A 57,671-nucleotide genomic window follows, 5' to 3' on the forward strand; every position below is an offset into this window, starting at 1 on the left:
ATGGCTTGAGCCTGTACCAGACCGCCTGGGTGGTTTCGCTGGCCTATGTGTTCGGCGCGTTGGGCACCATTGTCGCGGGCCGCATCTGCGACCGCCTGGTGAAGCACGGTGCCAGTGTGCTGGGTAGCCGCAAGCGGGTTGTCGTGACTGCGTTGTTCGCGGCGGCCGCATTCACCGTTCCCCTGTCGTTCGGTAGCGGCTTTCTGCTCAGTGTGGCGCTGCTGTGTTGCGCACTGTTCAGCGTGAACATGGCCAGCTCTACCGCATGGATGATCGCCAACACCGTGGTCGATAGCCAGCGCGTGGCCTCGTTTGGCTCGATCCAGAACTTCGGCGGCTACCTGGCAGGCTCTGTGGCGCCCATCGTGACCGGGTTCAGCATTCAGCAGACCGGGTCCTTCGCTTCGGCATTCCTGATCAGTGCTGCCGTGGCCGCGGTTGCTGCGATGGCTTATGTGTTGTTGTTGAAGCAGCCGGTTTCCACTGATTGCTGAGCATGCACCTGCAGGCGGATTTCATCAGGCAGTTAAATAACAATTTGTGATGATGGGCATCATGACAATATATTTATCATTATCAATTTCAGGCCATAGCATCTGTTGCCCGCCATCGCCTATCTCAATGAGGTCTTGATGAACCGTTCGCTCTTCGTACACCAACGCACTGCAGCCTTGCTACTGCAACACTGGCGCAGCGGTGACCTGCTGACGGAACTGCCCGCCAGCCTCAAGCCCGAGACATTGAAACAAGGCTATGACAGCCAGGACCAGTTGTTTGCTGCTGCCGCAGGCCCGCGCGCCGGGTGGAAGCTGGGCGTCGGCAGCCCAGCTGGCATGCGTGCAGGCAAGTTGTCGCGGCCCTTGATTGGCCAGTTGGAAGCGGGGCGTTGCCATGCCGATGGCGCACATATCCAGCTGCCAGCGGTTACGCCGGTGACCATCGAATGCGAAATTGCCTTCGTGCTGGACCGGGATATTCCTCCGCAAGCCGGGCGCGTACCGGTGAGTGAGGATATTCGCGCCACGTGCGTCACCTTTGAAGTAGTGCGTTCGCGCTTTGTCGACCGCAAGGCTGTCGGCTGGCCAAGTTTTGTGGCTGACAACGTGGGGTTTGAAGCATTGGTGGTCGGCAATAGCCTGGGCGCCGGTATCAATGTGGCGTTGCTCGCCGACCTGGCCGAAACCACCGAGGTGCATGTGGATGGCCAACGACGCGCCGGTGGCTTGTCTGGCGATGCGGCCACCGACCCGCTGGTGTCGCTGGCTCACCTGTACGCGCACGCTGCCGAGCGTGGCCAGACCTTGAAGGCCGGGGATGTGGTGACCACCGGGGCCATGTGCCAGCCGTTCGACCTGCATGAAACAGGCCACCAGGTCAGCGCCAGGTTCCTTGGCCAGACCCTGACGTTCACGCTGTAACGGCCGACCATTGCTCGAACGCTGCCAGCATTCTTTGCCGGGTCTGTGGGTCGGCGGGGATCAGGTGTTCGATGCGCAGTGACTGCACGGTGACATCCTGCGGCATGCCAAAGGTGGTGAACGTGGACAGGAACCGCAACTCGCCATACGGGGTGTTCACGCGGGTCAGCAGCAGAGGGGTGGCTGTCGTCATCAGGCACGGGCTCGAGGGGGCCGGCAAGTCGCGCAAGCGCGCTGCCAGTGCCGGATTGCCTGCGGCCTCCCTGGATGCACGTTGCCAGGCTGCAGCGCGGATTTCCGGCGCGTTGGCCAGGTGATCACCCAGGCCACCGGGGCACAGCAGTGTCTGCAGCAGGTTGAGGCCGGTTGCCGGCTGTGCGCTGACACCGGCCATCGCCAGCAGCAGCCCGGTACTGGCGTTGGCGGCGATGACGTCCCAGTGGCTGTCGATGACAATCGCCGGAGCGGGGTTGTTCACCTGCAGAATATGCTCGATGGCAGTATTCACCAAGGCCAGTTCAGGCGCATCGAGTGGCGTGGCGGCGTAGCGGGGCGCGTATCCTGCAGCAACGAACACATCGTTGCACCGCTCCAGCGGCGCATCCAGGGCCGAGAGAAGGGCATGCAACGTGCCTGGGCTGGCCTTGGCGCGTCCTGTTTCCACACAGCTCAGATGACGCTGTGACAGCCCCGTCAGCAGCGCCAGCTCCAGCTGGCTGAGGTTGGCCTGACGGCGCAGTTCGCGAAGATGCTGGCCCGCTGAGATGTGCGGGGCAGGGGTGCTGCGATGGAACAGATGCTGATTCATGCGTTGCCCTGATCGTCCTTGAGTGCAATGTCCATGACCTCACGGGTCATTGAGTGCAAGCAACCCTATCACTACTGTGCCGGCAAACCCTATCAAGGAGAGCTATATGGGCTTGCGTATCTGCGCGCTGGCAATACTGGTGCTGTTTTCGCTGTATACCGGCTGGACCATGCTGATTGCCGAGCAATCGCTGCTGGCATTCGGGCTGGCACTGCTGGCGCAGCCGGACACGGCCCAGGTGGTCACCGACCTGTACCTGATGGCCGGGCTGGCCGGTTGCTGGATGGTGAGAGACAACCGCATGCGCGCCAGCGCCGGGATCGCGGTGCTGCCTTACCTGCTGCTGACCGTCGTGTTCGTTTCGCTGGGGCCGTTGCTGTACCTGGTGATCAGAGGCGTTGCCGAGGGGCGCCAGCCATGAGCAGTGCCTTGCAGGCCTATGCGCTGTGTGTGGTGGTGCTGTTTCTCAAGATGTTCTTGGTTTCCTGCTATCAGGGCTATCACCGCTTGCGCTTCGTCGCGTTCACCAACCCGGAGGACGCTGCCGTGTTCGGGCGCGTCGCCCAGGCCGCAGAACGCCCGCAGGTGATACGGGCTGCCAAGGTATGGGCCAACGACCTGGAGAACATTCCCCTGTTCTTTGCCCTCGGCGGGCTGGCTGTTGCGCTGGAAGCCGCCACGCTACCGGTGTTGTGGCTGAGTGTGGTGTTCACGGTTGCCAGGATCCTGCACACGCTGGCCTACCTGCGCGGTTTGCAGCCTTGGAGAACGTTGTTCTATGGCATCGGGGTCATTTGCCTGCTGGGATTCTGTTTACTCATCACCGCGAGAATAGGCGGCTGAACCAAAATATTGCATGAGTCATCTTGATGCTTTCACATAGCAGTACTAATACTTAAGCACTGCCGAAGGGGATGATCATGCAGACACGCTTCGTTGTGGTTCCCGCAGTGCCACTCAAGAAAGAGGCTTATCCTCGGCGGCTTGGCTTTCCCGCCGCACTGGGGGAGGGTTACGACCTCTACGACACCCAAGACAAGATGCGTCTGAGCCTGAACTTTTCCACCCGTGCCCAAGCCGAGTTCGAATGTGCATGCCGCAACCGCTGTGCGGATGCCGGTGATGCAGGTCTTGCCGGCATCGGTTGATCGCCTGCAGTGGCCAGGTTGTTGTTCCTGGTGCTGCGTTACAGGGTCTTCGCGCTTGCCGGTTTGCCTGAACGGTTGAAACCCTGCGCGTCTAAAAAGTGCCGGCTAATGGGCGAGCGGTGCTTTGGCCTCGTACGGCCGTCATCCAATCGGCAGATTCAAGCGTTAGCGTTGAGGCCGGAGCCGTTTCAGGGTTCCAGCTCGGCGCCTGATGGCACAGTCGATAAGCTCTACCGCGCGGCCTGCCATTCAATAGTCACAAAGTTGTAACACAGCTGATGCAAAGTGTGCCGGCCATCACATGGAGCACATTTTGATGAAACGCCTGATGAAGTCTGCTGCACTCGCCGTTGCCGTTTCCCTTTGCGCCACCTCGGCAGCCTTTGCTGCAGAAAACGTTCGGTTGACCGGTTCGGGCGCCAGCTTCCCTGCACCGATCTACCTGACCTGGTTCAAGGACTTCAGCAAGAACACGGCTGGCGTCACCGTCGATTACCAGTCCAAGGGCAGCGGCGCGGGCGTTCAGGACTTCCTGAACAAGACCGTCGACTTCGCCGCCAGCGACTCGGCCATGAGCGAAGCAGACATTGCCAAGGTTGGCGAAGGCGTGCAGTTGCTGCCAATGACCGCCGGTGAAATCGTCCTGGCTTACAACCTGCCGGGTAACCCTAAAGGGCTGAAGCTGCCGCGCGACGTCTACTCCAATATCTTCCTCGGCAAGATCACCCAGTGGAACGACCCGCAAATCGCGGCGGCCAACCCTGACCTGAAGCTGCCTGCCACCCCGATCACCGTGGTCGTGCGTGCCGACTCCAGCGGCACCACTGCCGTCTTCACCAAGCACCTGTCGGCCATCAACGCTGACTTCAAGCAAGGGCTGGGCGAAGGCAACACCGTCAACTGGCCGGCCACCGACAAGTTCATCAAGTCGCCGAAGAACGACGGCGTAACCGCCACCGTCCGCCAGACCCCGGGCGCCATCGGCTACATCGAGTACGGCTTCGCCAAGCTGGCCAAGGTCGACTTCGCCATGTTGCAGAACAAGGCTGGCCAATACGTCGTGCCGAATGCCGAGAGCGGTGCCGAAGCACTGGCTGCGGTGAACATGCCGGAAAACCTGGTGGCCTGGCTGCCTGACCCGGACGGTGCCAAGTCCTACCCGATCACTTCCTATACCTGGATGATTTTCCGCAAGGACAACGGCAACCCGGAAAAAGCCAAGGCCATGCGTGAAATGGTCGAGTACAGCCTGACCAAAGGCCAGACCATCGCCGACTCGATGGGTTACATCCCGCTGCCGCCGTCGGTAGTCGACCAGGTGCGTAAAGCGTCCGCCAACATCCAGTAATACCCAGGCGCTCCCGGTATCGGCATGAAGCCATGCCGGGGGTGTTTGTCCCTTGTCCCGGAACTCGCCAATGAACACTCCTTTTGCCATACCGGATAACCCCGACTCCGCGTGCCAGCCACCGTCTGCGAAAGACTTTCTGGTCGATCGCACCTTCCGTGCGCTTGCGCGCATTGGCGTGGTGCTGGTACTGGCGCTGGTCTTCGCGCTGGTCTACGAAGTCGGCCGCAAGGCACTGCCCGGCATTGAAAAGCACGGTTTTGACGTGTTGTTCGGCAGCGTCTGGGACGTTAACCAAGGCAAGTACGGTATTCTGCCAGCGATCTGGGGTACGCTGTACAGCGCCTTGATCGCCCTGTTGATCGCCGGTTTCTTCGGCGTCAGCATGGCCATTTTCCTGACCCAGGATTTCCTTCCGGCCAAGCTTGCCGCGGTGTTTCGCACCATCGTCGAGTTGCTCGCCGCCATCCCCAGCGTGGTGTACGGCCTGTGGGGCATCTATGTGGTCATCCCGGCGATTCGCCCGCTGACCGCCTGGCTGAACAGCGAGCTGGGCTGGATCCCGTTTTTCGGCACTTCCCTGAGTGGCCCAGGCCTGCTGCCTGCGGCGTTGGTACTGGCGATCATGATCCTGCCGACCATCGCGGCGGTTTCCCAGGATGCGCTGACCAGCGTACCGATGAAAACCAAGCAGGCTGCCTACGGCATGGGGACCACCCACTGGGAAGCCATCCTCAAGGTGATGGTGCCCTCGGCGGCTACCGGCATCTTCGGCTCGCTGGTGCTCGGCCTGGGCCGTGCACTCGGTGAAACCATGGCGCTGGCCATGCTGGTCGGCAACGCCAACACCATCTCCCTGTCCTTGTTCGCACCGGCCAACACCCTGGCGGCGCTGTTGGCGCTGAACTTCCCGGAAGCCGGCCCGAACGAGGTCGAAGTGCTGATGTACGCGGCACTGGTACTGATGTTCATCACCCTGCTGGTGAACGTCCTCGGCTCGATGATCATGCTCTACGCTCAGCGTGGTAACAAACAATGACTGACCTGACGACCCCTGTAGCCGCGCTGCCCAGCCTGCAGCGCAAGCTGGAAGGCCGCGCCCTGCGCAGCCTGGTATTGACCACCCTGGCATGGTTCGCGGCACTGGTGGCCAGCGTGCCGCTGATTTCCGTGCTGTACATGCTGATCACTCGCGGCGGGGCACGCCTTAACCTGGAAGTGTTCACCGAGCTGCCGCCGACTGGCTTCGAGATGGGCGGTGGTTTCGGTAACGCCATGGCCGGTACCTTCGTCATGGTCGGCATTGCCGCCGCCATCGCTGTGCCGGTCGGTATCCTGGCAGCGGTGTTCCTGGCCGAGCTCGGCCCCGACAGCAAGCTGGCCAACGCTGCGCGCTTTGCCGCCAAGATGCTCACTGGCCTGCCCTCGATCCTGGCCGGGGTGTTTGCCTACGCCCTGGTGGTGATGACCACCGGTACCTACTCGGCACCGGCAGGCGGCGTGGCGCTGGCGGTATTGATGCTGCCGATCGTGGTGCTCACCGCTGAAGAGTCGATGAAGATGGTGCCCAAGATCATGAAGGACGCCGCCTACGGCATGGGCTGCACCCGTGCCCAGGTCATCTGGAAGATCGTTCTGCCCACCGGCCTGCCGGCCATCCTTACCGGGGTGATGCTGGCCGTGGCTCGCGCCGCTGGCGAAACCGCGCCACTGCTGTTCACCGCGTTGTTCAGCAACTACTGGATCTACCACGACGGCGACCTGGCGGTGATGAACCCCACAGCCTCGCTTGCGGTACTGATCTACAACTTCTCCGGCATGCCGTTCGACAACCAGCTGGAGCTCGCCTGGGCGGCCTCGCTGGTGCTGGTAATGATCGTGCTGGTCATCAACATTTTGAGCCGAGTCTTCGGCAAGCCCAAGTATTGAGAAAGGGAGCATCCAACTTGAACGTATCCACTGCGCAAAGAGCCGCTCCCATGGTCAGCGAAGCCCCCATCGTCATGGACTGCAAGCTCGACAAGATTTTCTACGGTAACTTCATGGCCGTGCGTGACAGCCATGTGCCGATCAGGAAAAACGAGATCACCGGTTTCATCGGCCCTTCGGGCTGCGGCAAGAGTACCGTGCTGCGTAGCTTGAACCGTATGAATGATCTGGTGAAGGGTTTCCGTTTCGAAGGCCATGTGCACTTCCTTGGGCAAGATGTCTACGGCAAGGGTGTCGACCCTGTTGTAGTGCGCCGCTATATCGGCATGGTGTTCCAGCAGCCCAACCCGTTCTCGATGAGCATCTTCGACAATGTGGCCTTCGGCCTGCGCCTGAACCGCTACAAAGGCGACTTGGGCGATCGCGTGAAGCACGCCTTGCAAGGCGCCGCGCTGTGGGACGAAGTGAAGGACAAGCTCAAGGTCAGCGGGCTGTCACTGTCCGGTGGCCAGCAGCAGCGCCTGTGCATCGCCCGTGCCATCGCCACCGAGCCGGAAGTGCTGTTGCTGGACGAGCCCTGCTCGGCACTCGACCCGATTGCCACCCGCCGCGTGGAGGAGCTGATGGTCGAGCTGAAAAAGGACTACACCATCGCCCTGGTGACCCATAACATGCAGCAGGCGATTCGTGTGGCCGACACCACCGCGTTCTTCTCGGTGGATATTTCCCAGGGCACCCGCACCGGCTACCTGGTCGAGATGGGCCCGACCGCGCAGATTTTCCAGAACCCGCGCGAGCAGCTGACCAGCGACTACATCAGCGGCAAGTTCAGCTAAGCCATGCAAGCTCAAGGTGGCCGGGTGTTGCAGCCAGGATGGTTGCAACACCCGGCCGCGTTACCTTCCGTTAAAGTGTTACCCGGGATTACCAATGCGAGCGACGCATCGTCTTGATCTGTCAGCGGTAGAGCGCGCACTGCGCGAGGTGCAGGGCCGTTTTGCCGAACTCAGCCAGCATTTCACCGAACCGCGGGACCCGTTTACCGACGAGGTGCTGCTGAATGTGGTTGAAGGCTATGCGCTGATTGACGACTATGTCGCTCGCGGTATCGACCTGTTCGACCTGCAACAGCTGAACCTGATGCTGGAAATCAATGCCACCGTGCTATGCGGCAGCGATCCGGCCCGTCGCCTGGAATTCGCCCCGCACCTTGCGGCAACCGAAGCGCACTTTTTCAACAACGTGGAAGGTGGCATCAAGGATTTGTACAACTGGTACTGCGCGTACCGCAGCGATTCCATCTGGAAGCGGGCAGCGGGTGTGTATGTACGGATCCTCAGCAAGCCGCAGCTGTTCATCGAAGGCAACAACCGCACGGGTTCGCTTATTGTCAGCTATTTGCTGATGCGTGCCGGGCTACCGCCATTCGTGCTGTCGCTGGACAACGCCGAGGGTTACTTCAACCCGTCCTCGGTCATACGCAACTCCGCCAAACACGGTGTCAAGGCTTTGTACGAACTCCCCAAGATCAAGAAAAAGTACGCCGCGTTCCTGGAAGCGAAGGCGCCTGAGCCCGGCAAGTTCTTCCTGAACGGCACGCCCGTGCCTGCCTGTGAGGGGAGCCGCTGATGCAAGGTTCATCCCTGTTCGCACGAGGGCGGCAAGCCATCGAACGCAAGCTCAAGCGTGGCCAGGTACGCATTTCGTTCGATATCGACGACACGCTGGCCTGCCTGCCCGAACACGCTGCCGCCGAGGACAGCAAGCTGCCAGGTTTCGTCCATCGCTGGCTGGGTGAGCCCCTGCGCAGCGGCACCCGCGAACTGATCCGCGACCTGCGCCGCCAGGGCTGCAGCATCTGGATCTACACCTCCTCGGGGCGTACCCCGGCTTACATCCGCCGCTGGCTGATGCTTTACGGCATTCATGTCGATGGCGTGGTCAACAGCGATCGGCACCAGCACATCCTGGCCCAGAACGGGCTGGAAAACTCACCCTCCAAGCTGCCTTCGGCTTTTGATATCGATCTGCACGTAGATGATTCCGAAGGTGTGCGCCTGGAAGGGGTCGACCACGGTTTCCGCGTGGTGGTGGTGTGCCCGAAGGATGAGCACTGGGCGCAGAAGGTGAAGGACGCGGTGGTGGATGTGCAGGCACGGCTGGCCTGGCAGCAACCGCATCGCTATGAGATGCCCGCTTGCCAGCGTTCGCAGGCACTGGCTTCCTGAAGCCAGGAGATTCCGCTCAGACAATGTAATTGGGGCTGCTTTGCAGCCCTTCGCGGGCTCGCCCGCTCCCACAGGGATCTTGGATATCCAAAGATTGTGGGAGCGGGCGAGCCCGCGAAGGGCCGCAAGGCGGCCCCGGTTCATTCAATCGTATGGATGCCCGCTTGCCACTCCTGCCTAAGCCATAAGTCTCGAACCCAGACCCAAGCAGGTACCGGGACCAAATCACCGGGCCACACCCTCCCGCCCCAAAGCACTCGCCACCCCACGCCAAAGCAGCGTTTCTGGCAATTTGCCCACTTCTGATAATCGCCTCCGACATCCCGTCCCCGTTTGGAGCGCGCCATGCACAACAACAATAAGCACCTGCCGCCTCGTTTTCTCGCAGCCGCCATCGCCAGCTTTTCTGCGCTTGGCCTGAGCAGCGTCGCCGAAGCCGAGATCATGCTGTACGACAAGGACCAGACGACGTTTTCCACCGATGGCTATATCAACGCCTTCTACGTCAACAGCGAGGTCGATCGCGAGGGCGAGCAGTTTGACCGCCGCCAGTCGCGGGTGAAGATGGGCTTCTTGCCCAACTACCTCGGCTTCAACATGGGCAAGCAGGTGGATGACCTGAAGCTCGGCGCGCGTGCCTCGTTCTGGGTAACCATCAACGACAGTGAAACCAACGGCACCGACACCGCCATCGACGTGCGCCAGTTTTACGGCACGGTGGCCAACCCCGAGTGGGGCGAGGTGCTGATCGGCAAGGACTTCGGGCTGTTCGCCCGTTCCAACATCCTGCTCGACGAACTGCTGGCCGGTTATGGCCAGGTCAGCGACACCCTGGGGCTGGTGGACGGCGGCGGGGTGTCGTTCGGCAACATTGGCAGCGGCTACCCATACCCGTTCCCTACCTCACAGATCACCTACCGTACGCCCGTGATGGAGGGCCTGCGGGTGGCGGTGGGCATCATGGACCCGGTGGACACCAACGACAGCAGCCCGACCGGAAAGGCCTACCAGGAAAACCCACGCACCGAGAGCGAGATCACCTACCAGTTCGACCTGGGTGGGGCGCAGATCTACAGCTGGGTCAACGGCAGTTACCAGACCTCGGACAATACTGACTCCACGGTAGAAACGATCACTTCCAAGGGGGTGGGTTACGGGGTGCAGGCAAAGATGGGCGGCTGGTCGCTGACCGGCTCGGGGTTCCAGGCCAAAGGCATCAACCCGTTCTTCACCAACAATGCCGGCGAACCGGTTTTGCGCAATGTCGACAGTGATGGCTACCTGCTGCAGGGCTCGTACAAGTTCGGCAAGAACCGCGTGGCGCTGTCCTATGGCAAGACCAAGGACGATGGCAACGGTGCGGTTGGCAGCGGCGCGGACTACGAGACCCGGGGTGTGGCGCTGTTCCATGACATCAACGACAACCTGAAACTGGTGGCCGAGTACAACCAGTTTTCCATCGACGGGCATGACACCAGTGCGCAGAACGAAGACACCGATACCTTTGCGGTGGGCGCGGTGTTGACCTGGTAAGTGGCCGGGGCCGCAAGGCGGCCCCGAATGACACGGTCTTTTACGCCCATGGAACCGCCCACCCGCTACCCAAGTAGCATTCGTCACCCGCCACCCGCTCCTTAAACTGATCACTCAGCCACCCCGTGCCGGAGACCACGATGCAGCAGGCTCATAACGACGGTGTGGTCAGTGCCATGTCGCAGGCTACCGACGCACGGCTGGCCGCTCAGGACCTGGCGCGGCAGTTGCTGCACCCGCACCTGGGGTTCGTGTTGTTCTTCTGCTCCGCCGAATACGACTTGCAGGCTTTAGGCGAAGCATTGGAACAGGACTTTGGTGGCATACGCCTGGTCGGCTGCACCAGCGCCGGTGAAATCACCCCGCTGGGCTACGGCCGCAATTGCGTGACGGCGGTGGGCTTCGATCACCGGCACTTTTCGATCGCCACCGCGTTGATCGATGAGATGGAGCGCTTCAGCCTGATCGACGCGCAGCAGATGGTCGAGCGGCTGGTCGGCACCTGCCGCAGCAATACCCTGGCGCCAATCAAGGGCCACAGCTTTGCACTCACGCTGCTCGATGGCTTGTCCAGCCGCGAGGAGATGGTGCTTGCCGCACTCAGCGCAGCCCTGGGGGATATCCCGCACTTCGGCGGCTCGGCCGGTGACGACAACTACCTGAACCGCACCCATGTGTATTACGGCGGTACATTCCACAACGGCGCAGCCGTGGTGGTGCTGGTCAACACCTGGCTCGACTTCGAAGTGTTCACCACGCATCACATCCTGCCGCGCCAGGAAAAGCTGGTGGTCACCGGTGCCGACAGCGCCCAGCGCCGGGTTTTCGAACTGAATGCCGAGCCGGCGGCCGAGGAATATGCCCGCCACATTGGTGTGCCCGTGGCTGCGCTCGATCACCGGGTGTTCGCCGCCCACCCGCTGGCCGTGCGCATTCATGATCAGTACTACGTGCGGGCGATCCAGCAAATGCATCCTGACCTCAGCTTGAGCTTCTACTGCGCGGTGGAGAACGGCATCGTGCTCACGGCCATGACCCCGGGCCCGCTGTTGCCGAACCTGCACCAGCTGTTCGATGGCCTGCACCAGCGTCTCGGACCGTTGCTGCTGACCATCGGTTGTGATTGTTTCCTGCGGCGGCTGGAACTGGAGGCCCATCACGGCCTGGAGCCGGTCGGCGCGTTCCTGCGCGAGCAACGGGTGATCGGCTTCAACACCTACGGAGAACAGTTCAATGGCATGCACATCAACCAGACCTTCACCGGGGTCGCCATTGCCCGCAACCGGCCTCCTGTCGGTCGCTGAACTGCAGGCCGAGCTGACCCGGCTGCAGCACCAGAACCACAAGCTGCAGCGTATCAATGACGCACTGATCGAGCGCATCGAGTCGGGCGTGACCCGGGGCAACGACCCATACGCCGCGTTCCAGCATTCAGTGGTGCTGGCCGAGCAGGTGCGCGAACGCACCGATGCGTTGAACCAGGCCATGGCCGAGCTCAAGGCCGTCAACCGCCTGCTCAGCGAGGCCCGGCAGCGGGCCGAGACGGCCCATCAGCACCAGATTCGCCTGATTACCGACAACGTCCCGGCGCTGATCGCCTACCTGAACGCCGATCTGGTCTACGAATTCACCAACAAGGTTTACGAAGAATGGTATTGCTGGCCGCATGGCGTGATGCTGGGCCAGAGCCTGCGCGAGGCCCACAGCGAGCAGCATTACCAGCGCCTGGAAGGCTACGTGGCGCGGGCGCTGGCGGGGGAGAGCGTAACGTTCGAGTTTGCCGAGACCAATATCAACGGCCAGGAACGCTACATGCTACGTTCCTACGTACCGAACCGCCTGGCCAGTGGCGAAGTGGTGGGTATCTTCGTGCTGATTCGCGACATCACCGAGCGCCGCAACACCGCACAGGCGTTGCACCAGGCCTATCAGCACCTGGAGCAACGGGTGCGCGAGCGCACTGCCGAACTGACCAGCCTCAACGACCAGTTGCTGCGCGAAATCGAAGAGCGCAGCCAGGCCGAGTCGCGTCTGCGCGAGGCCAAGCGCGAGGCCGAGCAGGCCAACCTGTCGAAAACCAAGTTCCTTGCGGCGGTCAGCCATGACCTGCTGCAACCGCTGAACGCGGCGCGGCTGTTCACCAGTGCGTTGCTCGAGCGCGACGAACCGCAAAACGCTGCCCACCTGGTACGAAATGTCAGCAATTCGCTGGAGGATGTGGAAAACCTGTTGGGTACCCTGGTGGATATTTCCAAGCTCGATGCCGGGGTGATCAAGGCCGATGTCGCCCCGTTTGCCCTCCACGAACTGATGGACAACCTGGCTGCCGAATACGCCCAGGTGGCGCGTAGCGAAGGGTTAGAGCTGCATTTTGTGGGGTGTTCTGCCGTCGTGCGCAGTGACATCCAGCTGCTGGCGCGCATCCTGCGCAACCTGCTCAGCAATGCTATCCGCTACACCCGCAGCGGGCGCGTGGTGCTGGGGTGTCGGCGCCAGCGCGGTGGCGTGCGGATTGAAGTGTGGGACAGCGGCATCGGTATTGCCGAAGAACACCTGGAAGACATGTTCCTGGAGTTCAAGCGGGGTGATGTGCAGCGCCCGGACCAGGACCGTGGGCTGGGCCTGGGCCTGGCAATCGTGGAGAAGATCGCCGGCATCCTCGGCCACCGGATTCGCGTGCGGTCATGGCTGGGCAAAGGCTCGGTGTTCGCTGTCGAGGTGCCGCTGAGCGCCACTGCACCCAAGGCCCAGCCGAGCCAGGCGATTTGCGAGCCGATGCTCGAACGCCTGCGCGGGGCGCGGGTGTGGGTGCTGGATAACGATGCGGCGATTTGTGCGGGCATGCGTACCTTGCTGGAAGGTTGGGGCTGCCGGGTGGTCACCGCGCTGTCGGAGGAAGACCTGGCGCGCCAGGTGGACAACTACCACGCCGAGGCCGACCTGCTGATTGCCGACTACCACCTGGACAATGACTGCAATGGTGTCGACGCCGTAGCGCGGATCAATGCCCGCCGCGCCCAGCCGCTACCGGCGCTGATGATCACGGCCAACTACAGCAACGATCTCAAGCAGCAGATCCGCGAGCTGGGTCACACGCTGATGCACAAGCCCGTAAGGCCGATGAAACTCAAGACGGCGATGAGCCATCTGCTGGCCAGTGGCGTGGCATAGCGGTTGGCCGCTTCGCGGGGTTACCCGCGAAGCCCCCGGAACAGGTCAACGGCGCAGATAATCAGCAAAGTCGATATCGCCGGCACTGAGGATGGCTTGTACCCGGTTGTGCACATTGAGCTTGCGCAAGATCGCCGAAACGTGGGCCTTGACGGTGGTTTCGGCGATGTCCAGCGTGTAGGCGATCTGTTTGTTCGATTCGCCTTTGGTCATGCGCTCGAGCACCAGCAGTTGCTTGCGGGTCAGGGCCTGGAGCATTTCCGGTGGGAAGCTTGGGGCATCGTTATGGCGCCGGCTGGTGCTGCTTTTTTGTGCGCGGATGATGTCTGGCGGCAGGTAGACATTGCCATTGAGGATCTGCTCGATCGCTTCGATCATCTGTGAGCGTGGCGACGACTTGGTGATGAAGCCCACGGCACCGTAGGTAATGGCCTGCAGCACGATCTGCTTTTCCTGCTCGGCCGAAACGATGACCACCGGCGTGGTCGGCGCCTCGTTGCGCAGGGTGATCAGGCCATTGAGGCCGTGCATGCCGGGCATGTTCAGGTCGAGCAGGATCAGGTCGAGGTCGTCATGCGCCTGGGTCAGGGCCAGGGCGCTTTCAAGGTCCGCGGTCTCCATGACCTCGCTGCCCTGGAAGCCATCGCTGATGACATTGTGGATGGCTTCGCGAAACAGGGGGTGATCGTCGGCAATCAGAATTTTGTACATGGCCTTTTCACCTTGTTTTTATTGGATGGAGCGGGGCACGCATACACAGGCATTTCAGGGGAACGGCACCGGTTGTGCCGGCTGCAATGGCAGGTTGGCTTGCTGCCATGCATCCAGGCCGTCGCGGTACCAATACAGGTTGGTATAGCCCAAGGCTTTCGCGCGTTTTACCGCGTTCCAGCTTAACCAGCAATCGGAGCGGCAGTAAAAGACCAGTGGTTGGTCGGGGTGCCCGGCCGTGGCTTTTTGCAGGTTACGCACGAAGTAGTCCTGCCATGCCGGGCTCAGTTCGCCGTCGCCGGCGTTGGCCAGCCACAGGCTGCCGGGGAGGTTGCTGTGAGGTTCGTCTTCGATGAAATGACCTTGCAGCCATTGGCGGCGATAGACGTCGATCAGCACCGGCCTGGGCGTCTGGCCCAGCAGGCTTTGCAAAGTGGCGGTGTCGACGACCTGGCCGCCTTCGACCTGTTGCGGGGTCGGGCTGCGATAGTGCGTGGTGCGATAGCCGTCGGCGGAGAACAGCGGCGCCGTGTCAGCCTGGGCGATGCCTAGCGTCAGGCTCAGCGAAAGTACCGCCAGCAAAGAGCGTGGCAGCCGGGGCAGGGCACGTGGCATGGAGGTTTTCCTTTTTGTTATGGACTCATTACATGCCAGTGGCGGTGCTTTGTGAATGCGACGATAGACAGTAAATGCAGTACTAAAGTAGTAGATGGCCGGGCGCCTGAGGGCAGGGAGACGCCCAAGGTGTGGGAGCGGGCTTGTGTCGCGAAAGGGCCGCAAAGCGGCCCTCGGATTTCAGCACTGTACATAGATTGCCGGGGCTGCTGCGCAGCCCTTTCGCGACACAAGGCCGCTCGCACACGTTCAGTGACAGGTCTTCAATCAGTGCAGTATCTGCGCCAGGAACGCCTTGGCCCGCTCGGTGCGCGGCTGGTTGAAGAACACCTGCGGCGGGCTGTCCTCGATGATCTGCCCACCCTCAAGGAACAGCACCCGCTCGGCGACCTGCCGGGCAAAGCCCATTTCATGGGTGACGCACAGCATGGTCATGCCCGTGCCCGCCAACTGCACCAGCACATCCAGCACCTCGGCGACCATTTCCGGGTCCAGCGCCGAAGTGGGCTCGTCGAACAGCATGATCCGCGGTTTCATGCACAGCGCCCGGGCGATTGCCACGCGCTGCTGCTGGCCGCCGGACAGCTGGCTGGGGTACTTGTGCGCCTGGCTTTCGATGCCGACCTTGCTCAGGTACATGCGTGCCCGCTCCTCGGCGTCCTTGCGTGACAGCCCGCGCACGCTGGTGGGGGCCAGCAGGCAGTTGTCGAGCACGCTCATGTGCGGGAACAGGTTGAAGTGCTGGAACACCATGCCGATGTCGCTGCGTACCTGTGCGGCCTCGCGCGTGGTGGCCGCCAGGTCGATGCCGTCCACCTGGATGCTGCCCTGCTGGGCGACTTCCAGGCGGTTGATGCAACGGATCAGGGTCGACTTGCCCGAGCCGGACGGCCCGCACAGCACGATGCGTTCGCCTTCGCGCACCTGCAGGTCGATGTCACGCAGCACGTGGAACGCGCCATAGTGCTTGTTCAGGCCTTCGATGCGTATCAGCACCGAACGCGGGTCGGGTTCGGGGGCAAGGGTGGCAAGGCTCAGTGGTGCGGTCATCTTGTTGTTCTCCCGCGTGGGTTCAGTCGAAACGGGTCGCGCTGTAAGGCGCGGGGTCGGTGAAGGGGGGCTCGCCAGTGAGCAGCTCGGCCAGCAGCCGGCCGCAGACCGGGCCCAGCGTGAGGCCGTGATGGGCATGGCCGAAGTTGAACCACAGCCCTGGGTGGCGCGGCGCCGGCCCGATCACCGGGCGCATGTCGGGCAGGCAGGGGCGGCGGCCCAGCCATGGCGTGTCGTCCAGACGATCGCCGAGGGCCGGGAACAGCTTGCGCGCCAAGGCCTCGCAGCGGCCCAGCTGAATCTGATTGCCAGGCGCGCTGGCTGCGTCGAACTCGATGCCGGTGGTCAGGCGCACGCCGCGCGCCATCGGCGCCAGTACATAGCCGCCTTGGGTGTCGCAGATCGAGTGCTCCAGCTGAGCGCCGTCACGGGTGCTGTAGTGCATGTGGTAGCCCCGCTTGATGGCCAGCGGGATCTGGTAGCCCAGGCCGCTGAACAGGTCGGCTGACTGAGGCCCAAGGCAGGCCACCACCTCGTCGGCAGTGATCGGGCCACGCTGGCTCTCTACCCGCCATTGGCCATTGGCCTGGCGCAGGCTGCGCGCATCGCCATGCACGAACTGCCCGCCGCGCTGCAGGAACAGCGCCGCATAGCCACGGGTGAGCGCGCCGGGGTTGTTCACGGTTTTCGGGTCGAGCCAGTGGATGCCACCGACCACGGTGGCGTCCAGCTGATGTTCACGTGCCTGCAGCTGCCCGCATTCAAGGATTTCGAACCGCAAGCCGTAGCGGCTCAGGCCCTTGGCATCGGTTTTTGCCTGCTCGAACAGCGCGGGGTCGCGGAACACTTCGATCCAGCCTTTGGCTTGCACCAGGCCCTCCAGGCCGGCGGCAGCGATCAGCGCGTCATGCTCGTCGACACAGCGCTGCACCAGCGGCAACATATCGGCGGCGGCGCCGGCCAGGCGCCCGGGTGCCGACTGGCGCCAGTAACGCCACAGCCACGGTGCGGCCTTGGGCAGGTGCGCCAGGCTGTAGCGCACATCGGGCTGGCGGTTCAGGCCGTAGCGCAGCAGTGCGCCGAGTTGCCGCGGGAAGGCATAGGGGATGACACTGGAGCGCTCGATCAGCCCGGCGTTACCGTGGCTGGTGCCGCTGCCCGGTTCGTCGCGGTCGATCAGAATTACCTGGCGCCCGCGTGCCTGTAGGTGCAGCGCGGTGCTGACGCCGACGATGCCGGCGCCGAGGACAAGGGTCTGGCAATGCATGAAACGTATCCTTCGGTCAGTTCAGGTGGCGGCCCAGGCGGGCTTCCAGGTGTTTCAGCAGGCGCCGCACCAGTTCGACGATCACTAGGTAGAGCACGGCGGCCCACAGGTAGATCTGGAAGTCGAAACTGCGCGAGAAGGCCAGTTTGGTCACGCCCATCAGGTCGTAGATCGTCACCAGCGAGGCGATCGCGCTGGCCTTGATCATCAGGATCAGTTCGTTGCCCAACGGGCCAATGGCTACCAGCAGCGACTGCGGCAATATCACCTTGAAGAACGTGGTCGAGCGCTTCAGGTTCAGCGCCCGCGCCGCTTCATGCTGGCCAGGCGCAACCGCCATCAGGCTGCCGCGGAAGATCTCGGCCTGGTAGGCGGCAGTGTTCAGGGTGAACGCCAGCAAGGTGCAAAACCACGCATCCCGGAAGAACCACCACAGGCCGACGTCCTGCCAGAAGCCCTTGAGCGAGCCCAGGCCGTAGTACAGCAGGAACAATTGCGCCAGCAGCGGCGAGCCGCGGAAGAAGTACACGTAGCCAGCTGCCATGCGCTGCAGTACCAGGCTGCGAGACAGGCGGGCAAGGGCCAGCAGAAGGCCGAGCACAGCACCCAGGCTGAAGGAAATCGCCACCAGCTTGGCGGTTACCAGCAGGCCGTCGATGAAGCGCGGGCCGTAGCGTTCCAGCAGGTCGGGGTCAAGCACCATTGCCAGCAGTTGATCGAAGCTCATGCGCGTGCTCCTTGCAGGTGGCGGTTGCTGCGCCGTTCGATGTAGGCGAACACGCGCCCGGACAGTGCCGCGAACAGCAGGTAGCCCAGGCAGGCGACGCCGTAGAAGAACATCGGCTCCTTGGTTACGCTGACCGCCAGGTTGGTCTGGCGCATCAGGTCGACCAGCGAGATGGTCGACACCAGCGAGGTGTCCTTGAGCAGCGACAGCCAGTTGTTGGACAAGCCGGGCAGGGCGATGCGGGTCAGTTGTGGCAGCAGCACCTTGAAGAAGCCGGTGCGCTTGCTAAGCCCAAGCGCCGAGCAGGCTTCCAACTGGCCTTTGGGCAGGGTCTTGAAGGCAGCCAGCCAGATCTCGCTGGAAAACGCGGCGAACACCAGGCTGAAGGCGATCATCGCGGCGAGGAAGGTGTTGATGAGGAACTCACCTTGGTAGCCCATGGCGGCGAGGATCTTCTGCGCGGCGATCTGGCAGCCGTAATAGATGATCAGCAAGGTCAGCAGCTCGGGCAGGCCGCGGAAGACGGTGGAAAAAGTGGTGGCCCAGGCCCGTGGCAGGCGTTTGCGTGAGCGCGCCGCCAGCGCGACCACCAGGCCCAGTGGCAGGCCGATGGGCAGGCAGGCCAAGGCCAGGGAAACGGTAACCAGCGCGCCGGCCAGCAACGCCTGGCCCCAGCCTCCGCTGGCGAAAGACAGCAAGGACAATTGATCGAGCATGACGAACCTCTTGGGCGGGTTATGCGGCCTTGTGGGAGCGGCCTTGCGTCGCGACAGGGCTGCGTAGCGGCCCAGGGTTTATGCAACTGCAGAGATTGCCGGGGCCGCTACGCAAGGCCGCTCCCACAGGGGGCGCACAACTTCCTGAAGATCAGTTGTAGATATCGAAAGCAAAGTACTTGCTGGCGATCTTCTGGTAGGTGCCGTTGGCCACGATCTGTTGCAGCGCGGTATTCAGGCGCTGGCGCAGGGCTTCGTCGTCCTTGCGCACAGCGATCGCGGCATCGGCCTTGGTGTCGGCCACGTCGCCAAGGATCTTGCAGCAATCCCCGCCGTTCTTGTTCATCCACTCGTGCAGCGGGAATTTGTCGGCAATCACGCCGTCCAGGCGGCCGGCCGCCAGGTCTGCGTTGGCTTCGTCCATGGTCGGGTACAGTTTCACGTCGGCACCGGCCTTGCCGTACACGTCTTCGGCGTAGATGGCCTGGGTAGAGGAAGACTGCGCACCGACGGTGTAGCCGACAAAGTCGGTCTGGGCGCTGTCGATCTTGCTGTCCTTGGCAACCGCCACGGTCAGGGGCGTGCGGTAGTAGTGGTCGGTGAAGGCGATCTTCTTGCGTCGCTCTTCGGTGTCGATCATCGATGCCACCACCGCGTCATACTTGCGCGCCATCAGGGCGGGGATGATGCCTTCCCAGTCCTGCGCCACCAGCGTGCATTCGACTTTCATCTGCTCGCACAGGGCGTGGGTGATGTCGACATCGAAACCGTGCAGCTTGTTATCGGCGTCTACATAGTTGAAGGGCGGGTAGGCACCCTCGGTGGCGAACCGCAGGGTTTCAGCGCTGGCGGCACCCGCCAGCAGCAGGGCGCACGCACCCAGCAAGGCCATGGACTTGTTCATCTCGCACCTCATTGCACTCTTGCTATTGTTGTTTGCCCGTCGACCACGAGGTGTAGCCGACGAATTCGTTATGTAGAGCGGCAGTTGCTTCCAAGCGTTTTTCAACATCCGGTCCGAGTTTCTTGCAGACCTCGTTGACCATCAGATGCACCCACGACAGCATCGTCGAGGTGGATTCCCAGAACAGGTTGAATTCGGTGGGGATGCGGAACACCTCGTCGGCATTGGCATCCGCCCAGTCACAGAAGGTGTCGGTCACCAGGGTGACCGCAATGCCAGCCTCGCGCGCCTTTTGGCACAGCATCAGGGCATGGCGGGAATAACGGCGCGCCTCGAACACCACCAGGGCGCTGTCTTCGGCGCGGCCCAGCAGCACTTCGCCGAAGTGCCCGGCGCTGATGTCCACCAGTTGCACGCCATCGCGCAGGTATTGCAGCAGGTGGCTCATGCACATGGCGATGCCGCGCTCGGTCTGGAAGCCGGCGATGAACACCCGCGGCTTGCTCGCCAGGCGTTGCGCCACGTTGTGCCAGGCGGGGCTCTGGCGGTATTCGTGTACGCGCACCAGGGCGGCGATTTCCAGCTCCAGGCTGCCGGCGTTGTCGCTGGCGTCCTGGTTCTGGCGGTAATCTTGCAGACGATCGCCTACCAGCCACGGGCCATCGCCCAGATCGTTCTGCAGGTCTTGCTTAAGCGCCTTGAGGTGGGCATAACCCAGTGAGCGACAGTAGCGCCCGACGCTGGATTCGCTGACGCCCAGCTTGGCGGCAATGCTGGCCGAGGTCTGGAACGGCAGTTCGTGCAGGTTGGCAAGCATGTAGGTGGCGATCTTGCGACCCGAGGCAGCGGCCCCTTCGAGGCTGTTTTCCAGGCGTTGCTTGATCAGTTGGCTCATGCTGCGGCTCCAGGGTGAGGCTTGGGAAGAAAATGAATGTTTTCTGTCATCAAGTCAACATTTGACAGATTGCTGTCACATGAAGGAAAGTTTTTGTCGTTGCAACGCTGTAGCCATTCCAAAATCAACAAGGAGCTTCAGATGTCCGCACCTTCCACCAGCACCGTTGTGCGCATGCCTTTTACCGAGCTGCAAAGCCTGTTGCAGGCGATTTTCCAGCGTCATGGGTGCAGCGAGGCCGTGGCCCGGGTGCTGGCCCACAACTGCGCCAGCGCCCAGCGTGATGGCGCCCATAGCCATGGGGTGTTCCGCATGCCCGGTTATGTCTCGACCTTGGCCAGCGGCTGGGTCGATGGCCAGGCCACGCCACAGGTCAGCGACGTGGCCGCCGGCTATGTGCGTGTCGATGCTGCGGGTGGTTTTGCCCAGCCGGCACTGGCGGCCGCCCGTGAGCTGTTGGTGGCGAAGGCGCGCAGCGCAGGCATTGCCGTGCTGGCGATCCACAACTCGCACCACTTCGCCGCGCTATGGCCGGATGTCGAGCCGTTCGCCGAAGAGGGCCTGGTAGCCCTCAGCGTGGTCAACAGCATGACCTGCGTGGTGCCGCATGGTGCACGCAAGCCGCTGTTCGGTACCAACCCCATCGCTTTTGCTGCGCCTTGCGCCGAGCATGACCCGATCGTTTTCGACATGGCCACCAGTGCCATGGCCCATGGCGATGTGCAGATTGCCGCGCGCGCCGGCCAGCCATTGCCGGAGGGCATGGGGGTGGATGCCGATGGCCAGCCGACCACCGACCCGAAGGCGATTCTGGAAGGCGGGGCCTTGCTGCCATTCGGCGGGCACAAGGGCTCGGCGTTGTCGATGATGGTCGAGCTGCTGGCGGCGGCGCTGACCGGCGGTCATTTCTCCTGGGAGTTTGATTGGTCCGGGCATCCGGGCGCGAAAACGCCGTGGACCGGGCAGTTGATCATCGTTATCGACCCGGGCAAGGCCGAAGGCCAGCGCTTTGCCCAGCGCAGCCGCGAGCTGGTGGAGCACATGCAGGCGGTGGGGCTGACGCGCATGCCGGGCGAGCGGCGCTACCGTGAGCGCGAGGTGGCCGAGGAGCAGGGCGTGGCGGTGACCGAGCAGGAGTTGCAAGGCCTGAAAGCGCTGCTTGGATGACCCGGTCTCTTCGTGGGTAAACCCACAGGTGCCTGAGCTGTTCCCAGGCTGTGCGCTGAACCCGTAGGAGCAGGTTTGCCCGCGAAGAATCCAGCACGAATTTCCAGCCATGCAATGTTGCATAGACAACCTTGCACAATAGTGGATGTTCCTGAGCCCGCTCTGCGGGTATGCTCAGGGCTGACTTTCCGTACCGTCCTGATCCAAGGAGCTGCACGCTGTGTTCAAACATGTCGATGCCTATGCCGGCGACCCGATCCTCTCGTTGATGGAAACCTTCAAGGCCGACCCGCGCGCCGACAAGGTCAACCTGAGTATTGGCCTGTACTACGATGAGGCCGGCGTGGTGCCGCAACTGGCGGCGGTGGATGCGGTGGAAAAACGCATTGCCGGTCAGGACCACGAAGCCTCCCTGTACCTGCCGATGGAAGGCCTGGCCAGCTACCGCCAAGCCATCCAGGCGCTGCTGTTCGGTGCTGATCACCCGGCCGTGACCGGCGGCCGGGTGGCCACCGTACAGACCGTGGGTGGCTCCGGCGCCCTGAAGGTTGGTGCCGACTTCCTCAAGCGCTACTTCCCGCAGTCCGAAGTCTGGGTCAGCAACCCGACCTGGGACAACCACCGCGCCATCTTCGAAGGTGCAGGCTTCAAGGTGCACACCTACCCGTACTTCGACCAGGCCACCCGTGGCGTGGACTTCGACGGCATGCTGGCCACCTTGCAGAGCCTGCCGGCCAACAGCGTGGTGCTGCTGCACCCGTGCTGCCACAACCCTACCGGTGCCGATCTGCAGCAGCACCAGTGGCAACAAGTGGTCGAAGTGGTCAAGGCGCGCCAGCTGATCCCGTTCCTCGACATCGCTTATCAAGGCTTCGCCGAAGGCCTGGTAGAAGACGCCTACGCTATCCGTGAAATGGCCCGTGCCGGCGTGCCGTGCCTGGTGAGCAACTCCTTCTCGAAAATCTTCTCGCTGTATGGCGAGCGGGTGGGCGGCCTGTCGGTGGTGTGCGATGACGAGGCCACTGCCCAGAGCGTGCTTGGCCAGCTGAAGGCCACCGTGCGCCGCAACTACTCCAGCCCGCCCAACTTCGGCGCCCAGCTGGTTGCCGGCGTACTGAGCGATGCTGGCCTGAATGCCCAGTGGGCCGAAGAAGTCGAAGTGATGCGCAAGCGTATCCTCGACATGCGCCAGGCGCTGGTCGATGCCCTGGCCGTGCTGCTGCCGGGCCAGGACTTCCAGTTCTTCCTGCGCCAGCGCGGCATGTTCAGCTACACCGGCTTCAGCGTCGAGCAGGTCCGTCGCCTGCGTGACGAGTTTGGCGTGTACCTGATCGACAGCGGCCGTGTGTGCATGTCCGGCCTGCGCCCGGCCAACCTGCAACGGGTTGCCGAAGCGTTCGCTGCCGTTCAGAAGTAACTCGCCAAGGGGCCAGCCACGGCCCCTCCTGTGGGGCGCGGTTGGACTTTGTGGGAGCGGCCTTGCGTCGCGAAAGGGGGGCGGAGCGCCCCCACGATTGCAGCTTTGCCGCTGACATTGCTGGGGCCGCTTTGCGGCCCTATCGCGACGCAAGGCCGCTCCCACAGGCCGCTGAGCTGCCAGAGGCCGCTCCCACAGGCGGCCCCCAGAGGCTGCCCCACAGGCCCCCAGGCCGCTACATTCCATTGATCGACACCCGCAATGCCGTCCACTTGTAAAGACAAGTGCAACCGCTCCTCGGAAAAGGGCTTCGCAAGTGCAACCTTTCCGTGCACAATCGCGCCCCTCTTTTCCGGTTGAGTTGGGCGAAACGTCTATTTCGCCATTCTCAGCCTGTTGCAGTCTTGCGAGTGGAGCTTCACCCGGAATGAATGAGCAGGCCCCAAGCGTTGAACAACGCTTTGCAGAATCGACCCCCGCCGCCCTCGGCACTTGGGCGCGTCACGACACCACCTGGATGCTGGGCCTGTTCGGCACAGCCATCGGCGCCGGGACACTGTTCCTGCCGATCAACGCCGGCCTTGGCGGCTTCTGGCCGCTGTTGATCCTGGCCGTGCTGGCCTTCCCGATGACCTATTTCGCCCATCGCGGGCTGACCCGTTTCGTCCTTTCCGGGCGCGATGGCAGCGACATCACCGAAGTGGTCAAGGAGCATTTCGGCATCACCGCCGGTGCCTCGATCACCGTGCTGTACTTCTTCGCCATCTTCCCGATCCTGCTTATCTACAGCGTGGCGCTGACCAACACCGTGTCCAGCTTCATGGAACACCAGCTGCACATGCAGCCGCCGCCACGGGCAATCCTGTCATTCGTGCTGATCCTCGGCCTGCTGGCCATCGTGCGCTGCGGGGAGCAGGCCACGGTCAAGGTCATGAGCCTGCTGGTCTACCCGTTCATCGTTGCGCTGGCGTTGCTGGGCCTGTACCTGGTGCCGCACTGGACCGGTGGCATTCTCGACAGCGCCACAGAGGTGCCGCCGGCCTCGGCCTTCCTGCACACCCTGTGGTTGGCCATTCCGGTAATGGTGTTCTCGTTCAACCATTCGCCGATCATTTCGGCCTTTGCCGTCGACCAGAAGCGCCGTTACGGCGCGCACGCCGACGAGCGCAGCGGCCAGATCCTGCGTCGTGCCCACCTGCTGATGGTGGTGATGGTGCTGTTCTTCGTGTTCAGCTGCGTGCTCACCCTGAGCAGCGCCCAGCTGGCCGAAGCCAAGGCGCAGAACCTGTCGATCCTGTCGTACCTGGCCAACCACTTCAGTAACCCGACCATCGCGTTCGCTGCGCCGTTGATCGCCTTCGTGGCCATCGCCAAGTCGTTCCTCGGCCACTACATCGGCGCCAGCGAAGGCCTGAAGGGCATCATCGCCAAGACCGGTGCGCGCCCAGGCGCCAAGGCCCTGGACCGCGTGGTTGCCGCACTGATGCTGGTGGTGTGCTGGATCGTTGCCACCCTCAACCCAAGCATTCTCGGCATGATCGAGTCGCTCGGCGGCCCGATTCTCGCGGTGCTGTTGTTCCTGATGCCGATGTACGCCATTCGCCGTGTGCCATCGATGCGCAAGTACAGCGGTGCGGCCTCCAACGTGTTCGTCGTTGTGGTCGGCCTGGTTGCGCTGACTTCGGTGGTGTACGGCCTTGTAAGCTGATTCACCCGTTTCATTCAAGAATGCCCGGGTCGCTTGTCGCCACCCGGGCATTTTTTTGCCTGATCAAGGGTTCAGCAGCGTTGCATTCCATCGTCCTTGGTGCATGCAAGCAGCCACCCTCCGCACAGGCTGGCCACCACGAACAGCACGCCCAAGCCTGCCGGTAGCTCGCTTTCCAAACCTGCGACCACACTGCTCGTCAAACCGGCACCGGCGAACAGCAATGTCGTATTGAGCGACGCTGCCGCACCTGCCTGACGCGGATAGCGCGCCCAAGCCTGGGTCGTTGCGGCGGGGCGTACCAGGGTTGTCCCGGTGGTACAGACAATCATCGGCAGTAGAACACCCAGCACAGATAAACCTGCCACCCATTCCCACATCAAAAGGGTGATGCCCGCCGTACTTATAAGCAGCAAGCCTGCTTTTATTTGAGCTTGCGGGCTTACGCGACTGTTCAAGTAGGTCGCAGCCATGCCGCCGACGATGTATGCCAACCCATAGCCGATAAAGACCAGAGAAAATTGATAGGCCGTCAGCTCTAGCCTGCCCATCAGCAGCAAGGGCGCTATGACGATAAAGGAAAAATGGCAGGCAAAGGCGAGGCTGGAGAGCATGGCATGCGCGAGATAGTCCGTGTCTCGCAGCATCACCCGATAACTGGACATACTTGGCGCTCGGTCATGCGACGCAGGTGTGTCATGGAGCAGCGCACACGATAAAAGTGTAACGATTGCAGCGATGATCACGAATACCGTAAAGCTTGCCTTCCAGCCAAAGGACTGTTGAAGAAAAGCACCTGCCAGCGGTGACAGGGAGATGAACAACCCGCTCGCGCTTGTTAACAGGATGCGCATGGCATTGCGTTGTGTACCGCTGTAGAGGTCCTGCACAAGCGCCTGGCCTAGCACGAGGCTGCCGCAACCCAGGGCCTGCACCAAGCGAAAGGCCATGAACGTTTCATAGTGGGTTGAAAATACGCAACCGAGCGCCCCCACAATAGATACGCTCAACCCAGCGAGCAACAAACGCTTGCGCCCGATGCCATCCGACAGTGGGCCGACCACGATTTGCGCCATGGCCACACCCACAGCAAAAAAGCTCACTGAGTACGCAATCTGTTTTGTGTCGACCCGAAACTCATCTGAGAGCGCAGGGAATGATGGGAGGATTACGTCCAGAGGAAACACACCCAGCAGACATAACAAAATCAGCAGCGTCGAGCACAGGTGGCGCCGAAGCGAACCCGCGGGGCGGTTCATGCCATTAACTCCTCGAATGGAATTGCAAGAATTAGCTTTCGTCATCCAGTAAACCAGTACGCTAAAGATGTACAAGGTGAGCTTGGTAGCGAAACTTCCGATAGAGTTGTAGGATTTTCTACCTCAATGAATACGGGGCAATTAAACTTGGTCGTAAAGCCTCTGGCACAAACTTCGCAGCCAATTTGGAAGCAGCTTTGTGCCGCTCAGATCAATCAATTAGCCAACTGTGTGGCGAGTTTGTGGTGGGAGGCCGGGATGGGCGTTCGGCAACGGTGAGGCAACTGGCCGTAACCGCGGCTATCGGCATTTTTTGTCCACAAAAATCGTCCGGCAATGGAACAATTTCACCTGCCCCCATAGGCACCCGGCTGCCTTCATGCTTAACTCAGTGTCCTTTTCAAACCCCGCATAAGGATTTCGTCATGGCTCAAGTGACTCTCAAAGGCAACCCGGTCCAGGTCAACGGTAACCTGCCACAGGCCGGCGCCCAGGCTCCGGCTTTCTCCCTGGTAGGTGAAGGCCTGGCTGACAAGTCGCTGAAAGACTACGCTGGCAAGCGCAAGGTGCTGAATATCTTCCCAAGCGTCGATACCCCAACCTGCGCCACCTCGGTGCGCAAGTTCAACGCCCAGGCCAACGACGTTGCCAACACCGTGGTGCTGTGCATCTCGGCTGACCTGCCGTTCGCCCAGGCACGTTTCTGCGGCGCCGAAGGGCTGGACAATGTGAAGAACCTGTCGACCCTGCGTGGCCGCGAGTTCCTCGAGAACTACGGCGTAGCCATCGCCGACGGCCCGCTGGCCGGCCTGGCCGCCCGCGCCGTGGTGGTGCTGGACGAGAACGACAAGGTGCTGCACAGCGAACTGGTTGGCGAAATTGCTGACGAGCCGAACTACGACGCGGCGCTGGCTGTACTGAAGTAAGGATTGCGTGGGGCAGGGCGGGCGTCTGTAGCCTGTGATGGCCTCTTCGCGGGTAAACCCGCTCCTACAACGTGCGGCACAGGTTTCAAAGGCTGTGACATCCCCGTAGGAGCGGGTTCACCCGCGAAAGGGCCAGACCAGGCAACCGAACCTTCAGGCTCGCCACCGCTCCAAGCAACACCCTGTAACGGCCCGGAACACGTTCCGGGCCGTTTTCATTTAAAATTCCGCTGCTTGGCAACGTCAGGCAAAGGTAAACCTCTGGTAAAGGCCCTTTGCTAAAACGATGGCAGTGCTTATCGTTCATCCTCCCCAAGTCGTCATTCCGAACAAGGTTCGTTCAACCCATGCAAGCGTCCAATTCCCGTTCCCTTCGTCGCTGGCTCGTCGGCCTGCTGATCCTGCTGCTGGTGGCCGCACTGGCCTGGTGGCTGTGGCCCGCAGCGACGCCTGCGCATAAAGAAGCCAATGGCATGCGCGGTGGCAAGGGCATGGGCATGATCGGCGGCCGCCCAGGTTTTGGCGGCTCCAGTGACCCGGTACCCGTACGTGTCGTGCCGGTGCGGACAGGCGACTTCCCCCTCTACTACAAAGCCTTGGGCACGGTCACCGCGACCAATACGGTCAATGTGCGCAGCCGCGTGGCTGGCGAACTGGTGAACATCCACTTCAAGGAAGGCCAGCGCGTCAAGGCTGGCGACCTGCTTGCCGAAATCGACCCGCGCCCTTATCGCATCGCCCTGCAGCAGGCCGAAGGCACCTTGGCGCAGAACCAGGCGCAGTTGAAGAATGCTCAGGTCGACCTGGCCCGCTATAAAGGCCTGTACGCCGAAGACAGCATCGCCAAGCAAACCCTGGACACTGCCGAAGCCCAGGTTGCGCAGTTCCAGGGGCTGGTCAAGACCAATCAGGCACAGGTCAACGACGCCCGCCTGAACCTCGATTTCACCCAGATCCGTGCGCCGATCAGTGGCCGTGTGGGCCTGCGCCAGCTCGATCTGGGCAACCTGGTGGCCGCCAACGACACCACCGCGCTGGTGGTCATCACCCAAACCGAGCCGATCAACGTCGCCTTCACCCTGCCGGAAACCGAACTGAGCACTGTGCTGGAGCGCTACCGCAGTGGCGCCACCCTGCCGGTCGAGGCCTGGGACCGCAGTGACAGCAAGCTGCAGTCCACCGGTGTGCTGGGCAGCATCGACAACCAGATCGACACCACCACCGGCACGCTGAAGTTCAAAGGCCGCTTCGAGAACAAGGACCTGGCCCTGTTCCCCAACCAGTTCGTCAACGTGCGCTTGCTGGCCGACACCCTCAAGCAGGTGGTCATGGCCCCGGCCGCGGCCATCCAGTTTGGCAACGATGGCACCTTTGCCTATGTGGTCAACGAGAAGAGCACCGTCAATGTCCGCAAGCTCAAGGTGGGCGCCAGCGATGGCGAGAACAGCGTCATTCTCGACGGCTTGAAGGCCGGCGACCGCCTGGTGCTGGAAGGCACCGACCGCCTGCGCGAAGGCACCCAGGTGGAAGTGGTCGAAGACAGCTCGCAAGTGCCGACCACCCCGGGCCAGCACCTGCAAGGGCAGGAAGCCAAGGGGGCGGCGCAAACAGATGAAGCACAACCTGGCAACGCAGCAGGCAAGGCGGGCGCATGAACCTCTCGCGCCTGTTCATCCTGCGCCCGGTCGCCACCACGCTGAGCATGCTGGCCATCGTGCTGGCAGGCCTGATCGCCTACAAGTTGCTGCCGGTTTCCGCCTTGCCGCAGGTGGATTACCCGACCATTCGCGTCATGACCCTGTACCCCGGCGCCAGCCCGCAGGTGATGACCAGCGCTGTCACCGCGCCGCTGGAGCGCCAGTTCGGCCAGATGCCGGGCCTGGAACAGATGGCATCGACCAGTTCTGGCGGCGCGTCGGTGCTGACCTTGCGTTTCAACCTCGACATGAACATGGACGTTGCCGAGCAACAGGTGCAGGCCGCGATCAACGCCGCCAGCAACTTGTTGCCCAGTGACCTGCCGGCACCGCCGGTGTACAACAAGGTCAACCCGGCCGACACCCCGGTGCTGACCCTGGCCATCTCCAGCAAGACCATGCCGCTGCCCAAGCTCAACGACCTGGTCGATACCCGCGTGGCGCAAAAGCTGGCGCAAATCAGCGGCGTGGGCATGGTCAGTATTGCCGGTGGCCAGCGCCAGGCGGTACGCATCAAGGTCAACGTCGACGCCCTGGCGGCCAATGGCTTGAATCTGGATGACGTGCGCACGCTGATCGGTGCCTCCAACGTCAACCAGCCCAAAGGCAACTTCGACGGCCCGACCCGGGTGTCGATGCTCGATGCCAACGACCAGCTGCGTTCTCCAGAGGAATACGCCAACCTGATCCTGGCCTACAACAACGGTGCGCCGCTGCGCCTGAAAGATGTGGCCGAAATCGTCGACGGCGCCGAGAACGAGCGGCTGGCCGCCTGGGCGAACGAGAACCATGCTGTGTTGCTGAACATCCAGCGTCAGCCGGGCGCCAACGTGATCGAAGTGGTCGACCGCATCAAGGGCCTGCTGCCGTCGATCACCGACAACCTGCCGGCCGGCCTCGATGTCTCGGTGCTGACCGACCGCACCCAGACCATTCGTGCCGCGGTCAAGGACGTGCAGCACGAACTGCTGATCGCCATCGTTCTGGTGGTGATGGTCACCTTCGTTTTCCTGCGCCGCTTCAGCGCCACCCTCATTCCGTCGATTGCCGTGCCACTGTCGCTGATCGGGACGTTCGGGGTCATGTACCTGGCCGGGTTCTCGGTCAACAACCTGACACTCATGGCCCTGACCATCGCCACCGGCTTTGTGGTCGATGATGCCATCGTCATGCTGGAGAACATCTCCCGGCATATCGAAGAGGGCGAGACGCCCATGCAGGCGGCGCTCAAGGGTGCCAGGCAGATTGGCTTCACCCTGATTTCGCTGACCTTCTCGCTGATTGCGGTCCTGATCCCGTTGCTGTTCATGGCGGACGTGGTCGGTCGCCTGTTCCGCGAGTTCGCCATCACGCTGGCAGTGGCCATTCTGATTTCCCTGGTGGTGTCCCTGACCCTGACACCGATGATGTGCGCGCGTCTGCTCAAGCGCGAGCCCAAGGAAGAAGAACAAGGCCGCTTCTACCGTGCCAGCGGCGCCTGGATCGACTGGCTGATCAAGCACTACGGCAGTACCCTGCAGTGGGTGCTCAAGCATCAGCCGCTGACCTTGCTGGTGGCGGTGGCCAGCCTGGTGCTCACGGTGTTTCTGTACATGGTCGTGCCCAAGGGCTTCTTCCCGGTGCAGGACACGGGGGTGATCCAGGGTATTTCCGAAGCGCCGCAGTCCACCTCGTTCGCCGCCATGAGCGAACGTCAGCAGGCCCTGAGCAAGGTCATCCTGCAAGACCCGGCCGTGCAAAGCCTGTCGTCCTACATTGGCGTAGACGGCGACAACGCCACGCTCAACAGTGGTCGCCTGCTGATCAACCTCAAGCCCCACGGCGAGCGCGATGTCAGCGCCAGCGAAGTGATCAGCCGCCTGCAGCCGCAGGTCGACCGGCTGGTGGGCATCCGCCTGTTCATGCAGCCGGTGCAAGACCTGAGCATCGAGGACCGGGTCAGCCGGACCCAGTACCAGTTCAGCCTGTCGTCGCCGGACGCCGACCTGCTGGCGCAGTGGAATGGCAAGCTGGTGCAGGCGCTGCAGCAGCGTCCGGAACTGGCCGATGTGGCCAGCGACCTTCAGGACAAGGGCTTGCAGGTGTACCTGGTCATCGACCGGGACATGGCCAGCCGCCTGGGGATCAGCGTGTCGCAGATCACCAATGCCCTGTACGACGCCTTCGGCCAGCGGCAGATCTCGACCATCTACACTCAGGCCAGCCAGTACCGCGTGGTGTTGCAGTCCAAGGACGCCGCAACGATCGGCCCGCAGGCGCTGGAGTCGATCCACGTCAAGGCCACCGATGGCGGCCAGGTGCGCCTTTCGGCGCTGGCGCGGATCGAGCAGCGTCAAGCCCAGCTGGCTATTTCCCACATCGGCCAGTTCCCGGCAGTGACCTTGTCGTTCAACCTGGCTCACGGCGCGTCGCTGGGCGAAGCCGTGCAGGTGATCGAGCAGGTGCAGCAGGACATCGGCATGCCGCTGGGTGTGCAAACCCGATTCCAGGGTGCGGCCGAGGCCTTCCAGGCGTCGTTGTCGAGCACCTTGCTGCTGATTCTGGCGGCGGTGGTGACCATGTACATCGTGCTGGGGGTGCTGTACGAGAGCTACATCCACCCGATCACCATCCTCTCGACCCTGCCGTCGGCGGCGGTCGGCGCCTTGCTGGCCTTGCTCATCAGCGGGAACGACCTGGGCATGATCGCCATCATCGGCATCATCCTGCTGATCGGTATCGTCAAGAAGAACGCGATCATGATGATCGACTTCGCCCTGGAGGCCGAGCGCCATCAGGGCATGAGCCCGCGCGATGCCATCTACCAGGCGGCGCTGCTGCGCTTCCGGCCGATCCTGATGACCACCCTGGCCGCGCTGTTTGGTGCGGTGCCGCTGATGCTTGCCACCGGTTCCGGTGCCGAACTGCGCCAGCCGCTGGGCCTGGTGATGGTCGGCGGGTTGCTGGTCAGCCAGGTGCTGACGCTGTTCACCACCCCGGTCATCTACCTGTACTTCGATCGCCTGGCCCGCCGCCTGCGCCCGGCCACTGACGTGAAGCAGGCCCAGGCATGAACCTGTCCGGGCCTTTCATCCGTCGCCCGGTGGCGACCATGCTGCTGAGCCTGGCAATCATGCTGCTGGGTGGGGTCAGCTTTGGCTTGCTACCGGTGGCGCCACTGCCGCAAATGGACTTCCCGGTGATCGTGGTGTCGGCGAACCTCTCTGGTGCCAGCCCCGAGGTCATGGCGTCCACCGTGGCCACACCGCTGGAACGCAAGCTGGGCAGCATCGCCGGCGTCACCACGCTCACCAGCAGCTCCAACCAGGGGTCGACACGGGTAATCATCGGCTTCGAGATGGGCCGTGACATCGATGGCGCAGCCCGTGAGGTGCAAGCGGCGATCAACGCTACCCGCAACCTGTTGCCCAGTGGCATGCGTAGCATGCCCACCTACAAGAAGATCAACCCGTCGCAGGCGCCGATCATGGTGCTGTCGCTGACCTCGGATGTGTTGCAGAAGGGCCAGCTGTATGACCTGGCCGACACCATCCTTTCACAGAGCCTGGCTCAGGTATCGGGGGTAGGGGAGGTGCAGATCGGCGGCAGTTCGCTGCCTGCCGTGCGTATTGCCGTCGAGCCGCAACTGCTCAACCAGTACAACCTGTCGCTGGACGAAGTGCGCACGGCCGTGTCCAACGCCAACCAGCGCCGGCCCATGGGCTTTGTCGAGGACACCGAGCGCAACTGGCAGGTGCGGGCCAACGACCAGCTGGAAAGCGCCAAGGATTACGAGCCGGTGGTGATTCGCCAGCAGAACGGCACCATTCTGCGCCTGTCTGACGTGGCGACTGTCACCGACGGCGTTGAAAACCGTTACAACAGCGGCTTCTTCAACGACCAGGCAGCGGTGTTGCTGGTGGTCAACCGCCAGAGCGGCGCCAACATCATCGAAACGGTCGACCAGATCAAGGCGCAGCTACCGGCATTGCAGTCGTTGCTGCCCGCCAGCGTGCAACTGAACGTGGCCATGGACCGCTCGCCCGTGATCAAGGCTACCCTCAAAGAGGCCGAGCACACCCTGCTGATCGCCGTGGTGCTGGTGATCCTGGTGGTCTACCTGTTCCTCGGCAGCCTGCGCGCCTCGCTGATCCCCAGCCTGGCGGTGCCGGTATCGCTGGTGGGTACGTTCGCGGTCATGTACGTGTGCGGTTTCTCGCTCAACAACCTGTCGCTGATGGCGCTGATCCTTGCCACCGGGCTGGTGGTGGACGATGCCATCGTGGTACTGGAAAACATCTCCAGGCACATCGAGAACGGCCAGCCGCCTATGAAGGCGGCCTTCCTGGGCGCCAAGGAAGTGGGCTTCACCTTGCTGTCGATGAACGTGTCGCTGGTGGCGGTGTTCGTCTCCATCCTGTTCATGGGCGGCATCGTGCGCAACCTGTTCCAGGAGTTTTCCATCACCCTGGCGGCGGCGATCATCGTCTCGCTGGTGGTGTCGCTCACCCTTACACCGATGCTCTGCGCCCGCTGGCTCAAGCCGCACCAGGCCCAGCAGACACGCCTGCAGCGCTGGAGCGACAAGCTGCATCAGCGCATGGTTGCTGCCTATGACCGCAGCCTGGGCTGGGCCCTGCGCCACAAGCGCCTGACCCTGCTCAGCCTGTTGGCCACCATCGGCATCAACATCGCCCTGTACGTGGTGGTGCCCAAGACGCTGATACCCCAGCAGGATACCGGCCAGTTGATGGGCTTCATCCGGGGTGACGACGGCCTGTCGTTCACGGTGATGCAGCCGAAGATGGAAATCTACCGCCGCGCCTTGCTGGCCGACCCGGCAGTACAGAGCGTTGCCGGTTTCATCGGTGGCAACAGCGGTACCAACAACGCCATGGTGCTGGTGCGCCTGAAACCGATCAGCGAGCGCAAGATCGATGCGCAGAAGGTGATCGAACGCCTGCGCAAGGAGCTGCCCAAAGTGCCCGGCGGGCGCCTGTTCCTGATGGCCGACCAGGACCTGCAACTGGGTGGCGGTGGGCGTGACCAGACCTCCTCTCAGTACCTGTATACCCTGCAAAGTGGCGACCTGGCGGCGTTGCGCGAATGGTTCCCCAAGGTGGTCGCGGCGCTGCGTGCACTGCCTGAGCTGACCGCCATTGACGCCCGCGATGGTGCCGGTACCCAACAGGTGACGCTGGTGGTCGACCGTGACCAGGCCAAGCGCCTGGGCATCGACATGGACATGGTCACCGCAGTACTGAACAACGCCTACAGCCAGCGGCAGATCTCCACCATCTACGACAGCCTCAACCAGTACCAGGTGGTGCTCGAGATTAACCCGAAATACGCCTGGGACCCGAGCACGCTGGAGCAAGTGCAGGTGATCACCGCCGACGGCGCCCGGGTACCGCTGTCGACCATCGCCCACTACGAGAACAGCCTGGCCAACGACCGGGTCAGCCACGAAGGCCAGTTCGCCTCGGAAGACATCGCTTTCGACGTCGCCGAGGGCTACAGCCCCGATCAGGCCATGGCGGCACTGGAGCGCGCGGTGGCCAAACTGGGGCTGCCCGAGGAGGTGATTGCCAAGCTCGGCGGCACTGCCGATGCCTTTGCCCAGACCCAGCAGGGCCAGCCATTCATGATCCTTGGCGCACTGCTGCTGGTGTACCTGGTGCTGGGCATTCTGTATGAAAGCTACATTCACCCGCTGACCATTCTCTCGACACTGCCTTCGGCGGGCGTCGGTGCCTTGCTGGCGCTGTACGTCACCGGTGGCGAGTTCAGCCTGATCTCGTTGCTGGGGCTGTTCCTGTTGATCGGGGTGGTGAAAAAGAATGCCATCCTGATGATCGACCTGGCCTTGCAGCTGGAGCGCCATCAGGGCTTTTCGCCGGAAGAGTCGATCCGCCGGGCCTGCCTGCTGCGCCTGCGGCCGATCCTGATGACCACCCTGGCAGCGATCCTTGGCGCATTGCCGTTGCTGCTGAGCCAGGCTGAAGGCGCAGAAATGCGTCAGCCGCTGGGCCTGACCATCATCGGTGGCCTGGTATTCAGCCAGATCCTCACCCTTTATACGACGCCGGTGGTTTACCTGTACCTGGACCGCCTGCGCCACCGTTTCAACCGTTGGCGCGGCGTGCGCACCGACGCCGCCCTGGAAACCCCGCTATGACTTTTGCCCAGACCCCACTTCACCGTGCCCTGCAGGCACTGACCCGTGGCCGTGGCTCGCGCCTGCTTGGTGCCGGGTTGTGCGTGGCCTTGCTCAGTGCCTGTACCCTGAGCCCGGACTACCACCGCCCCGAGCTGAACAGCACGGCGGCGCAGTTCAAGCACGCCGAAGGTTGGACCCAGGCCTCGCCGTCCGACGCCATCGCCCGTGGCGCCTGGTGGGAAATCTACGGTGATGCCGGGCTCAACGCGCTGGTCGAAGAGCTTAACCGCAGCAACCAGACCGTGGCGCAATCAGAAGCCCAGTACCGCCAGGCCCAGGCGCTGGTGCGCAGCAGCCGTGCGGCGCTGTTCCCCAGCCTGGACCTGAGCGCCAGCAAGAACCGTTCGGCGCAGGGCACCGGCAGCTCCAGTTCCAGCCTGTCCAATAACAGCAGCGGCATTCGCAACACCTACAACGCGCAGTTGGGCGTGAGCTGGGAGATCGACCTGTGGGGCAAGCTGCGCGAAACCCTGAATGCCAACGAGGCCAGTGCCGAAGCGAGTTTCGCCGACCTTGCGTCGATCCGCTTGAGCCAACAGTCGGAGCTGGTGCAGAACTACCTGCAATTGCGGGTGATCGATGAGCAGAAGCGCTTGCTGGAAGCCACCGTGGCGGCTTATGAGCGCTCGCTGCGAATGAACGAAAACCAGTACCGCGCCGGTGTCGCCGGCCCGGATGCCGTGGCCCAGGCCCGTACGCAGCTCAAAAGCACCCAGGCTGACCTGATTGACCTGATCTGGCAGCGTGCGCAGTTCGAAAACGCCATCGCCGTGCTGCTGGGCAAGACACCTGCCGACTTCGCCCTGGCCGACAGCAAGGCGATTCCAGCGTTGCCGCAAATACCGGTTTCGCTGCCTTCGCAGCTGCTGGAGCGGCGTCCGGACATCGCTGCGGCCGAACGCAACGTGATGGCGGCCAACGCCAACATCGGGGTGTCGCGGGCAGCCTACTTCCCGGACCTCAGCCTGAGCATGAGTGGTGGTTATTCCAGCAGCAGCTTCAGCAACTGGATCGAGTTGCCCAACCGCTACTGGTCGGTAGGCCCGCAGTTGGCGCTGACCCTGTTCGACGCCGGCAAACGCAGCGCCGAGGTCGACCGCACGGTGGTCGTGTATGACCAGACGGTGGCGCAGTACCGCCAGACCGTGCTGGACGGCTTCAAGGAAGTGGAAAACCTGCTGGTTCAACTGAAGGTGTATGGCGATGAAGCCGTGGTGCGCCAAGAGGCGCTTGACGCCGCCCGGGAGTCGTTGCGCCTGACCGAAAACCAGTACCGTGCCGGGCTGATCGGCTATCTGGATGTGGTCAACGTGCAAACCACGGCGCTGAGCAACGAGCGCAGTGTGCTGAACCTGCTGCAAGGGCGCCTGGTGGCCAGCGTGCAACTGGTGGCTGCGTTGGGCGGCGGCTGGGATGCAGAACAGGCGTTTGCCGAGCAGAATTGACCGAACGCAGAGGGGGTAGGCAGCGGTTATTGGATCCATTCCCATTCGCAAAAACCCCGTGCGTTTCGCTTAAGCTTGAGTACAATCGTCAGCTTTTGTCGGGCCCCCTGTCCCGGCGCTGGAACTCTCAATGCTGACCGGTAGCTACTCCTCTTCGCTGGTGTTGATTTCGCTGTGCGTGGCGATCCTGGCATCCTATACCGCCCTTGACCTGACCGGCCGCATTGCCACGGCCAAGGGCCGCGCTGCCTGCCTGTGGATGGGCGGTGGTGCGTTGGCCATGGGCATCGGCGTGTGGTCGATGCACTTCATTGGCATGCTTGCCTTCAGCTTGCCCATTGACTTGGGGTACGACCTGGCCCTGACCGCGTTCTCGTTGCTGATCGCTGTGCTGTCCTCGGGCTTTGCCTTGTGGCTGGTCAGCCAGCCGAGCCTGCCAGCGCTGCAGTTGGGGTTTGGCGCGCTGATCATGGGCGCCGGTATCGCTTGCATGCACTACACCGGCATGGCTGCCCTGCGCATGCTGCCGGGCATCGATTACGACCCGACGTTGTTCGGCGCTTCGCTGCTGATTGCCGTAGGCGCCTCGGCGGCGGCATTGTGGATTGCCTTCCGCCTGCGCAGACACACCCCCTATGTACGGCAGATCCGCGGCCTGGCGGCGGTGGTCATGGGCGTTGCCATCGTGGGCATGCATTACACCGGCATGGCAGCGGCGAACTTCCCCGAGGGCAGCTTCTGCGGCGCGCTGGGGGGCGGGTTGCAGGGGGACAGCCTGGTTTATCTGGTGCTGATCACCACGCTGGCAGTACTGGCAGTGGCATTGCTGACTTCGGTGCTGGACGCGCGTCTCGAGGCACGTACAGCCGAGTTGGCCCGTTCGCTGACCTTGGCCAACCAGGAACTGACCCAACTGGCCTTGCACGACACCCTCACCGATCTGCCCAACCGTACCCTGCTGGCGGACCGCATCGAACAGGCCATTGCCAAAGTGGCGGAGCAGGGCGGTTGTTTTGCCCTGATGTTCATTGATCTGGACGGCTTCAAACCCGTCAACGATGCCTTTGGCCATCATATCGGTGACCTTCTGCTCAAAGCGGTGGCGGCCCGCCTGCGCGGCCACCTGCACAGCCAGGACACGCTGGCACGGATTGGCGGCGACGAATTCGTGCTGCTGGTGGAACTGCAGGAGCCGAACGATGCCATGGACGTGGCGGTCAAGCAGGTCAACCTGGTGTCCCGGCCTTTCCGCGTGGCCGAGCACGACCTGCAACTGTCGGCGAGCCTGGGCATCGTTCTGTACCCGGGCAACGGCCAGGACCAGCATGAGCTGCTGCGTAACGCCGACGCTGCCATGTACCATGCCAAGAGCGCCGGCAAGAACGGTTACAGCTTCTTCGATGTGTCGATGAACAGCAACGCGCGCCAACAGTTGCAGCTGCTGCAGGACCTGCGCCTGGCGCTGGAGCAGCGCCAGTTCCGCTTGCATTATCAGCCCAAGTTCGACGCCCAGGCCTGCCAGCCGATCGGTGCCGAAGCATTGCTGCGCTGGGAGCACCCGCAGCAGGGCCTGCTGCTGCCTGACCGCTTCATCGGCCTGGCGGAAAAGACCGGCCTGATCATCCCCATTGGTGAGTGGGTACTCACTGAGGCCTGCCGTCAGATGCGTCAGTGGCTGGACCAGGGGCACCATGGCTGGCGTATGGCGGTGAACCTGTCGGCCATCCAGTTCTGCCATGCCGGTCTGGTCGACAGCGTGGCCCGCGCCCTGCAGCAGAACGGCTTGCCAGCCAACTGCCTGACACTGGAAATTACCGAAACCACCGCCATGCACGATGCCGATGCCAGCCTGACCGTGCTGCAGCGCCTGTCCGACATGGGCGTGGACTTGTCCATTGATGACTTTGGTACGGGCTATTCCAGCCTGATGTACCTCAAGCGCCTGCCAGCCAACGAGCTGAAAATCGACCGCGGTTTCGTACGTGACCTGGAGCAGGACAGTGACGATGCAGCGATTGTTTCGGCAATCGTCGCACTGGGCCAGGCGTTGGGCCTGCGTATCGTTGCCGAGGGGGTTGAAACCGACAAACAGCAGGACTTCCTGACCCGTCTGGGGTGTGATTCGTTGCAGGGCTACCTGCTGGGCCAGCCCGTGCCGGCCGAGCAGTTTATGAGCAAGTTGCAGGCCCTGGGCCCGGAACTCACTGCTGCGGGCTAGGCGCTGTATGAAGAGCCTTGATACTTGGTGAGGCTGGGTTGAAAACAGAGCCTAGACTGCATCGCGCAAGGTAAAGGCGGGTATGAAGGCGTCCATTTCCGCCTCGACGGCCTCGATGATGCGCTCTACATCGGCGGCGGCCATGATCGCTGCACAGGGGATGCCCGCAATCGCCAGCAGGGTTTCACCGCTGGCGCGGTCGAACAGCCGCGCGACCATGCTGCGTGGCGCATCCATGCTGGCCTCGAAACCCAACGGATGGAAATGCCAGCGCATCACCTGGCAGGCGTTGGGGAACGTCATCTTGTTCATGCCAGCCTCCTTGTCCGTACCTGGACGTGATGAGCGGGTGGCCACATCGATGCGGCCGCCGGGAAATTAAAGATAGCACCTGCTACGCGCGATTTTCGCTTGCAAGTACGACAAATGTGCGAATGCTTGACACTGGTCACACCCTTGTCATGGGCGCAGTGTGACGACTGGCTGCATGGCAAACGTTTTCCCGGCCGCAAGGTGCCAGGTAACCATCGGGTTTGGTGACGTTCGCGGACGTTCGACGCGCAGGTTTTTCAGACGAGCGGCTTGGTTAACCCAGCAACCCGGCGGCGATGTTGATAGTGAACCCCAGAATTGCCGTATTGAACACGAAGCCCACCAACGAATGCGCCAGCACCACCCGCCGCAACCCACGCCCGGCGACACCCACGTCCGAGGTTTGCACCGCCACGCTGATGGTGAACGAGAAGTAGTGGAAGTCCCAGTAATCCGGGTTGCGCTCGCCATCAGCGAAGCGCAGTGGGGGTTCGTGGTTTTGCCCGGTGTAGAACAGGCGGGCGTAGTGCAGGGTGAATATGCAGCCGATCAGCAGCCAGGAACCGGCGACGGTCAGGCCAGTGTAGAGATAGTGCACGGCCAGGGCCGTGCCTTGCAGGCCGCGGCTGGAGACCAGTTGCAGGGTGACCGCGGCAAGGCTGGCGATGGCGGCGATGCACACGGTCAGCAGGACCAGGCCTGCGTTCTCGTCTTCGACGCCGGCGACCTTGCGGACCTTTTCCGGGCTGGCTGTCCAGCTCAGGTAGAGCACCAGCAGCAGGTACAGCCACACCCCCAGGTTCCAGCCAGCGAGGATGTGCTGCACGGTATCACCGGCGGGGATCAGCCAGGCACCAGCGAGGCCGACTGCAGCGGCGAGGCTCAGGCGGGGGTGTGTGCGGGTCAGGCGATGGAAAGCCATGGGGCCTCATTCACAAGGGGTATGGCTTGTACTCTAGACCGTCATAGGGTTGGGCGGGATGTGCAATACCCTGCAGGGGCTGGGGTTTCTTTGAGTCCCCCATCGCACGGCATTGCAACTCTCAGTACACTGCACGTTCCAACACCAACATCCGTTGAACTCGAGGTTTTTGCATGACGCTCAGTCCTTTGGCAGGCAAGCCGGCTCCAGCCAGCGTGCTGGTCGATATTCCCCGGCTGCTTACCGCCTATTACACGGGCCGCCCAGACGCTGCCGTGGCGGCCCAGCGCGTGGCCTTCGGCACCTCGGGGCACCGGGGCAGTTCGCTTGAATTGAGTTTCAACGAGTATCACGTCCTGGCCATTAGCCAGGCGATTTGCCTGTACCGCCAGGAAAAAGGCATCGATGGCCCGCTGTTCATCGGCGCCGATACCCACGCCCTGTCAGCGCCGGCGACCGCCAGCGCCCTGGAAGTGCTGGCCGCCAACGGCGTGCAGGTGATGCTGTCCAAGGATGACGAATACACGCCGACGCCGGCGGTTTCCCACGCCATCCTCTGCCACAACCGTGGCCGCACGCAGGGCCTGGCTGACGGTATTGTCATCACCCCGTCGCACAACCCGCCGCAAAGCGGTGGCTTCAAGTACAACCCGCCCAACGGTGGCCCGGCCGACAGCGACGTGACCAAGTGGATCGAGGGCAAGGCCAACGAGCTGCTGGCGGCTAACCTGGCGGGCGTCAAGCGCATGGACCATGCCCAGGCGCTGCAGGCGCCGACCACCCACCGCCACGATTACGTCAGCAACTATGTGGCCGACCTGGAAAACGTCATCGATTTCGATGTCATCCGTGGCGCCGGGTTGCGCCTGGGCGTCGACCCGCTGGGCGGGGCAGGGGTACGCTACTGGTCGGCCATTGCCAAGCACTACCAGCTGGACCTGGAAGTGGTGAACACCGAGGTCGACCCGACCTTCCGCTTCATGACCGTCGACTGGGACGGCCAGATCCGCATGGACCCTTCCTCGCCGTATGCCATGCAGGGCCTGATAGGCCTGCGCGAGCGCTTTGACGTGGCCTTCGCCTGCGACCCGGACCACGACCGCCACGGCATCGTCACCCCTGACGGCCTGCTGCAACCCAACAACTACCTCGCCGTGGCCATCGACTACCTGTTCCGCCACCGTCCGCAGTGGCGCACCGACGCCGCCGTGGGCAAGACCGTGGTCTCCAGCGGCCTGATCGACCGCGTTACCCAACGCCTGGGCCGCGATCTGTATGAGGTGCCGGTGGGCTTCAAGTTCTTCGCCCAGGGCCTGTTCGACGGTTCGCTCGGTTTTGGTGGCGAAGAAAGTGCAGGGGCTTCGTTCCTGCGCCGCGATGGCTCGGTGTGGGCCACCGACAAGGACGGGTTAATCCCGGCCTTGCTGGCCGCCGAAATGACCGCCCGTACCGGGCGTAACCCGAGCCAGGCTTATGCCGACCTGACCGAGGCACTGGGCAAGCCGTTCGCCACCCGTGTCGAGGCCAAGGCCGATGCGCGGCAGAAGGCGTTGCTGAGCAAGCTGGCGCCGGAGCAGGTGAAGTCGACCGAACTGGCCGGTGAGCCGATCGTGCAGATCCTCAGCCACGCCCCAGGCAATGGCCAGGCGATTGGCGGGCTTAAGGTGATGACGGCCAATGGCTGGTTCGCCGCGCGCCCGTCGGGTACTGAAGACATCTACAAGATCTACGCCGAAAGCTTCATCGACGAGGCGCATTTGCAGCGTCTGGTGCAGGAAGCACAAGTGCTGGTCGATGAAGCCATTGCCTGACCGGTAACAAACCGCTTGGTTCTGTGGTGTGATGTAAATTAGAATTAATCTTATTTACTCCGCCGCAGGACCCTCCTCATGATCGACGCCGCGCCGCCACCGGAGCCTGGCCTGCCTGCCCTGTACCGGGAGCATCGCGGCTGGCTTGAAACCTGGCTGCGCCGGCGTATGGGCAATGCCTGGGATGCCGCCGACCTCAGTCAGGATACTTTTCTGCGCATCCTGGCCAGCGCCCAGCCGCTGGCAGACATACGCGAACCGCGTGCCTACTTGCTGACCGTGGGCAAGCGTTTGCTCAGCAATTTCCACCAGCGACGTAGCCTGGAGCAGGCCTACCTTGATGCCTTGGCGCAGTTGCCCGAGCAACACGTGCCGTCGCCAGAACAGCGCTGGGTACTGCTCGAAACCCTGCAAGCACTGGATGAATTGCTCGACGGCCTCAAGCCGCCGATACGCAAGGCCTTTCTCTGGAGCCAGCTGGAAGGCTTGGGCTACGCCGAGATTGGCCAGCGCCTGGGCGTCTGCCAGCGCTCGGTGAAACGCTACATGGCGCAGGCTTACGAACATTGCCTGTTGGCCGAGTTGCAATGAGCCCCCACCCCCCAGAAACCCGCGAGGCGCTGCGTGCTGCAGCCCGTTGGCTGGCATTACTGGATTCTGGCGACGCAAGCGAATCTGACCTGCAGCGTCTGGCGCAATGGCGCGCCAGCAGTCACCTGCACGAAGACGCCTGGCAAAAGGCATCGCTGCTGCGAGCGCGGTTTGCCGGGTTGCCCGGCGCATTGGCGATGGCCGCTCTGGATCGCCCGGATGCCGGTCGTCGGGTACTGCTCAAACAAGCCCTGGGTGTGTCGGTGTTGTTGCCGATGGCCTGGCTGGTGAGCCGTGAGCTGCCGCTGGATGCCTGGACCGCCGACATGCGCACCGCGGTAGGAGAGCGCAGGCAGGCACTGCTGAGCGACGGCACCTTGTTGCAGTTGAACACCGACAGTGCGGTCGATATCGAGCTGGGTGCAGGCCGCGTGGCACTGCTGCGCGGTGAAGTGGCCGTCAGCGTGCCCGCTAACCTGAGCCTCACCTTGCAGGTGCCTTATGGCCGGGTGGTGCTCAGTGAGGGCGAGGCGTGCCTGCGCCTGCTTGATGAGGCTTGCCGGGTGTCGGCGATCGAGGGTTCAGTCAGCCTGCAGCCGTTGCGGGGTCCAGCCGTGATGCTACAGGCCGGCCAACAGGCCAGTTTGCAGGCGGTCGGCGTTGGCCCTGTCAAAGCGTTCGACGCATGGCAACTGGGCTGGCGCGAAGGTGCGCTACGGCTGGACGACCGCCCGCTGGGCGAGTTGCTGCACGAACTGCGCAGGTATCGCCCCGGCGTACTGCGCTGGGCACCAGAACTGGAGCGCTTGCGTGTTACCGGCACGTTCCGCCTTGACGACACCGACCGGGTATTGGCCCTGCTCGCCGCCAGCCTGCCGTTGCAGGTGCAGACCCGCACGCGTTATTGGGTGAGCCTGGCCGCACGAGAAAATCGAGCATGAGGCTGTCCCCTTTTTTTCACTCGCCGGTCATTACCGGTAGGAGAAAATAAAAGGGGAGCCTTGTTCAATGCCTGCAGTAAAATCTTGCCGCCTGCGCCCACTGGCGCGCGCAGCACATCCATTGTTCGCGATAAGCCTGCTGTTGTGTGCACCCGCCTGGGCCGATGAGCCGGCCCGGCGTACGTTCCAGGTGGCGCCAGCCAGCCTGGGTGCCGCTTTGACCCATTTCGCCGACCAGGCCGGTGTCAGCCTTTCGCTGGACCCGGCATTGGTAGAGGGCCGGCAAAGTAACGGCTTGTCCGGTCGTTACAGTGTCGATGAAGGCTTCAACCAGTTGCTGCGCAGTAGCGGCCTGCAGGCGCTACCAGTGGGTGAGGGGGCCTTCACCCTGATGCCAGCCCCCCAGGCCAGTGGCGCGCTGGAAATCGCCCCCACCCGCATCGTCGGCGGCCTGGCCGCAGGCAACGAAGCGCAGCCGTATGCCGGTGGCCAAGTGGCACGCCAAGGGGCACAAGGCTTGCTCGGTTCGCGCGACTTCATGGAAACCCCGTTCAGCATCACCAGCTACACCAGCGACCTGGTCAAGAACCAACAGGCGCGCACCTTGGGCGAGCTGATTGCCAGTGACCCTTCAGTGCGTGCTACCAACCCGGCGGGCGGGCGTTTCGAGCAGTTCACCATTCGCGGCTTCAGCCTGTTCAACAGTGATGTGGCCTACAACGGTCTCTATGGCATCTTGCCGACCTATTCGATCGACATGGAAATGGCCGACCGGGTCGACATCATCAAAGGCCCCAGCCAGTTGATCAACGGCATTTCGCCGCGTGGCAGCGTGGGCGGCGGTATCAACGTGCAGCCCAAGCGAGCCGCTGACAAGCCGATCACCGAATTCACCGGCAGCTACGCCTCGGCCGGCCAGGCTGGCGGCGCAGTGGACATCGGCCGTCGCTTTGGTGAAGGCCAGCAGTTCGGCGTGCGCTTCAATGGCGTGAAGCAGGCCGGTGATACCGAATGGGACCACCAGCGCGTCGACCGCGAAATGGCGGTGCTGGGCCTGGATTTTCGAGGCGAGCGCCTGCGTCTCTCGGCAGACCTTGGCCACACCGAGCGCGATACCGACGCCCCGCAGGAGCGTGTGCTGGTTGGTGCCAATGCCAAGGTGCCCAATGCCAATGACGTACGCCACAACTACGCCCAGGCCTGGAGCAAGGCGCGTACCAACGACACCTTCGGTGCGCTGAACGCCGAGTACGATATCAGCGAATCGCTGCTGGCCTATGGTGCGGTCGGTGCGCGCAAGAGCAACCACGACTTCCTGCGCCATAACGTGTCGATCACCAACGATGCCGGCGACTTCACCGTGCAGCCGCGTGACTTTACCCGGGACGAGTCGGTGCGCACCGCCATGGCCGGTTTACGTCACTGGCTCCATACCGGGCCGGTGAGCCACGAGCTGAACCTGGCCGCCACCTATTACTACATGGACTTCACCAACGGCGGGGCGCGCTATGCCTCGGCGCCGAGCAACCTCTACAACCCGGTGGCCGCACCGACACCCGGTACGCCAACCCGCCTCGACCCCGAGGTCTACACGGAAAACCGCTTCTCCGGCGTGGCCCTGGCCGATACCCTTGGCTTTTTTGACGACCGCCTGCTGTTGACCCTGGGTGCGCGCTGGCAACGGGTGCAGGTGGATGACTGGAGCGACGGCGTCAAAGGCGATACGGGCTATGACGAAGAAAAAGTCTCGCCTTCTGGGGGCGTATTGCTCAAGGTCACCGACCAGCTCTCGTTGTATGCCAACTACATGGAGGGCCTGAGCCAAGGCAAGATCGCCCCCTCGACCTCGATCAACGAAGACCAGATCTTCCCGCCGTTCACCAGCCGCCAGATCGAGGTGGGTGCCAAGTACGACCTCGGCCAGGTGGCCTTTACTGCCAGCGCCTTCCGCATTCGCCAGCCGGCCTACGAGACCAACCCCGCCTCGCGGGTGTTCGGCCCCAATGGCAAGCGTGACAACCGCGGCATCGAGCTGAGTGTGTTCGGTGAGCCGGTGCAGGGCGTGCGAGTGTTGGGTGGGGTGATGTATATCGACAGCGAGCTGACCGACACCGTCGGCGGTGCCTACGATGGCAACCGTGCGCCGGCCACGCCCGAATACAACGTCAATCTGGGGGCTGAATGGGACGTGCCAGGGGTGAGCGGGCTGACCTTCACAGCGCGCGGCATTCACTCCAGCTCGCAGTACCTGGACCAGAACAACAGCAAACGCATCGACGGCTGGGAGCGTTATGACCTGGGCGCACGTTACGCCTTCAAGGTAAACGCCACCGAGGTTACCTTACGGGCCAGTGTCGAGAATGTGCTCGATGATCGCTACTGGAGCTCGGCAGGGGCGTCGGATGACAGTGAGCCGGGGTTGACCCTGTCCACCCCGCGGACCTATCTGCTCTCGGCCACGGTCGGCTTTTAAACCGTACCCTTGTATACCCAGCGGGAGCGGACGTGCCCGCGAATCTGGCGACTCGGTGCATGGCACCGGCTTCGGCAGTGTTCGCGGCTGAAGCCTTTCCCACAGGGGAGCAGTTGCGTAGATGATCAGCCCGGCGCAAGCGCCCGCCCCAGCTTCTGCGCCTGCCCCTGCAACACCCGCATCAACTGCAGCGCTGCATGCGAGGGCGGCTCGAAGCGCGAATAGACGAAGCTGATATCGAAGTGAATCTCATCGGCCAACGGCACCACCGCCAGCCCGCTGTCCTGTGCAACGAACTCGTCGATCACGCTGATGCCCATGCCTTGCTTGACCAACGCCACAGCCTCGTTGGCATTGGTGAACGACAACAGTGATTTCAGCTGTAGCCCGCGGCGCCCGATGTGTTCGGCCAACAGCTTGCCAAACGGCATGTCGGGCCGGAACAGCAGCAACGCATGGCCCTCCAGCTGCTGCAGGGTCAGCGCGGGCTGACCGGCCAAAGGGTGACCCGGCGGCATCACCACTACCATGCGTCCACGCATGAACGCTTGCGAATGCAGGTGGTCGTGCACCACCGGCAGGGCGGCGATCGACAGGTCGACCTTCTTCGACAAGATCTGGTTGGGCATTTCGCCCATCAACGAGGTTTGCCACTCGATATTCAGTGACGGTGATTCACGCTTGAGCTGGGCCAGGGCCATCGGGATCACCACCGTGGACAACGATGCACTGCACGAGATACGCAACTTGCGCTGGCCGCCAGCGCCCAGCGCCAGGGCACATTCGTTGACCTGCAACGCTGCCTGGTACACCCGCTCGACCTCGCGAAACAGCACCTGCGCTTCGGCCGTCGGCACCAGGCGGTTGTTGACGCGCTCGAACAGCGGGTAGGCCAGGCGCGCTTCGATGTACTGAATCAGCTTGCTCACCGCCGGCTGCGACACATACAGCAATTTGGCCGCCGCACTGATCGAGCCCGTCAGCATCACCGCCCTGAACACTTCCATGTGCCGCAGCTTGAACACCATGGGGCTTGCGTCTGCGCCTTCGTTGCCAAGCAGCATGTGTATTACCTTCGGTTATGGTTTTCGCCATCTGGGTATGAGCGTCAAAGCCGGCCACACAGTATCGTTAATCCCAGCCTAACTGCCCTTGCGGCGCACAATAACAAGATCTGCAGACAAGCGCAGTGGCGCTTGACGGGAGTGCTGCGTGAACATATTTGACGAAGCGAAGATCGATTGCCATAACCATCTGTTTGACCCCGCCCGTTTCCCCTATCACCCCGATGCACCCTACGCGCCCTCCGGCCAGGAGGTCGCCACCCAGGCGCAGTTCACCCGGGTGATGGAGGCTTACGGCGTGCAACATGCCTTGCTGGTGGGCCCCAACAGCGGCTACCACACCGACAACCGCTGCCTGCTGCATGCCTTGGCCAGCGGGCAGGGGCGGTTCAAGGGGGTGGCGGTGGTCAAGGCGGACATCAACCTCGACGCGCTGGCGGCGTTACAGGCGCAAGGCGTGGTGGGTATCGCCTTTAACCCCGCGCTGTACGGGGTAGCCAGCCTCAAGGGCGTTGACGGGCTGTTCGGCAAGCTCGCCGAGCTTGGCATGTTCGCCCAGCTGCAGGTGTGTGACGACCAGTTGCTGGACCTGCACAGCCTGCTGCAAGGCTCGCAGGCTCGTCTGTTGATTGACCATTGCGGCCGCCCGGATGTCGCTGCCGGTGTGCAGCAAGCCGGCTTCCAGGCGTTGCTGCGGCTGGCCGACAGCGGCCGCGCCTGCGTGAAGCTGTCAGGCATGCAGAAGTTTGCCGCAGCGGATGCCTTGTTCGAACAGAGCAGTGCATACGTGCAGGCCCTGCTCGAAGCCTTTGGCGCCCAAGCCTGTGTGTGGGGGTCGGACTGGCCGTTCATTCGCCAACCCGCGCGGGTGGACTACGGCCCGCTACTGAAGCTGGCCGAGCGCCTGATGCCGGATGCCCGGCTGCGCCGCACAGTGATGTGGGACACCCCTCGGCGATTGTTCGGGTTCGCCTAGCCCCTCCGTTGTTTGCCCTTCCAACAACAAGCGCGCAATCGTGATGAACACTGAACAGAACACCCGTCCCGGGCGGCATCCTCCATGGCCTGGAGGATCGTCTCGGCTAGCGCCCCAAAGGGCATGTGACCTGCGTTGCTTGCCGGATATTCCTTCTGTCGAAAATGGAGCTGAACAATGAGCCAGTACCTGCAAGGCCAAACCGCTATCGTCACCGGTGGCATGCGTGGCATCGGCCTGGCGATTGCCCGCCGCTTGCATGTCGCCGGCGCCCAGGTGGTGATCTGGGACCTTGCCGTCGATGGCTGGAACAGTACGGAAAACGGCTTCGAGCCGGTGCTGCGCCAGGCAGTGGATGTGTCGTCGCTGGCCTCTGTGGAGGCGGCTTTTGCCCAGACGCTGGCGCGTTTGGGGCAGGTGCAGATCTTGGTCAACAATGCCGGCATCAACGGCCCGGTGGTGGCGTCTTGGGAGTACCCGCCAGACGCCTGGGACAAGGTCATCGCCATCGACCTGAACGGTGTGTTCTATTGCTGCCGCACCGCCATCGCGCACATGCGTGAGCGCGGCTACGGGCGCATCGTCAATATCGCCTCCATGGCTGGCAAGGAGGGTGTGCAGTACATCTCGGGCTATTCGGCAGCCAAGGCCGGGGTCATCGCCTTCACCAAGGCGGCAGCCAAGGAGCTGGCGCAGGATGGCGTGATGCTCAACTGCGTGGCACCGGCGATGGTCGAGACGCCGCTGATGGCCGAGATGACGGCCGAGCATATTGCCGCGAGCAAGGCCAAGATCCCCATGGGGCGCTTCCTCAAGGCCGAGGAGATTGCCAACATGGTCAGCTGGATCGCCGGGCCTGAGTGCAGCTTTACCACTGGCTTTGTGTTTGACCTCAGCGGCGGGAGGGCGACCTACTGAATGGACTGGGTGTGGTACGCCCGATGGCGTTGGAGCTGCGCCGGGTAGCCAGCCACGCGCGACCTGCGGGCGACGTTTCAGTGTGCAAGTGCCGTCGTCCGTTGGCGTGCCCGCACCTCAGCGCTGGCAAGCTACGGCACGGGCAACACAGGCGTGGCTGGACGGGCAGGTGGCAGTCACCCGCCGTCATTCAGGCCTGTGGTCATTGCTGATCGGGTACCACGGCGATCACGTCGATCTCCATCAGCCACTCGGCCTGGGCCAACCCGGCCACCACCAACCCGGTGGAAATCGGGAACACGCCCTTGAGCCACTTGCCCACCTCTTTGTACACCGGCTCGCGGAAGCGCGGGTCGGTGATGTAGGTGGTGGTCTTGACGATGTGCGACAGCTCCGAGCCGGCTTCTTCAAGCAGTTGCTTGACGTTCTTCATCGCCTGTTCGGTTTGTGCGCGCGGGTCACCCAGGCCTACCAGCTTGCCTTCGAAGTCGGTACCGACCTGGCCACGCACGTAGATGGTATTGCCCGCCCGCACGGCCTGGCACAAGTCGTTGTCCAGGGTCTGGTTGGGGTAGGTTTCCTTGGTGTTGAACATGCGGATGCGAGTATGGGTAGGCATCAGTGGGCTCCGAGGGTGCTGACATTGCTGATCTTGGCGGTTTGCTGCTCATCCGCTGCGCGTTGCTCGCGGTCGCGGTAGGCGGTGTAGGTACGTTGCGTGGCGATGTGGCCGGCGACGTGCTTGGCGTCGTGCCACACCCCCCAGATGAACGATGAACCACGGCGCGACAACCACGGCAGGCCGAGGAAGTACACGCCCGGTTCACGGGCCACACCACGCTGGTGCTGGGGCTTGCCGTTGGCATCGAAGGTGTCTACCTGCAGCCAGCTGAAGTCCACGCCGTAACCGGTGGCCCAGATGATGCTGCTGACGCCGGCCTTGGCCAGGTCCAGCTGCTGCAGCGGGTTGCGCATGCACTCCGGGTCGGCCAGGCGCTGGCGGGCTTCGTGCTCTTCCGGCAGGTCCAGGCCGTTGCGTTCGATGTAGGCATCGGCCGCATCCAGCAGGGCCAGGTAGTTGTCGTCGCCGCGGTTGATGTTCTCGACCAGGTTGTCCTGGAAGCGCGCGACGCCGTTTTCGAACGACTGGGTCAGGCCGACCAGGGTCATGCCCTGGTGGGCGAGGGCGCGGAAGTCCACGGTGTGGCCACCACGGGCGCCGCTGACTGCGATGGTCACATGCTCGCGACCGGGCTTGGCAATTTCCGCGTCCCACTCGCCCAGCACGCCCAGCCACCAGCAGAAATCGCGGTTGCGGTAGGCACGCGGCGGGCGGTCGTGGGCGCCGACCGACAGGTACACCTGGCGCCCGGCGCGCATCAATTCCTCGGCAATCTGCACACCGGAAGAACCGGCACCGACCACCAGCACCGCGCCTTCAGGCAACTGCTCTGGGTTGAAATAAGCGGCGGAATGAATCTGGTGCAGGTTGCTGTCTTTCGGCGCGATGGCCGGGATCACCGGTTTCTGGAACGGGCCGGTGGCAGCCACGACGCGATTGGCGCGAATCACGCCTTCACTGGTGTCGATGGTGAAGCCAGGACGGTCGCTGTTACGCACCACGCGCTTGACTTCAATGCCGGTGCGCACGGGCAGGTTGTACTTGCGTACGTACTGCTCGAAGTAGTCGGCCACCTGGTCCTTGCCGGCGAATGCATCAGCGTCGAGGTTGAATTCCAGCCCCGGGAAGCGGTCGTGCCAGGCCGGGCCGTTGGCGACCAGCGAGTCCCAGCGGCCGGTACGCCAGGCCTGCGCGATGCGGTTGCGCTCCAGTACCAGGTGCGGCACGCCAAGCTTGCTCAGGTGTTCGCTCATGGCCACGCCGGCCTGGCCGGCGCCGACGACGAGGGTGTCGATTTCGAGGTTGTTCAGTGTCATGTCCGAGCCCTTGTTCAGGCGGTTTTTGTCAGGTCGGTTTGGAGGACCGCCGTTACCTGGAGCCAGACTAGGGATGCCGTGGAAATGGCGAAAATAGTATTTAGCTGGTGCTTGCCGATAAAACGGCGAAGGCCTTGATTTCTCTGGTCTGTGGGGCAGGTTGGCCGGGTGGGTGGCGTGGTTTTTCGAGCGGGTGCAGAGAGCGGGCCCGTGAGCCTAGTTTTTTCCTGCCTACCCCCTCGGAAAAAGGTCGTTTCGCCCGCCCGAAGGTTCCACTCAGAATGCCGTGTATCGCACAGCACAACAGGAACCATGACATGACGTTCTCCATCATCGGTCGTTGCCAGGAAACCGGCCAGGTCGGTATCGCCATCAGCTCGTCGAGCATCGCCGTGGGGGCTCGTTGCCCCTGGGTGCGTGCCGGTGTGGGCGCGGTCTCGACCCAGAACATCACCCTGCCGGCGCTGGGCCCGCAGATTCTCGATGCCCTGGAGCATGGCCAGTTGCCGCCCGCCGCTGCGCTGGACAGGGTGCTCAGTGCCAATGGCTGGAGTGAGTACCGCCAGGTCACGGTGATCGACAGCCACGGCCAGGTGGCCCTGTTCACCGGGCGGGAAGCCTTGGGCACACACCATGCAATGGCCGGCGAACAATGCGCGGCGGCCGGCAACCTGCTGTCCTCGATCCAGGTGATCGAAGCCATGGTGCTGGCCTTCGAGCAGGCCGGCGGCCATTTGGCCGACCGCCTGCTGGCAGCCATGCACGCGGCGATGGCAGCGGGTGGCGAAGCCGGGCCCGTGCACTCGGCGGCGCTGAAGATTGCTGGCGAGCTGACCTGGCCGCTGGTGGACCTGCGCGTCGACTGGGCCGATAGCGACCCGATCGGCGTGCTCGATGGCCTGTGGCAAGCCTATCGCCCGCAGATGCAGGATTACGTCACCCGCGCCCTCAACCCGACCGCCGCGCCAAGTTATGGGGTGCCGGGCGATGAGTGAATTTGCCAGTCGCGCACTGCTGGCCCGGCTGATCGGCTTTGCCACGGTGAGCCGCGACTCCAACCTGGCGCTGATCGGTTTTATCCGTGATTACCTGGCCGAGCTGGGGGTGGCGTGCGAGCTGTTCCATAACCCGGAGGGCACCAAGGCCAACCTGTTCGCCACTATTGGCCCCAGGGATGTGGGTGGTGTGGTGCTGTCCGGGCATACCGATGTGGTGCCGGTGGATGGCCAGGCCTGGACGGTCGAGCCGTTTGCCCTGAGTGAGCGTGACGGCCGTCTGTATGGCCGCGGCACGGCCGACATGAAAGGCTTTATCGCCTCGGTGCTGGCTGCTGTGCCCGCGTTTCTCGCGCAGCCGCTGCGCATGCCGGTACACCTGGCATTTTCCTATGACGAAGAAGTCGGTTGCCTGGGCGTGCGCTCGATGCTGGCTGCCCTCGAACAGCGCCCGTGTAAACCACGGCTGTGTCTGATCGGTGAACCCACCGAACTCAAACCGGTGCTGGGGCACAAGGGCAAGCTGGCAATGCGTTGCCAGGTACAGGGCGCAGCGTGCCATTCGGCGTACGCGCCGTATGGGGTGAACGCCATCGAGTATGCGGCGAAACTGATTGGCAAGTTGGGTGACATCGGCGAGGCCCTGGCACAGCCGGCCCATCACGACGAGCGCTTCGATCCGCCGTTCTCCACGGTGCAGGCCGGGGTGATCAAAGGGGGCAGGGCGCTGAACATCGTGCCGGACGAGTGCGAGTTCGATTTCGAAGTGCGCGCGCTCCCAGGGTTCGAGGCGCAGGCGGTGGCCGACCAGTTACAAACCTATGCTGAAGCCGAGTTGCTGCCGCGTATGCGCAAGGTCAATACCGCCAGCGCCATTCGCCTGGCGCCGCTGAGTGCCTATCCGGGGCTGGCGACACCGGAAGACAGCGAGGCTGCGCGGTTGGTGGCGCTACTCAGCGGCTCGGATACGTTCGGCACGGTAGCGTTTGGTACCGAAGGTGGCTTGTTCGACCAGGCGGGCATCCCCACCGTGGTGTGCGGGCCTGGCAGCATGGACCAGGGCCACAAGCCGGATGAGTTTGTCAGTGTCGAGCAGTTGCGCGGCTGTGATGCCATGCTGCTGAGGCTGGTGGACTACCTCAAGCAGGCTTGAGGGTTGCGACGGTGGATGGGCCGCAGTGCGGCCCCGATGACTCAGAAGGTCGCCTTGACCTGCAGGCCAACCACCAGTGCATTGTCGATGTCTTTGCCCGAAAACGCACCTGGCTCGATGATGTATTGCACATCCGGGCGCAGGTTCAGCCATGGCGTGGCCTGGTAGCCGTAACTCAGTTCGATCAACTGCTCGGCGCTGTCGATATCCGGGAACTGCTGGCCCGCGTTGAACGCGGCATCCTCCAGCACATCGCGGCTACGCGGGTTGGGCACGGCCCGGCCGTAACCCAGTGCCACGGTATCCTTCGGGCGGCCTTCGAATGGCTTGTACAACACCACGCCGGCGCCATACCACTTGGTGAACGGCGAAGCGGCCTTGCTCGACGCCGAGTACTGGCCGAACGCGTGCAGGCTACGGCCAGGCGAGGCTTGATCGTTCCACACCGCCTGGTCGACCAGCAGGTAGTGGCCACCGCGGCCAGACACTTCGTCGTCGCTGCCGATGCGTTTCACGTCGGAGCTGTCGTAGTAGTAGCCCAGCTTGTACTCGCCCGGCAGCTCACCTTGCAGCTTGTACACCAGTTCCACGGGTACAACGGTACCGGTGGTGTGCTTGGGCCCCAGGTGCCAGGCGCGGCTGGAGTTGCCGTTGCTCTCGGGGTCGACGTTGAACGCCGCCACGCGCAGTTGCCAGGCAGGTGACAGGTCGTACTTCACCCGCACGCCGAGGTGGGCGTTGGGGTAGTTGGTCCAGCCACTGCCGCCGGACATGTTCAGCGGGTGGCCGCAGAAGCCGGCGTTCATGAAGTTGCACAGGATGCCGCTGTCCAGGCCGCCGAGGTCGTTGCCCATGGCCATGTAGCCGAGCTTGACGTTGAGCGCCGGGGTGAACAGCGTGCGCTCGTAGCTCAGCTCGGTCAGGCGGGTGTACAGGCCGCCGAAGTTTTCCTGGATTGGCAGGCGGTTGCCTACCAGGTCTTCCGAGGCGCTGTTACCGCGACGGTCGTTGATGGTCAGCTGGACCTTGCCGCCGTTGTCCAGACCGTACAGTTTCGACAGGTCGAACTGCACACCCAGCTTGACGTTCTGCGAATAGCGCGCCGAACGGTGCAGGCCACCGTGGGCGTTGTAGGCGGTTTCACCGCTGTAGTCGCCGGTGATCTTGACGCCGTCTTCTTCGAGTTGATGGCGCAGGCCGCCCCAGTCACCGGTCAGGGTGCTGCGGGTCATGAGGTCGTCGCTGGCAAGGGCAGTGGTGCTGGCCAAGGCCAGCAGCAGGGTGGGGGTGATGCGAGTTGCGGATGGCATTACAGAATCTCGGGTTGTCTTTGAGGGGCATTCGCGGGCAAGCCCGCTCCTACAGGGGCCTTGTAGGAGCGGGCTTGCCCGCGAAGCAGGCGACGCGGTCTTACGGCAGAGCGTAAGAAATCACATAGTCGCCGCGGTCAGTCGACTGGCGGGCGCCGCCAGCGGTGATCACCACGTACTGCTTGCCGGTCTTCGGCGAGACGTAGGTCATCGGGCCGCCCTGGCTGCCTACTGGCAGGCGAGCCTTCCAGATTTCGTTACCGTTGCTGCTGTCGTAGGCACGCAGGTAGAAGTCCTGGGTGCCGGCGATGAACACCAGGCCGCCCTGGGTAGACAAGGTGCCGCCCAGCGTTGGCAGGCCGATCTTGATCGGCAGGTGCATGCGGATGCCGAGCGGGCCGGTGTCTTCAACGGTACCCACCGGGACCTGCCAGGCCACCTGGCGGGTTTTCATGTCGATGGCGGTCAAGGTGCCGAACGGCGGTGCCTGGCATGGAATGCCGGCGACCGACAGGAAGCGGTTCTTGTTCACGGCATACGGGGTGCCCTTGAGCGGTACCGCGCCCATGCCAGTGTTCAGTGCTTCGCCACCGGAAGCCGCGCCACCTTTGTTCTGCGACGGGATCATCTGGATCCACAGGCCCAGACGCATGTCGTTGACGAAGATGAAGCCATGCACCGGATCGGTAGAAATGCTGCCCCAGTTCATGCCACCCAGCGAACCCGGGAAGCTCAGCGACAGGTCGGTACCCGGCGCGGTGTACAGGCCGTCGTAGCGCATCTTCTTGAAGTCGATGCGGCACAGCAGCTGGTCATACGGGGTGGCACCCCACATGTCCGATTCGGTCAGGGTCTGCGCGCCGATCTGCGGCATGCCCACCGACTTGGGCTGGGTAGAGGCGTACGGCTCGTTCGGGATGTTGCTTGGCTTGACCGGTACTTCGTCGACCTGGGTCAGCGGCTTGCCGGTGGCGCGGTCGAGCACGTAGATCTGCCCAGCCTTGGTGCCGATCACCACCGCAGGTACCGACTGGCCGTCGTCCTTGGTGAAGTCGATCAGGCTTGGCTGCATGGGCAGGTCGAAGTCCCAGAGGTCATTGTGCACGGTCTGGAACACCCATTTCTGGTTGCCGGTGGTGGCGTCCAGAGCCAGCACCGAAGCGCCGTAAGTGTGGTCCAGTTTGCTGCGCTCTACGCCGTAGATGTCGGTGGACGACGAACCCATGGGCAGGAACACGGTGTTCATCGCCGGGTCGTAGGACATCGGCGCCCAGCTGTTCGGGGTGCTGCGCACGTAGGTGCTGTCGGCCTGTGGTGCCTGGCGATCTTCCGGGTTGCCCGGGTCGAAGGCCCAGCGCATTTCACCGGTGATCACGTCAAAACCACGGATCACGCCGCCAGGCATGTCAGTCTGGACGTTGTCGGCAACACGGCCGCCGACCACTACGGTAGTGCCGGCCATCAGCGGTGCCGAGGACAGCTGGTAGTAAGAGTCCGGTACATCACCCAGGCCGGCCTTGAGGTCGACCTGGCCATTGTTGCCGAAGCCCTGGCAGAACTCGCCGTTGTCAGCGTCGACGGCAATCAGGCGGCCATCGATGGTGTTGGTCAGCAGGCGACGCTGGCAGTTGGCACCGGCCGCTACGCTAACGCCGGTGATCGGCGAGCTGTTCGGCTGGGTTGGCTGGGCGATGGCGGCAGTGGCGTCGAAGTAGGCCATGCCACGGCAACGCTGCCAGACCTTGGACTGGGCGTTGATTTCGTTCTTCCACAGTTCTTTGCCGGTGTCGGCATCGAGTGCGATCAGGTTGTTGTGCGGGGTGCAGATGAACACCTTGCTGCCAATCTGCAGCGGGGTGAGTTGGTCTTCGGCACCGTTGCCGTCACTGTTCGCGACGTCGCCGGTGTGGTAGGTCCAGGCCACTTTCAGCTTGTTGACGTTGTCACGGTTGATCTGGTCCAGCGCGGCGAAGCGGCTGCCACCTTCGGTGTTGCCGTAGTGGGCCCAGTCTTTCTGTTCCTTGCCGGCTTCGACCGGGGTCATGCCCGGGCCCTTGCCGGTGGGGGCGACGCTTGGGTGGGCAACGAACATGTTGCCGACCGCGATCACCAGTACCACGGCCATTACCCCGGCGACGCCGTACGCACCGCGCCCGGCGCTGGCGCCGTTGGCACGCGCCAGCAGCGGGTAGACCAGCGCCACGACCATGCCGATTGCACCGAACATGAACAGGCGCGAGAACAGCGGCCAGAACACCAGGCCCGCATCGATCAGTGCCCAGATGGCAGTACCGACCAGGAATACGGCATACAGCCAGGCGCCCGCCTTCTTGCGGCGAGCAATGAGGACACCGGCGATGGCCATGGCCAAGCCGCCGATCAGGAAGTACCAGGAACCGCCCAGACCGGCGAGCTTGACGCCGCCAGCAGCGAGGAGGAGGCCGAGCAGGGCGATGATCACGCCCAGGCCGACCAGGATGAAGTGTGTGGCGCCAGAGGCGCGCGGTGTTTCTTTCATGCCAGGGATCTCAGCAGGTGGAATGCGCGCAGTTTAAGCCCTTAGCTTGCTAATTAACAAGTTGGTACATAATTGAGCGAGGCTGATTGTCGCAGGGCTGAACTTACGAAGATGTGGCTAAAAGTATAGATAAGGTGCTGAAAAACGCATTCAACGGGGCGTTTATGACGCCTCTTCGATTTGTATTCATGCTTTGGTCGTAAGCCCAACCTTGCACGGCGACGGGACAACTGCGCCTTGTGCACGGGCAGGCATGGCCCCTTCAGGCAGGCCATGGGGTGCTGCTGCTATAGAACACCGCGAGCCAGATGGTGGCCGTGCCGGGCGCGGTCCATTCCACGCGGTGGCGGTCGTGCGGGGGGATGTCCAGACAATCGCCCGGCGCCAGCAGGCGGGTGTGGTGCTCGTGCTCGAAACGCAGGGCGGCAGCACCACTGAGCAACATGATCCACTCGCCTTCGGCCTGGTCGTACCAGAAGCCGGGCGGGCTGGCCTGCCCGCTGGAGACGATACGCTCGACGCGGATGCCCGGGCGGCTGAGCAATTCGTCGACACGTTCGGCGCTGGCGGGATCGCAGGGCGGCAGGGCGGTCAGCAGGTTGTTCAGGGTCATGGTAAGCCTCCTTGGAAATGGGGTGATTCCACTATGGACGCAATCGCCTTGACGTGCGCGGCTTGACCCGCCCGGCTGTTTGTAAGAACTTTCCGAGTTTTGGAAGACGGGCTGAACATGGACAAGCTGCTGGCGATGAAAATGTTCGTGGCCACTGTCGATGCCCAAGGCTTTTCTGCTGCTGCGCGCAGGCTAGGGCTGGCGACATCGTCGGTGACACGTCTGGTCGATGCCCTGGAAGCGTCGCTGGGTGCCACCTTGCTCAACCGCTCGACACGGCAGGTCAGCCTGACCGAGGCTGGCGCCCGTTACTACCAGCGCGCACGGGGCATTTTTGAAGCACTGGACGAGGCTGATGCCAGCATCGCCGATCGCGGCGAGGAGCCTGTCGGTGTGCTGCGCCTGTGCCTGCCAGTGGAGTTCGGCAGGCGGGTCATTGCCCCGCACCTGGGGCCATTCCTGGCGCAGCACCCGGCGCTGGAACTGGACATCGACCTCAGTGACCGGCTGGACGATTTGCTTGACGGGCGCTATGACCTGTCGATTCGCCTGGGCGACCCCTCGCCCAATGACGAGTTGGTGTGCCGCCGGCTCGGCCGTTTTCAGCGTTGGCTGGTGGCCAGCCCGGCTTA

General features: G+C 63.0%; 50 protein-coding genes (2 of these 50 cut by a window edge). 32 read left to right on the top strand and 18 right to left on the bottom strand.

Translation table 11 applies throughout. The features are described 5' to 3' along the window. Both I8746_RS07740 and I8746_RS07745 read left to right on the top strand, forming a co-directional pair. Positions 1-494, top strand: partial view of an MFS transporter gene (locus I8746_RS07740; protein WP_221100422.1) — the final stretch only. 850 nt of this gene lie to the left of the window's left edge; 494 of the gene's 1,344 nt are visible here — the last part of the coding sequence; the start codon falls outside the window, past its left edge; it ends in the stop codon at positions 492-494. A 138-nt stretch (positions 495-632) separates the two neighbouring features. Further along, positions 633-1,418 (top strand): 2-keto-4-pentenoate hydratase, encoded by a 786-nt coding sequence (locus I8746_RS07745; protein WP_012052068.1) that lies wholly within the window; start codon positions 633-635, stop codon positions 1,416-1,418. Here I8746_RS07745 and I8746_RS07750 read toward each other — a convergent pair. After that, positions 1,408-2,226, bottom strand: a complete 819-nt coding sequence (locus tag I8746_RS07750) for a helix-turn-helix domain-containing protein (protein ID WP_221100423.1) — start codon at positions 2,224-2,226, stop codon at positions 1,408-1,410. The two genes, I8746_RS07745 and I8746_RS07750, sit on opposite strands and share 11 nt — an antisense overlap. A 106-nt stretch (positions 2,227-2,332) precedes the next feature. On the opposite strand from I8746_RS07750, the gene I8746_RS07755 reads away from it, so the two are divergent. The 12 genes from I8746_RS07755 to I8746_RS07810 all read left to right on the top strand — a co-directional run bounded on the left by I8746_RS07755 (position 2,333) and on the right by I8746_RS07810 (position 13,583). Beyond that, positions 2,333-2,647, top strand: a complete 315-nt coding sequence (locus I8746_RS07755) for a hypothetical protein (RefSeq protein ID WP_012052070.1) — start codon at positions 2,333-2,335, stop codon at positions 2,645-2,647. Beyond that, entirely contained in the window at positions 2,644-3,069 is a 426-nt protein-coding gene (locus I8746_RS07760; protein ID WP_143999968.1) for an MAPEG family protein, read from the top strand. Before I8746_RS07755 ends, I8746_RS07760 begins: the two co-directional genes overlap by 4 nt. 71 nt (positions 3,070-3,140) lie before the next feature. Continuing rightward, positions 3,141-3,374 (top strand): hypothetical protein, encoded by a 234-nt coding sequence (locus I8746_RS07765; protein WP_014753437.1) that lies wholly within the window; start codon positions 3,141-3,143, stop codon positions 3,372-3,374. A gap of 316 nt (positions 3,375-3,690) precedes the next feature. After that, positions 3,691-4,722 (top strand): phosphate ABC transporter substrate-binding protein PstS, encoded by a 1,032-nt coding sequence (gene pstS, locus I8746_RS07770; protein WP_003254123.1) that lies wholly within the window; start codon positions 3,691-3,693, stop codon positions 4,720-4,722. 70 nt (positions 4,723-4,792) lie between these two features. Beyond that, a complete protein-coding gene (gene pstC, locus I8746_RS07775; protein WP_004574212.1) occupies positions 4,793-5,761 on the top strand; it encodes a phosphate ABC transporter permease subunit PstC in 969 nt (322 codons plus the stop codon). Continuing rightward, entirely contained in the window at positions 5,758-6,651 is an 894-nt protein-coding gene (pstA, locus tag I8746_RS07780; protein ID WP_003254119.1) for a phosphate ABC transporter permease PstA, read from the top strand. The genes pstC and pstA overlap by 4 nt, the downstream gene beginning before the upstream one ends. A gap of 50 nt (positions 6,652-6,701) precedes the next feature. Further along, positions 6,702-7,487, top strand: a complete 786-nt coding sequence (gene pstB / locus I8746_RS07785; RefSeq protein WP_003254117.1) for a phosphate ABC transporter ATP-binding protein PstB — start codon at positions 6,702-6,704, stop codon at positions 7,485-7,487. Between the two features lie 94 nt (positions 7,488-7,581). Beyond that, complete coding sequence (locus I8746_RS07790; protein ID WP_014753435.1) at positions 7,582-8,280, top strand: hypothetical protein; 699 nt, start codon at positions 7,582-7,584, stop codon at positions 8,278-8,280. After that, positions 8,280-8,879 (top strand): hypothetical protein, encoded by a 600-nt coding sequence (locus I8746_RS07795; protein ID WP_003254112.1) that lies wholly within the window; start codon positions 8,280-8,282, stop codon positions 8,877-8,879. The genes I8746_RS07790 and I8746_RS07795 overlap by 1 nt, the downstream gene beginning before the upstream one ends. Before the next feature lie 345 nt (positions 8,880-9,224). After that, the gene (locus tag I8746_RS07800) at positions 9,225-10,412 is read left to right on the top strand and encodes a porin (protein ID WP_010953581.1); all 1,188 of its coding nucleotides are present in this window, start codon (positions 9,225-9,227) and stop codon (positions 10,410-10,412) included. Positions 10,413-10,552: 140 nt separating this feature from the next. Beyond that, on the top strand, positions 10,553-11,716 hold the full coding sequence (gene nosP / locus I8746_RS07805) for a nitric oxide-sensing protein NosP (protein WP_003254110.1): 1,164 nt from the start codon (positions 10,553-10,555) through the stop codon (positions 11,714-11,716). Beyond that, positions 11,685-13,583, top strand: a complete 1,899-nt coding sequence (locus tag I8746_RS07810) for a NahK/ErcS family hybrid sensor histidine kinase/response regulator (protein ID WP_014860443.1) — start codon at positions 11,685-11,687, stop codon at positions 13,581-13,583. The genes nosP and I8746_RS07810 overlap by 32 nt, the downstream gene beginning before the upstream one ends. Positions 13,584-13,628: 45 nt before the next feature. Here I8746_RS07810 and I8746_RS07815 read toward each other — a convergent pair whose 3' ends face one another. The 8 genes from I8746_RS07815 to I8746_RS07850 form a co-directional block, all read right to left on the bottom strand. Beyond that, positions 13,629-14,294, bottom strand: a complete 666-nt coding sequence (locus I8746_RS07815) for a response regulator transcription factor (RefSeq protein ID WP_003254108.1) — start codon at positions 14,292-14,294, stop codon at positions 13,629-13,631. A gap of 54 nt (positions 14,295-14,348) precedes the next feature. Further along, positions 14,349-14,909, bottom strand: a complete 561-nt coding sequence (locus I8746_RS07820; protein ID WP_012052075.1) for a PQQ-dependent catabolism-associated CXXCW motif protein — start codon at positions 14,907-14,909, stop codon at positions 14,349-14,351. A gap of 267 nt (positions 14,910-15,176) precedes the next feature. Next, positions 15,177-15,959 carry an amino acid ABC transporter ATP-binding protein gene (locus I8746_RS07825; RefSeq protein ID WP_003247711.1) on the bottom strand — a complete coding sequence of 261 codons (783 nt, stop codon included), beginning with the start codon at positions 15,957-15,959 and terminating at the stop codon, positions 15,177-15,179. Positions 15,960-15,981: 22 nt separating this feature from the next. Continuing rightward, complete coding sequence (locus I8746_RS07830; protein ID WP_012052076.1) at positions 15,982-17,226, bottom strand: FAD-binding oxidoreductase; 1,245 nt, start codon at positions 17,224-17,226, stop codon at positions 15,982-15,984. Between the two features lie 16 nt (positions 17,227-17,242). Next, on the bottom strand, positions 17,243-17,953 hold the full coding sequence (locus tag I8746_RS07835) for an ABC transporter permease (protein WP_003247716.1): 711 nt from the start codon (positions 17,951-17,953) through the stop codon (positions 17,243-17,245). Next, entirely contained in the window at positions 17,950-18,669 is a 720-nt protein-coding gene (locus I8746_RS07840) for an ABC transporter permease (protein WP_003247720.1), read from the bottom strand. The genes I8746_RS07835 and I8746_RS07840 overlap by 4 nt, the downstream gene beginning before the upstream one ends. A gap of 151 nt (positions 18,670-18,820) precedes the next feature. After that, positions 18,821-19,573: a transporter substrate-binding domain-containing protein gene (locus I8746_RS07845; protein WP_012052077.1), complete on the bottom strand. Its 753-nt coding sequence runs from the start codon at positions 19,571-19,573 to the stop codon at positions 18,821-18,823. A gap of 22 nt (positions 19,574-19,595) precedes the next feature. Beyond that, on the bottom strand, positions 19,596-20,468 hold the full coding sequence (locus I8746_RS07850) for a MurR/RpiR family transcriptional regulator (protein ID WP_012052078.1): 873 nt from the start codon (positions 20,466-20,468) through the stop codon (positions 19,596-19,598). Positions 20,469-20,609: 141 nt separating this feature from the next. Here I8746_RS07850 and I8746_RS07855 point away from each other — a divergent pair, with 141 nt between their 5' ends. The 3 genes from I8746_RS07855 (at position 20,610) to I8746_RS07865 (ending at position 24,760) form a co-directional block, all read left to right on the top strand. Beyond that, positions 20,610-21,635: an Ldh family oxidoreductase gene (locus tag I8746_RS07855; protein ID WP_221100424.1), complete on the top strand. Its 1,026-nt coding sequence runs from the start codon at positions 20,610-20,612 to the stop codon at positions 21,633-21,635. Between the two features lie 220 nt (positions 21,636-21,855). Beyond that, positions 21,856-23,052 carry an aromatic amino acid transaminase gene (locus I8746_RS07860; RefSeq protein ID WP_003247729.1) on the top strand — a complete coding sequence of 399 codons (1,197 nt, stop codon included), beginning with the start codon at positions 21,856-21,858 and terminating at the stop codon, positions 23,050-23,052. Positions 23,053-23,479: 427 nt separating this feature from the next. Then, the gene (locus I8746_RS07865) at positions 23,480-24,760 is read left to right on the top strand and encodes a serine/threonine transporter (RefSeq protein WP_003247731.1); all 1,281 of its coding nucleotides are present in this window, start codon (positions 23,480-23,482) and stop codon (positions 24,758-24,760) included. A gap of 71 nt (positions 24,761-24,831) precedes the next feature. Here I8746_RS07865 and I8746_RS07870 read toward each other — a convergent pair whose 3' ends face one another. Then, on the bottom strand, positions 24,832-26,019 hold the full coding sequence (locus tag I8746_RS07870; RefSeq protein ID WP_409078003.1) for a Bcr/CflA family efflux MFS transporter: 1,188 nt from the start codon (positions 26,017-26,019) through the stop codon (positions 24,832-24,834). Positions 26,020-26,444: 425 nt separating this feature from the next. Between I8746_RS07870 and tpx the strand changes: the two genes are divergently transcribed. From tpx to I8746_RS07900, 6 genes are all read left to right on the top strand, one after another. Beyond that, positions 26,445-26,945 carry a thiol peroxidase gene (gene tpx / locus I8746_RS07875; RefSeq protein ID WP_012052082.1) on the top strand — a complete coding sequence of 167 codons (501 nt, stop codon included), beginning with the start codon at positions 26,445-26,447 and terminating at the stop codon, positions 26,943-26,945. A gap of 347 nt (positions 26,946-27,292) precedes the next feature. Further along, positions 27,293-28,600 carry an MdtA/MuxA family multidrug efflux RND transporter periplasmic adaptor subunit gene (locus I8746_RS07880; RefSeq protein WP_221100426.1) on the top strand — a complete coding sequence of 436 codons (1,308 nt, stop codon included), beginning with the start codon at positions 27,293-27,295 and terminating at the stop codon, positions 28,598-28,600. After that, a complete protein-coding gene (locus I8746_RS07885) occupies positions 28,597-31,695 on the top strand; it encodes an MdtB/MuxB family multidrug efflux RND transporter permease subunit (protein ID WP_221100427.1) in 3,099 nt (1,032 codons plus the stop codon). Before I8746_RS07880 ends, I8746_RS07885 begins: the two co-directional genes overlap by 4 nt. Further along, a complete protein-coding gene (locus I8746_RS07890; RefSeq protein WP_003247741.1) occupies positions 31,692-34,799 on the top strand; it encodes an efflux RND transporter permease subunit in 3,108 nt (1,035 codons plus the stop codon). Before I8746_RS07885 ends, I8746_RS07890 begins: the two co-directional genes overlap by 4 nt. After that, positions 34,796-36,286, top strand: coding sequence for an efflux transporter outer membrane subunit (locus tag I8746_RS07895; protein WP_221100428.1), 1,491 nt, complete (start codon positions 34,796-34,798; stop codon positions 36,284-36,286). Before I8746_RS07890 ends, I8746_RS07895 begins: the two co-directional genes overlap by 4 nt. 130 nt (positions 36,287-36,416) lie before the next feature. Next, positions 36,417-38,504, top strand: a complete 2,088-nt coding sequence (locus I8746_RS07900; RefSeq protein ID WP_221100429.1) for a bifunctional diguanylate cyclase/phosphodiesterase — start codon at positions 36,417-36,419, stop codon at positions 38,502-38,504. Positions 38,505-38,555: 51 nt separating this feature from the next. Here I8746_RS07900 and I8746_RS07905 read toward each other — a convergent pair whose 3' ends face one another. Together I8746_RS07905 and I8746_RS07910 are read right to left on the bottom strand one after the other, a co-directional pair. Continuing rightward, positions 38,556-38,816 (bottom strand): DUF1652 domain-containing protein, encoded by a 261-nt coding sequence (locus I8746_RS07905; RefSeq protein WP_003247746.1) that lies wholly within the window; start codon positions 38,814-38,816, stop codon positions 38,556-38,558. 274 nt (positions 38,817-39,090) lie between these two features. Continuing rightward, complete coding sequence (locus I8746_RS07910) at positions 39,091-39,738, bottom strand: DUF1345 domain-containing protein (RefSeq protein WP_003247748.1); 648 nt, start codon at positions 39,736-39,738, stop codon at positions 39,091-39,093. A gap of 173 nt (positions 39,739-39,911) precedes the next feature. Between I8746_RS07910 and pgm the strand changes: the two genes are divergently transcribed. The 4 genes from pgm to I8746_RS07930 all read left to right on the top strand — a co-directional run bounded on the left by pgm (position 39,912) and on the right by I8746_RS07930 (position 45,554). Next, on the top strand, positions 39,912-41,549 hold the full coding sequence (gene pgm / locus I8746_RS07915) for a phosphoglucomutase (alpha-D-glucose-1,6-bisphosphate-dependent) (protein WP_012052086.1): 1,638 nt from the start codon (positions 39,912-39,914) through the stop codon (positions 41,547-41,549). A gap of 78 nt (positions 41,550-41,627) precedes the next feature. Continuing rightward, positions 41,628-42,140, top strand: a complete 513-nt coding sequence (locus I8746_RS07920) for a sigma-70 family RNA polymerase sigma factor (protein WP_012052087.1) — start codon at positions 41,628-41,630, stop codon at positions 42,138-42,140. After that, entirely contained in the window at positions 42,137-43,081 is a 945-nt protein-coding gene (locus I8746_RS07925; RefSeq protein WP_014753425.1) for a FecR domain-containing protein, read from the top strand. The genes I8746_RS07920 and I8746_RS07925 overlap by 4 nt, the downstream gene beginning before the upstream one ends. A gap of 67 nt (positions 43,082-43,148) precedes the next feature. Continuing rightward, entirely contained in the window at positions 43,149-45,554 is a 2,406-nt protein-coding gene (locus I8746_RS07930) for a TonB-dependent receptor (protein ID WP_088512714.1), read from the top strand. Between the two features lie 125 nt (positions 45,555-45,679). On the opposite strand, the gene I8746_RS07935 is transcribed toward I8746_RS07930, so the two are convergent. Continuing rightward, positions 45,680-46,618: a LysR family transcriptional regulator gene (locus I8746_RS07935; protein WP_003247757.1), complete on the bottom strand. Its 939-nt coding sequence runs from the start codon at positions 46,616-46,618 to the stop codon at positions 45,680-45,682. Positions 46,619-46,766: 148 nt separating this feature from the next. Between I8746_RS07935 and I8746_RS07940 the strand changes: the two genes are divergently transcribed. Next, positions 46,767-47,594, top strand: coding sequence for an amidohydrolase (locus I8746_RS07940; RefSeq protein WP_014753423.1), 828 nt, complete (start codon positions 46,767-46,769; stop codon positions 47,592-47,594). A gap of 177 nt (positions 47,595-47,771) precedes the next feature. Next, positions 47,772-48,512 (top strand): SDR family NAD(P)-dependent oxidoreductase, encoded by a 741-nt coding sequence (locus I8746_RS07945; protein ID WP_192907386.1) that lies wholly within the window; start codon positions 47,772-47,774, stop codon positions 48,510-48,512. 202 nt (positions 48,513-48,714) lie between these two features. Here I8746_RS07945 and I8746_RS07950 read toward each other — a convergent pair whose 3' ends face one another. Then, positions 48,715-49,131: a RidA family protein gene (locus I8746_RS07950; protein ID WP_192907387.1), complete on the bottom strand. Its 417-nt coding sequence runs from the start codon at positions 49,129-49,131 to the stop codon at positions 48,715-48,717. Next, complete coding sequence (locus I8746_RS07955) at positions 49,131-50,450, bottom strand: NAD(P)/FAD-dependent oxidoreductase (RefSeq protein WP_221100430.1); 1,320 nt, start codon at positions 50,448-50,450, stop codon at positions 49,131-49,133. The genes I8746_RS07950 and I8746_RS07955 overlap by 1 nt, the downstream gene beginning before the upstream one ends. 317 nt (positions 50,451-50,767) lie before the next feature. On the opposite strand from I8746_RS07955, the gene I8746_RS07960 reads away from it, so the two are divergent. Next, a complete protein-coding gene (locus I8746_RS07960) occupies positions 50,768-51,445 on the top strand; it encodes a DUF1028 domain-containing protein (RefSeq protein WP_221100431.1) in 678 nt (225 codons plus the stop codon). After that, entirely contained in the window at positions 51,438-52,598 is a 1,161-nt protein-coding gene (gene argE, locus I8746_RS07965) for an acetylornithine deacetylase (RefSeq protein WP_192907390.1), read from the top strand. The genes I8746_RS07960 and argE overlap by 8 nt, the downstream gene beginning before the upstream one ends. A 41-nt stretch (positions 52,599-52,639) precedes the next feature. On the opposite strand, the gene I8746_RS07970 is transcribed toward argE, so the two are convergent. From I8746_RS07970 to I8746_RS07980, 3 genes are all read right to left on the bottom strand, one after another. Further along, the gene (locus tag I8746_RS07970) at positions 52,640-53,908 is read right to left on the bottom strand and encodes a carbohydrate porin (protein ID WP_012052094.1); all 1,269 of its coding nucleotides are present in this window, start codon (positions 53,906-53,908) and stop codon (positions 52,640-52,642) included. Positions 53,909-54,008: 100 nt separating this feature from the next. After that, positions 54,009-56,426: a glucose/quinate/shikimate family membrane-bound PQQ-dependent dehydrogenase gene (locus tag I8746_RS07975; RefSeq protein ID WP_014753417.1), complete on the bottom strand. Its 2,418-nt coding sequence runs from the start codon at positions 56,424-56,426 to the stop codon at positions 54,009-54,011. A gap of 262 nt (positions 56,427-56,688) precedes the next feature. Further along, positions 56,689-57,039: a cupin domain-containing protein gene (locus I8746_RS07980; RefSeq protein ID WP_003247774.1), complete on the bottom strand. Its 351-nt coding sequence runs from the start codon at positions 57,037-57,039 to the stop codon at positions 56,689-56,691. A 117-nt stretch (positions 57,040-57,156) separates the two neighbouring features. Here I8746_RS07980 and I8746_RS07985 point away from each other — a divergent pair, with 117 nt between their 5' ends. Continuing rightward, positions 57,157-57,671, top strand: the 5' portion of a protein-coding gene (locus I8746_RS07985; RefSeq protein WP_221100432.1) for a LysR family transcriptional regulator. Its footprint extends 391 nt past the window's final position; only the first 515 of its 906 coding nucleotides appear in the window; its start codon is at positions 57,157-57,159; its stop codon lies beyond the right edge, outside the window.

The sequence above is a fragment of the Pseudomonas sp. USTB-Z genome (genome assembly GCF_019691255.1).
GTDB classification, from domain to species: domain Bacteria; phylum Pseudomonadota; class Gammaproteobacteria; order Pseudomonadales; family Pseudomonadaceae; genus Aquipseudomonas; species Aquipseudomonas alloputida.

Bases quoted from the DNA above. Each gene is read 5' to 3' on its own strand.
- I8746_RS07745 (WP_012052068.1), top strand. From the start codon at position 633: ATGAACCGTTCGCTCTTCGTACACCAACGCACTGCAGCCTTGCTACTG.
- I8746_RS07750 (WP_221100423.1), bottom strand. From the start codon at position 2,226: ATGAATCAGCATCTGTTCCATCGCAGCACCCCTGCCCCGCACATCTCA.
- I8746_RS07755 (WP_012052070.1), top strand. From the start codon at position 2,333: ATGGGCTTGCGTATCTGCGCGCTGGCAATACTGGTGCTGTTTTCGCTG.
- I8746_RS07760 (WP_143999968.1), top strand. From the start codon at position 2,644: ATGAGCAGTGCCTTGCAGGCCTATGCGCTGTGTGTGGTGGTGCTGTTT.
- I8746_RS07765 (WP_014753437.1), top strand. From the start codon at position 3,141: ATGATCATGCAGACACGCTTCGTTGTGGTTCCCGCAGTGCCACTCAAG.
- pstS (WP_003254123.1), top strand. From the start codon at position 3,691: ATGAAACGCCTGATGAAGTCTGCTGCACTCGCCGTTGCCGTTTCCCTT.
- pstC (WP_004574212.1), top strand. From the start codon at position 4,793: ATGAACACTCCTTTTGCCATACCGGATAACCCCGACTCCGCGTGCCAG.
- pstA (WP_003254119.1), top strand. From the start codon at position 5,758: ATGACTGACCTGACGACCCCTGTAGCCGCGCTGCCCAGCCTGCAGCGC.
- pstB (WP_003254117.1), top strand. From the start codon at position 6,702: ATGGTCAGCGAAGCCCCCATCGTCATGGACTGCAAGCTCGACAAGATT.
- I8746_RS07790 (WP_014753435.1), top strand. From the start codon at position 7,582: ATGCGAGCGACGCATCGTCTTGATCTGTCAGCGGTAGAGCGCGCACTG.
- I8746_RS07795 (WP_003254112.1), top strand. From the start codon at position 8,280: ATGCAAGGTTCATCCCTGTTCGCACGAGGGCGGCAAGCCATCGAACGC.
- I8746_RS07800 (WP_010953581.1), top strand. From the start codon at position 9,225: ATGCACAACAACAATAAGCACCTGCCGCCTCGTTTTCTCGCAGCCGCC.
- nosP (WP_003254110.1), top strand. From the start codon at position 10,553: ATGCAGCAGGCTCATAACGACGGTGTGGTCAGTGCCATGTCGCAGGCT.
- I8746_RS07815 (WP_003254108.1), bottom strand. From the start codon at position 14,294: ATGTACAAAATTCTGATTGCCGACGATCACCCCCTGTTTCGCGAAGCC.
- I8746_RS07820 (WP_012052075.1), bottom strand. From the start codon at position 14,909: ATGCCACGTGCCCTGCCCCGGCTGCCACGCTCTTTGCTGGCGGTACTT.
- I8746_RS07825 (WP_003247711.1), bottom strand. From the start codon at position 15,959: ATGACCGCACCACTGAGCCTTGCCACCCTTGCCCCCGAACCCGACCCG.
- I8746_RS07830 (WP_012052076.1), bottom strand. From the start codon at position 17,226: ATGCATTGCCAGACCCTTGTCCTCGGCGCCGGCATCGTCGGCGTCAGC.
- I8746_RS07835 (WP_003247716.1), bottom strand. From the start codon at position 17,953: ATGAGCTTCGATCAACTGCTGGCAATGGTGCTTGACCCCGACCTGCTG.
- I8746_RS07840 (WP_003247720.1), bottom strand. From the start codon at position 18,669: ATGCTCGATCAATTGTCCTTGCTGTCTTTCGCCAGCGGAGGCTGGGGC.
- I8746_RS07845 (WP_012052077.1), bottom strand. From the start codon at position 19,573: ATGAACAAGTCCATGGCCTTGCTGGGTGCGTGCGCCCTGCTGCTGGCG.
- I8746_RS07850 (WP_012052078.1), bottom strand. From the start codon at position 20,468: ATGAGCCAACTGATCAAGCAACGCCTGGAAAACAGCCTCGAAGGGGCC.
- I8746_RS07855 (WP_221100424.1), top strand. From the start codon at position 20,610: ATGTCCGCACCTTCCACCAGCACCGTTGTGCGCATGCCTTTTACCGAG.
- I8746_RS07865 (WP_003247731.1), top strand. From the start codon at position 23,480: ATGAATGAGCAGGCCCCAAGCGTTGAACAACGCTTTGCAGAATCGACC.
- I8746_RS07870 (WP_409078003.1), bottom strand. From the start codon at position 26,019: ATGAACCGCCCCGCGGGTTCGCTTCGGCGCCACCTGTGCTCGACGCTG.
- tpx (WP_012052082.1), top strand. From the start codon at position 26,445: ATGGCTCAAGTGACTCTCAAAGGCAACCCGGTCCAGGTCAACGGTAAC.
- I8746_RS07880 (WP_221100426.1), top strand. From the start codon at position 27,293: ATGCAAGCGTCCAATTCCCGTTCCCTTCGTCGCTGGCTCGTCGGCCTG.
- I8746_RS07885 (WP_221100427.1), top strand. From the start codon at position 28,597: ATGAACCTCTCGCGCCTGTTCATCCTGCGCCCGGTCGCCACCACGCTG.
- I8746_RS07890 (WP_003247741.1), top strand. From the start codon at position 31,692: ATGAACCTGTCCGGGCCTTTCATCCGTCGCCCGGTGGCGACCATGCTG.
- I8746_RS07895 (WP_221100428.1), top strand. From the start codon at position 34,796: ATGACTTTTGCCCAGACCCCACTTCACCGTGCCCTGCAGGCACTGACC.
- I8746_RS07900 (WP_221100429.1), top strand. From the start codon at position 36,417: ATGCTGACCGGTAGCTACTCCTCTTCGCTGGTGTTGATTTCGCTGTGC.
- I8746_RS07905 (WP_003247746.1), bottom strand. From the start codon at position 38,816: ATGAACAAGATGACGTTCCCCAACGCCTGCCAGGTGATGCGCTGGCAT.
- I8746_RS07910 (WP_003247748.1), bottom strand. From the start codon at position 39,738: ATGGCTTTCCATCGCCTGACCCGCACACACCCCCGCCTGAGCCTCGCC.
- pgm (WP_012052086.1), top strand. From the start codon at position 39,912: ATGACGCTCAGTCCTTTGGCAGGCAAGCCGGCTCCAGCCAGCGTGCTG.
- I8746_RS07920 (WP_012052087.1), top strand. From the start codon at position 41,628: ATGATCGACGCCGCGCCGCCACCGGAGCCTGGCCTGCCTGCCCTGTAC.
- I8746_RS07925 (WP_014753425.1), top strand. From the start codon at position 42,137: ATGAGCCCCCACCCCCCAGAAACCCGCGAGGCGCTGCGTGCTGCAGCC.
- I8746_RS07930 (WP_088512714.1), top strand. From the start codon at position 43,149: ATGCCTGCAGTAAAATCTTGCCGCCTGCGCCCACTGGCGCGCGCAGCA.
- I8746_RS07935 (WP_003247757.1), bottom strand. From the start codon at position 46,618: ATGCTGCTTGGCAACGAAGGCGCAGACGCAAGCCCCATGGTGTTCAAG.
- I8746_RS07945 (WP_192907386.1), top strand. From the start codon at position 47,772: ATGAGCCAGTACCTGCAAGGCCAAACCGCTATCGTCACCGGTGGCATG.
- I8746_RS07950 (WP_192907387.1), bottom strand. From the start codon at position 49,131: ATGCCTACCCATACTCGCATCCGCATGTTCAACACCAAGGAAACCTAC.
- I8746_RS07955 (WP_221100430.1), bottom strand. From the start codon at position 50,450: ATGACACTGAACAACCTCGAAATCGACACCCTCGTCGTCGGCGCCGGC.
- I8746_RS07960 (WP_221100431.1), top strand. From the start codon at position 50,768: ATGACGTTCTCCATCATCGGTCGTTGCCAGGAAACCGGCCAGGTCGGT.
- argE (WP_192907390.1), top strand. From the start codon at position 51,438: ATGAGTGAATTTGCCAGTCGCGCACTGCTGGCCCGGCTGATCGGCTTT.
- I8746_RS07970 (WP_012052094.1), bottom strand. From the start codon at position 53,908: ATGCCATCCGCAACTCGCATCACCCCCACCCTGCTGCTGGCCTTGGCC.
- I8746_RS07975 (WP_014753417.1), bottom strand. From the start codon at position 56,426: ATGAAAGAAACACCGCGCGCCTCTGGCGCCACACACTTCATCCTGGTC.
- I8746_RS07980 (WP_003247774.1), bottom strand. From the start codon at position 57,039: ATGACCCTGAACAACCTGCTGACCGCCCTGCCGCCCTGCGATCCCGCC.